The organism is Pseudomonas sp. Yb2C2 (assembly GCF_052112325.1).
GTDB lineage: Bacteria > Pseudomonadota > Gammaproteobacteria > Pseudomonadales > Pseudomonadaceae > Aquipseudomonas > Aquipseudomonas marginalis.
In genome coordinates this window covers 1-56,944 of sequence record NZ_JAVAJK010000023.1, presented here as the reverse complement: position 1 = coordinate 56,944, position 56,944 = coordinate 1, and the positions used below count along the sequence as shown (strand labels likewise).

The 56,944-nt window shown below is 61.2% G+C and carries 51 protein-coding genes, 1 rRNA gene and 1 pseudogene (1 of these 53 cut by a window edge); 17 read left to right on the top strand and 36 right to left on the bottom strand.

What is annotated here, in order from left to right; all coding sequences use genetic code 11:
* Together cysZ and Q8X51_RS26160 are read left to right on the top strand one after the other, a co-directional pair.
* Positions 1-158, top strand: partial view of a sulfate transporter CysZ gene (cysZ, locus tag Q8X51_RS26165; RefSeq protein WP_027607646.1) — the 3' end only. 607 nt of this gene lie to the left of the window's left edge; only the last 158 of its 765 coding nucleotides appear in the window; the start codon falls outside the window, past its left edge; it ends in the stop codon at positions 156-158.
* Between the two features lie 54 nt (positions 159-212).
* Complete coding sequence (locus tag Q8X51_RS26160) at positions 213-1,391, top strand: glycosyltransferase family 4 protein (protein ID WP_065925974.1); 1,179 nt, start codon at positions 213-215, stop codon at positions 1,389-1,391.
* Between the two features lie 855 nt (positions 1,392-2,246).
* Here Q8X51_RS26160 and Q8X51_RS26155 read toward each other — a convergent pair.
* The 7 genes from Q8X51_RS26155 to rplU form a co-directional block, all read right to left on the bottom strand.
* Positions 2,247-3,350 (bottom strand): NADH:flavin oxidoreductase, encoded by a 1,104-nt coding sequence (locus Q8X51_RS26155; RefSeq protein WP_065925973.1) that lies wholly within the window; start codon positions 3,348-3,350, stop codon positions 2,247-2,249.
* Positions 3,351-3,544: 194 nt separating this feature from the next.
* Positions 3,545-4,027 (bottom strand): glutathione peroxidase, encoded by a 483-nt coding sequence (locus Q8X51_RS26150; RefSeq protein WP_065925972.1) that lies wholly within the window; start codon positions 4,025-4,027, stop codon positions 3,545-3,547.
* Between the two features lie 101 nt (positions 4,028-4,128).
* Positions 4,129-4,593, bottom strand: a complete 465-nt coding sequence (locus Q8X51_RS26145; RefSeq protein ID WP_027607650.1) for a CreA family protein — start codon at positions 4,591-4,593, stop codon at positions 4,129-4,131.
* Positions 4,594-4,609: 16 nt separating this feature from the next.
* The gene (gene proB, locus Q8X51_RS26140; protein ID WP_065925971.1) at positions 4,610-5,728 is read right to left on the bottom strand and encodes a glutamate 5-kinase; all 1,119 of its coding nucleotides are present in this window, start codon (positions 5,726-5,728) and stop codon (positions 4,610-4,612) included.
* Positions 5,729-5,837: 109 nt separating this feature from the next.
* Positions 5,838-7,061 carry an Obg family GTPase CgtA gene (gene cgtA / locus Q8X51_RS26135; protein WP_015885843.1) on the bottom strand — a complete coding sequence of 408 codons (1,224 nt, stop codon included), beginning with the start codon at positions 7,059-7,061 and terminating at the stop codon, positions 5,838-5,840.
* A 194-nt stretch (positions 7,062-7,255) separates the two neighbouring features.
* Positions 7,256-7,513 carry a 50S ribosomal protein L27 gene (gene rpmA / locus Q8X51_RS26130; protein ID WP_003176049.1) on the bottom strand — a complete coding sequence of 86 codons (258 nt, stop codon included), beginning with the start codon at positions 7,511-7,513 and terminating at the stop codon, positions 7,256-7,258.
* A 34-nt stretch (positions 7,514-7,547) separates the two neighbouring features.
* A complete protein-coding gene (rplU, locus tag Q8X51_RS26125; protein ID WP_003176051.1) occupies positions 7,548-7,862 on the bottom strand; it encodes a 50S ribosomal protein L21 in 315 nt (104 codons plus the stop codon).
* A gap of 239 nt (positions 7,863-8,101) precedes the next feature.
* Between rplU and Q8X51_RS26120 the strand changes: the two genes are divergently transcribed.
* From Q8X51_RS26120 to Q8X51_RS26110, 3 genes are all read left to right on the top strand, one after another.
* The gene (locus Q8X51_RS26120; protein ID WP_407694722.1) at positions 8,102-9,070 is read left to right on the top strand and encodes a polyprenyl synthetase family protein; all 969 of its coding nucleotides are present in this window, start codon (positions 8,102-8,104) and stop codon (positions 9,068-9,070) included.
* Between the two features lie 185 nt (positions 9,071-9,255).
* Positions 9,256-9,597, top strand: a complete 342-nt coding sequence (locus tag Q8X51_RS26115) for a zinc ribbon domain-containing protein YjdM (RefSeq protein ID WP_017254008.1) — start codon at positions 9,256-9,258, stop codon at positions 9,595-9,597.
* 159 nt (positions 9,598-9,756) lie between these two features.
* Positions 9,757-10,014, top strand: coding sequence for a PA4570 family protein (locus Q8X51_RS26110; RefSeq protein WP_003194088.1), 258 nt, complete (start codon positions 9,757-9,759; stop codon positions 10,012-10,014).
* 135 nt (positions 10,015-10,149) lie between these two features.
* Here Q8X51_RS26110 and Q8X51_RS26105 read toward each other — a convergent pair whose 3' ends face one another.
* A complete protein-coding gene (locus tag Q8X51_RS26105) occupies positions 10,150-10,767 on the bottom strand; it encodes an FKBP-type peptidyl-prolyl cis-trans isomerase (protein WP_003176055.1) in 618 nt (205 codons plus the stop codon).
* A gap of 262 nt (positions 10,768-11,029) precedes the next feature.
* On the opposite strand from Q8X51_RS26105, the pseudogene Q8X51_RS26100 reads away from it, so the two are divergent.
* Together Q8X51_RS26100 and Q8X51_RS26095 are read left to right on the top strand one after the other, a co-directional pair.
* Positions 11,030-12,046, top strand: a pseudogene (locus Q8X51_RS26100) (methyl-accepting chemotaxis protein); the annotation flags it as partial.
* A 39-nt stretch (positions 12,047-12,085) separates the two neighbouring features.
* Positions 12,086-12,949 carry a methyl-accepting chemotaxis protein gene (locus tag Q8X51_RS26095; RefSeq protein WP_370671263.1) on the top strand — a complete coding sequence of 288 codons (864 nt, stop codon included), beginning with the start codon at positions 12,086-12,088 and terminating at the stop codon, positions 12,947-12,949.
* Between the two features lie 640 nt (positions 12,950-13,589).
* Here the strand turns inward: Q8X51_RS26095 and Q8X51_RS26090 are convergent.
* The 4 genes from Q8X51_RS26090 to Q8X51_RS26075 are packed head-to-tail and all read right to left on the bottom strand — an operon-like array spanning position 13,590 to position 17,675.
* Positions 13,590-13,958 carry a glyoxalase superfamily protein gene (locus Q8X51_RS26090; protein WP_027607654.1) on the bottom strand — a complete coding sequence of 123 codons (369 nt, stop codon included), beginning with the start codon at positions 13,956-13,958 and terminating at the stop codon, positions 13,590-13,592.
* Positions 13,959-13,987: 29 nt separating this feature from the next.
* A complete protein-coding gene (locus tag Q8X51_RS26085) occupies positions 13,988-15,451 on the bottom strand; it encodes an N-acyl-D-amino-acid deacylase family protein (protein WP_065925968.1) in 1,464 nt (487 codons plus the stop codon).
* Between the two features lies 1 nt (position 15,452).
* Complete coding sequence (locus tag Q8X51_RS26080; protein WP_065947215.1) at positions 15,453-16,313, bottom strand: MurR/RpiR family transcriptional regulator; 861 nt, start codon at positions 16,311-16,313, stop codon at positions 15,453-15,455.
* Between the two features lie 12 nt (positions 16,314-16,325).
* The gene (locus tag Q8X51_RS26075) at positions 16,326-17,675 is read right to left on the bottom strand and encodes a GntT/GntP/DsdX family permease (protein ID WP_235865606.1); all 1,350 of its coding nucleotides are present in this window, start codon (positions 17,673-17,675) and stop codon (positions 16,326-16,328) included.
* A 247-nt stretch (positions 17,676-17,922) separates the two neighbouring features.
* On the opposite strand from Q8X51_RS26075, the gene Q8X51_RS26070 reads away from it, so the two are divergent.
* Positions 17,923-18,303: a lysozyme inhibitor LprI family protein gene (locus Q8X51_RS26070; RefSeq protein ID WP_065925965.1), complete on the top strand. Its 381-nt coding sequence runs from the start codon at positions 17,923-17,925 to the stop codon at positions 18,301-18,303.
* Between the two features lie 131 nt (positions 18,304-18,434).
* On the opposite strand, the gene Q8X51_RS26065 is transcribed toward Q8X51_RS26070, so the two are convergent.
* From Q8X51_RS26065 to Q8X51_RS26035, 7 genes are all read right to left on the bottom strand, one after another.
* Positions 18,435-19,880, bottom strand: a complete 1,446-nt coding sequence (locus Q8X51_RS26065) for a SulP family inorganic anion transporter (RefSeq protein WP_065925964.1) — start codon at positions 19,878-19,880, stop codon at positions 18,435-18,437.
* A 121-nt stretch (positions 19,881-20,001) separates the two neighbouring features.
* Positions 20,002-20,682 carry a hypothetical protein gene (locus Q8X51_RS26060; protein ID WP_065947218.1) on the bottom strand — a complete coding sequence of 227 codons (681 nt, stop codon included), beginning with the start codon at positions 20,680-20,682 and terminating at the stop codon, positions 20,002-20,004.
* Positions 20,675-21,853, bottom strand: a complete 1,179-nt coding sequence (locus Q8X51_RS26055; RefSeq protein ID WP_074848241.1) for an AAA family ATPase — start codon at positions 21,851-21,853, stop codon at positions 20,675-20,677. Before Q8X51_RS26055 ends, Q8X51_RS26060 begins: the two co-directional genes overlap by 8 nt.
* A 184-nt stretch (positions 21,854-22,037) precedes the next feature.
* Complete coding sequence (locus Q8X51_RS26050) at positions 22,038-22,931, bottom strand: NAD-dependent epimerase/dehydratase family protein (RefSeq protein ID WP_065947219.1); 894 nt, start codon at positions 22,929-22,931, stop codon at positions 22,038-22,040.
* Between the two features lie 103 nt (positions 22,932-23,034).
* Entirely contained in the window at positions 23,035-23,931 is an 897-nt protein-coding gene (locus Q8X51_RS26045; RefSeq protein ID WP_065947220.1) for a LysR family transcriptional regulator, read from the bottom strand.
* A gap of 30 nt (positions 23,932-23,961) precedes the next feature.
* The gene (locus tag Q8X51_RS26040) at positions 23,962-24,552 is read right to left on the bottom strand and encodes an NAD(P)H-dependent oxidoreductase (protein WP_065925960.1); all 591 of its coding nucleotides are present in this window, start codon (positions 24,550-24,552) and stop codon (positions 23,962-23,964) included.
* 118 nt (positions 24,553-24,670) lie between these two features.
* Complete coding sequence (locus tag Q8X51_RS26035; protein WP_407694721.1) at positions 24,671-25,435, bottom strand: sulfite exporter TauE/SafE family protein; 765 nt, start codon at positions 25,433-25,435, stop codon at positions 24,671-24,673.
* Between the two features lie 107 nt (positions 25,436-25,542).
* On the opposite strand from Q8X51_RS26035, the gene Q8X51_RS26030 reads away from it, so the two are divergent.
* Entirely contained in the window at positions 25,543-26,439 is an 897-nt protein-coding gene (locus Q8X51_RS26030; protein ID WP_074847611.1) for a LysR substrate-binding domain-containing protein, read from the top strand.
* Here the strand turns inward: Q8X51_RS26030 and Q8X51_RS26025 are convergent.
* Together Q8X51_RS26025 and kynU are read right to left on the bottom strand one after the other, a co-directional pair.
* Positions 26,385-27,791, bottom strand: a complete 1,407-nt coding sequence (locus tag Q8X51_RS26025) for an amino acid permease (RefSeq protein WP_137212845.1) — start codon at positions 27,789-27,791, stop codon at positions 26,385-26,387. The genes Q8X51_RS26030 and Q8X51_RS26025 overlap by 55 nt on opposite strands.
* A gap of 117 nt (positions 27,792-27,908) precedes the next feature.
* Positions 27,909-29,159, bottom strand: coding sequence for a kynureninase (kynU, locus tag Q8X51_RS26020; RefSeq protein WP_074847613.1), 1,251 nt, complete (start codon positions 29,157-29,159; stop codon positions 27,909-27,911).
* Positions 29,160-29,303: 144 nt separating this feature from the next.
* Here kynU and Q8X51_RS26015 point away from each other — a divergent pair, with 144 nt between their 5' ends.
* Positions 29,304-29,777: an Lrp/AsnC family transcriptional regulator gene (locus tag Q8X51_RS26015; protein ID WP_003176072.1), complete on the top strand. Its 474-nt coding sequence runs from the start codon at positions 29,304-29,306 to the stop codon at positions 29,775-29,777.
* Between the two features lie 80 nt (positions 29,778-29,857).
* On the opposite strand, the gene catA is transcribed toward Q8X51_RS26015, so the two are convergent.
* Genes catA through Q8X51_RS26000 form a run of 3 tightly spaced genes read right to left on the bottom strand, consistent with a single transcriptional unit; the run spans position 29,858 to position 32,259 of the window.
* A complete protein-coding gene (gene catA / locus Q8X51_RS26010) occupies positions 29,858-30,787 on the bottom strand; it encodes a catechol 1,2-dioxygenase (protein ID WP_065925955.1) in 930 nt (309 codons plus the stop codon).
* Positions 30,788-30,828: 41 nt separating this feature from the next.
* On the bottom strand, positions 30,829-31,119 hold the full coding sequence (gene catC, locus Q8X51_RS26005; RefSeq protein WP_027607668.1) for a muconolactone Delta-isomerase: 291 nt from the start codon (positions 31,117-31,119) through the stop codon (positions 30,829-30,831).
* Between the two features lie 12 nt (positions 31,120-31,131).
* Positions 31,132-32,259, bottom strand: a complete 1,128-nt coding sequence (locus Q8X51_RS26000) for a muconate cycloisomerase family protein (RefSeq protein ID WP_407694720.1) — start codon at positions 32,257-32,259, stop codon at positions 31,132-31,134.
* 114 nt (positions 32,260-32,373) lie between these two features.
* Here Q8X51_RS26000 and Q8X51_RS25995 point away from each other — a divergent pair, with 114 nt between their 5' ends.
* Positions 32,374-33,249 carry a LysR family transcriptional regulator gene (locus Q8X51_RS25995; protein ID WP_065925953.1) on the top strand — a complete coding sequence of 292 codons (876 nt, stop codon included), beginning with the start codon at positions 32,374-32,376 and terminating at the stop codon, positions 33,247-33,249.
* Positions 33,250-33,294: 45 nt separating this feature from the next.
* Here the strand turns inward: Q8X51_RS25995 and Q8X51_RS25990 are convergent, their stop codons facing one another.
* The gene (locus Q8X51_RS25990; protein ID WP_074847615.1) at positions 33,295-34,287 is read right to left on the bottom strand and encodes an AraC family transcriptional regulator; all 993 of its coding nucleotides are present in this window, start codon (positions 34,285-34,287) and stop codon (positions 33,295-33,297) included.
* Between the two features lie 312 nt (positions 34,288-34,599).
* Between Q8X51_RS25990 and antA the strand changes: the two genes are divergently transcribed.
* The 4 genes from antA to Q8X51_RS25970 all read left to right on the top strand — a co-directional run bounded on the left by antA (position 34,600) and on the right by Q8X51_RS25970 (position 39,160).
* Positions 34,600-35,991 carry an anthranilate 1,2-dioxygenase large subunit gene (gene antA / locus Q8X51_RS25985; RefSeq protein ID WP_065947227.1) on the top strand — a complete coding sequence of 464 codons (1,392 nt, stop codon included), beginning with the start codon at positions 34,600-34,602 and terminating at the stop codon, positions 35,989-35,991.
* On the top strand, positions 35,991-36,482 hold the full coding sequence (gene antB, locus Q8X51_RS25980; RefSeq protein WP_065925950.1) for an anthranilate 1,2-dioxygenase small subunit: 492 nt from the start codon (positions 35,991-35,993) through the stop codon (positions 36,480-36,482). The genes antA and antB overlap by 1 nt, the downstream gene beginning before the upstream one ends.
* A gap of 206 nt (positions 36,483-36,688) precedes the next feature.
* Entirely contained in the window at positions 36,689-37,696 is a 1,008-nt protein-coding gene (gene antC, locus Q8X51_RS25975) for an anthranilate 1,2-dioxygenase electron transfer component AntC (protein ID WP_065925949.1), read from the top strand.
* A gap of 57 nt (positions 37,697-37,753) precedes the next feature.
* Positions 37,754-39,160: an amino acid permease gene (locus tag Q8X51_RS25970; protein ID WP_065925948.1), complete on the top strand. Its 1,407-nt coding sequence runs from the start codon at positions 37,754-37,756 to the stop codon at positions 39,158-39,160.
* Positions 39,161-39,203: 43 nt separating this feature from the next.
* Here the strand turns inward: Q8X51_RS25970 and kynA are convergent, their stop codons facing one another.
* Both kynA and kynB read right to left on the bottom strand, forming a co-directional pair.
* The gene (gene kynA / locus Q8X51_RS25965) at positions 39,204-40,061 is read right to left on the bottom strand and encodes a tryptophan 2,3-dioxygenase (RefSeq protein ID WP_027607676.1); all 858 of its coding nucleotides are present in this window, start codon (positions 40,059-40,061) and stop codon (positions 39,204-39,206) included.
* On the bottom strand, positions 40,058-40,708 hold the full coding sequence (kynB, locus tag Q8X51_RS25960) for an arylformamidase (protein WP_407694719.1): 651 nt from the start codon (positions 40,706-40,708) through the stop codon (positions 40,058-40,060). The genes kynA and kynB overlap by 4 nt, the downstream gene beginning before the upstream one ends.
* A 300-nt stretch (positions 40,709-41,008) precedes the next feature.
* Between kynB and Q8X51_RS25955 the strand changes: the two genes are divergently transcribed.
* Entirely contained in the window at positions 41,009-41,353 is a 345-nt protein-coding gene (locus Q8X51_RS25955; RefSeq protein WP_110621685.1) for a cupin domain-containing protein, read from the top strand.
* A gap of 179 nt (positions 41,354-41,532) precedes the next feature.
* Here the strand turns inward: Q8X51_RS25955 and mmsB are convergent, their stop codons facing one another.
* Together mmsB and Q8X51_RS25945 are read right to left on the bottom strand one after the other, a co-directional pair.
* A complete protein-coding gene (mmsB, locus tag Q8X51_RS25950; RefSeq protein WP_065925946.1) occupies positions 41,533-42,420 on the bottom strand; it encodes a 3-hydroxyisobutyrate dehydrogenase in 888 nt (295 codons plus the stop codon).
* Between the two features lie 14 nt (positions 42,421-42,434).
* Positions 42,435-43,952 (bottom strand): CoA-acylating methylmalonate-semialdehyde dehydrogenase, encoded by a 1,518-nt coding sequence (locus Q8X51_RS25945; RefSeq protein ID WP_065925945.1) that lies wholly within the window; start codon positions 43,950-43,952, stop codon positions 42,435-42,437.
* Positions 43,953-44,083: 131 nt separating this feature from the next.
* Here Q8X51_RS25945 and Q8X51_RS25940 point away from each other — a divergent pair, with 131 nt between their 5' ends.
* Positions 44,084-45,031, top strand: coding sequence for a LysR family transcriptional regulator (locus tag Q8X51_RS25940; RefSeq protein WP_065925944.1), 948 nt, complete (start codon positions 44,084-44,086; stop codon positions 45,029-45,031).
* Between the two features lie 144 nt (positions 45,032-45,175).
* On the opposite strand, the gene Q8X51_RS25935 is transcribed toward Q8X51_RS25940, so the two are convergent.
* From Q8X51_RS25935 to rrf, 7 genes are all read right to left on the bottom strand, one after another.
* Positions 45,176-45,667, bottom strand: coding sequence for an OmpA family protein (locus Q8X51_RS25935; protein ID WP_065925943.1), 492 nt, complete (start codon positions 45,665-45,667; stop codon positions 45,176-45,178).
* Positions 45,668-45,671: 4 nt separating this feature from the next.
* Complete coding sequence (locus Q8X51_RS25930) at positions 45,672-46,934, bottom strand: diguanylate cyclase domain-containing protein (protein ID WP_065925942.1); 1,263 nt, start codon at positions 46,932-46,934, stop codon at positions 45,672-45,674.
* Positions 46,931-47,497 (bottom strand): YfiR family protein, encoded by a 567-nt coding sequence (locus tag Q8X51_RS25925; RefSeq protein WP_065925941.1) that lies wholly within the window; start codon positions 47,495-47,497, stop codon positions 46,931-46,933. Before Q8X51_RS25925 ends, Q8X51_RS25930 begins: the two co-directional genes overlap by 4 nt.
* A gap of 12 nt (positions 47,498-47,509) precedes the next feature.
* A complete protein-coding gene (recD, locus tag Q8X51_RS25920; RefSeq protein WP_407694718.1) occupies positions 47,510-49,615 on the bottom strand; it encodes an exodeoxyribonuclease V subunit alpha in 2,106 nt (701 codons plus the stop codon).
* A complete protein-coding gene (gene recB / locus Q8X51_RS25915) occupies positions 49,612-53,286 on the bottom strand; it encodes an exodeoxyribonuclease V subunit beta (protein WP_407694717.1) in 3,675 nt (1,224 codons plus the stop codon). Before recB ends, recD begins: the two co-directional genes overlap by 4 nt.
* A complete protein-coding gene (gene recC, locus Q8X51_RS25910; RefSeq protein ID WP_407694716.1) occupies positions 53,283-56,732 on the bottom strand; it encodes an exodeoxyribonuclease V subunit gamma in 3,450 nt (1,149 codons plus the stop codon). The genes recB and recC overlap by 4 nt, the downstream gene beginning before the upstream one ends.
* A 136-nt stretch (positions 56,733-56,868) precedes the next feature.
* Positions 56,869-56,944 (bottom strand): 5S ribosomal RNA (gene rrf / locus Q8X51_RS25905); the annotation flags it as partial.

Genomic DNA, 56,944 nt, shown 5'->3' with positions numbered 1-56,944 from the left:
GGCAGAGCATGAGCTTCGGCGGCATCGTCTACCTGGTGCTGCTGGTGCCGGTGGTCAACCTGTTGATGATGCCGGCGGCAGTGGCCGGGGCGACGTTGTTCTGGGTGCGCGAACAGGGCGCCGAGGCCATGGCGACGCCGAAAGTGGCCAAGTCATAAATCCATCATCTGCATGACACAATGGCGACATGGCCCACGGCGACACTGTGGGTCATGACGACAGCTTCGCTCCACATCACTCTCATCACCGAAACCTTCCCGCCAGAGATCAACGGGGTGGCCAATACCCTTGGCCGCCTGTGCGAAGGTTTGCGCGCGCGTGGCCATCAAGTTGAACTGGTTCGCCCGCGCCAGGGCGCCGATGCAAGCCGGCCCAGCGATGATGGCTTGCTGCTCTGCCGTGGCTGGCCGCTGCCGGGTTACCCAGGCCTGCAATGGGGCCAGTCGTCGATGCACAAGTTGCTGCGCCGCTGGACACGCCAGCGCCCCGACGTGCTCTACATCGCCACCGAGGGCCCGCTGGGGCTGTCGGCGCTGCGGGCGGCGCGGCGCCTGGGAATCAGCGTGGTCAGCGGTTTTCACACCAATTTCCAGCAGTACTCCAACCAGTATGGCCTGAGCCTGTTAAGCCGCATGGTTACGCACTACCTGCGTTGGTTTCATAACCGTTCGACCTTGACCCTGGTGCCCAGCGCCAGCCAACGCCTGGAACTGGAGCGTCGGCATTTCGAGCGCCTGGGGATGCTGGCGCGCGGGGTGGACAGCCAATTATTCCACCCGGCCAAGCGTGACAACGCACTACGGGAAAGCTGGGGCCTGGAAAACGACGATATTGCCGTACTGCACGTGGGGCGCCTGGCCCAGGAGAAAAACCTCGGGCTGCTCAAGCGCTGCTTTGACGCGCTGCAGGCAACTTATCCACAGCGTCGGCTGAAACTGATCATCGTCGGCGATGGCCCGCAACGCCCGATGCTCGAGCGCGACCTGCCCGACGCGGTGTTCTGTGGCACCCAGCGCGGCGAAGAACTGGCGCGGCATTACGCATCCGGGGATGTGTTCCTGTTCCCCAGCCTGACCGAAACCTTCGGCAATGTGGTGCTCGAGGCCATGGCCTCCGGGCTGGGTGTGGTGGCGTACGACCAGGCGGCGGCGACCCAGCATATCCGCCATGGTTACAACGGTGTGCTGGCCATGCCGGGTGATGAGGACGCGTTTTGCGATGCGGCCAGATGGTTGCTGGAAGACAGCGAACATTTGCGCAGGGCCCGCCTCAATGCACGCCAACATGCGAGCCGCCAGGGCTGGCCGGCGATTATCGAGCAGTTCGAGAACCAGTTACGCGATGTGTGCGCAGAACATTTGGCAGCTCCAACACTGCCTGACATTCGTTGAACCCTCTACGAATGACGTAGGCCAATTCCCGGTCCTGCCTGCCTACCCCTTGAATATTGGTTTCAACGGTAGGAATCCCTGCTTGGGACTGCCTGAATCGGCACGCCACAACAGGATATTTCCGGAACGTCGAACGAATTATCACCACTGATATGACACCTGCCGTAAGAGGGGGTGTGTTCCTGTGAAACACACTCGAACGAGGCAGGTCATTCATGCTGAAAAACTAATAGAGAGCACTATGTCGACACTGATAAATGGATCATTGGCGCTGAGATTCCAACCATTCAACCCCTCCGCATGGGCATCCCCATCCGGAAGCGGTCAAAACCACCAGAACCACGCAAACACTGGCTGGAACCGCCCGCAACCTTCGCGCCCGCAAAACAACTGGCAAACGGCGCAGAATGACTGGCAACGCCCATCGCACAACCATGACAACCGCCCGCAGTCCACACGCCCGCAAAACGCCTGGCGGCTGGCGCAGAACGACTGGCAACGCCCACCGCACAACCATGACAACCGCCCACAGTCCACACACTCGCAAAACGCCTGGCAGCCGGCGCAGAACGACTGGCAACGCCCGCAGCCCACTGACCGCCTTCCACTACCTGGGGGTACGCGCCCAAACCAGGAGCAATGTTCCGTCAGGCCACCTCAATGGGCACGTTCCGACCAGACGGACAGCACTTCTAGCTTTAATCCATATGGACCAAGGACAAGGCAATAAGCATTGAGGCGAATGATGGCCTGAACACAAGCGGAAGGCCGGGTATTCAATACCCAGCCTTTCGCCTGAAACAGCTAAACCCTCACGCTCAGCCGTCGATAGTGAACGCAGGCCTGGGCTCCCCCCTACACCAGGGTCGTCAACGCCTCGCGACTGAACGGCAGAATGTCGCCTTCACGACCTTCACGCACCTTCACGGCCCAATCCGGATCCACCAGCAGCGCACGGCCAACAGCGACCAGGTCGAACTCGTCGTTGTTCAAGCGCTCCAGCAGCTTTTCCAGACTGGCCGGTTGGGCAACCTTGTCGGTGTTGACCATGAACTGCAGGAATTCGCCATCCAGGCCGACACTGCCCACGGTGATCGTCGGTTTGCCCGTGAGTTGGCGGGTCCAGCCGGCGAGGTTGAGGTCGGAACCTTCGAACTCCGGCTCCCAGAAACGACGGGTGGAGCAGTGGAAAATATCCACACCGGCATCAGACAACGGCTTGAGGAATTCACCCAAGGCCTCGGGGGTTTGCACCAGGCGTGCGGTGTAGTCCTGCTGCTTCCACTGGGAGAAACGCAAGATGATCGGGAAGTCCGGGCCGACGGCGGCGCGGGTGGCCTGGATCAACTCGATGGCAAAGCGCGAACGGTTGGCCAGGCTGCCGCCGTATTCGTCGGTGCGCTGGTTGCTGCCTTCCCAGAAGAACTGGTCGACCAGATAGCCGTGGGCGCCATGGATTTCCACGCCGTCCATGCCGATGCCCTGGGCATCCTTGGCGGCTTGGGCGAACGCGGCAATGACATCCTTGATGTCCTGGGTGGTCATGCCGTGGACGACCACGTTGCCATCCTTGAGTTTTTCCATCGGGCCGTAGGCCGGCACACTGGCGTCAGGCTCGGTACCGATGCGGCGCACACTGCCCACGTGCCAGAGCTGCGGGACAATCTTGCCACCTTCGGCGTGCACGGCATCGACGACCTTCTTCCAGCCGGCCAGCGCCGCCTCGCCGTAGAAATGCGGGACATTCGGGTAGCCATTGGAGGCTGGGTGACCAACCACGGTGCCTTCGGTAATGATCAGGCCCACGCCGGCAGCGGCACGGCGGCGGTAGTACTCGATGACCTTGGAATCAGGCACGCCACCTGGGGAAAACGAACGGGTCATCGGCGCCATGACCACACGGGTCGACAGCTGCAGTGCACCGAGCTGGAACGGTTTGAACAAGGCTTGGACAGGCATGGGAGCACTCCGCGGAAGACGAGGTTTATGATGCGGATAATATGAGGAGTGCAGCGTGCCGAATAGCACTATTGATTTGGGTGATTAAGGGGTATGAAAGCAGCGGCCAGCTGCAAGCTTAAAGCTGCAAGAGCCGCGCATGTGCTTCTACTTGCAGCTTCAAGCTTACAACTTGAAGCTGCACCGACAGGTGCTCAATTCAGGGCTTTTTCGATAGCCTGCACGACCGTTGGATCATCCGGTGCGGTGCGCGGCGAGAAACGCGCGAGGACCCGGCCATCCTTGCCCAGCAGGAATTTCTCGAAATTCCAGGTGATATCCCCTGGAAACTCGGCGCCCTCGCCCGCCAGCAAACGGTACAGTTGGTGACGCTCAGGGCCGTTCACATCGAGCTTGCTGCCCAGGGGGAAGGTCACGCCGTAGTTCAGGCTACAGAACTCGCGGATTTCTTCCTCGGTACCCGGTTCCTGGCCTGCAAACTGGTTGCACGGCAGGCCAAGCACGGTAAATCCCTGGTCCTTGTACTGCTGATAAAGGTTTTCCAGCGCAGCGTATTGCGGGGTCAGGCCACACTTGGAGGCTACGTTGACCACCAGCACAACGTGCCCCTTGAAGGGCGCCAGCGGCAGCTCTTGTCCGTCCAAAGCTTTGAGTTTCAGGTCGTGGAAAGCACTCATGACGAACTCCAGATTTCCCATGTTCTTAGCAAAGCAGCGCTTCGAGATTACAACCCGCAAGCCTGCAATCATAGACGCCGATTGCAAAACTTGCCTGCGGATTACTGAGCGGTCGGCCACGGCAGAATAGGAATCGCCGTCACCGCGTTCTGCGGGCTGCCTTCGATCAAGCGGTCACTGTAGACCAGGTACACCAGGGTATTGCGCTTCTTGTCGAGGAAACGCACCACCTGCATGGTCTTGAACACCAGCGAGGTGCGCTCCTTGAACACTTCGTCGCCGTCCTTGAGCTCGCCCTTGAAGCGAATCGGGCCGACCTGACGGCAGGCGATCGAGGCTTCGGCACGGTCTTCGGCCAAGCCCAGGCCACCTTTCACGCCGCCGGTCTTGGCGCGTGACAAATAGCAGGTCACACCGTCGACCTTGGGGTCATCGAACGCTTCGACCACAATCCGGTCGTTGGGGCCGACGAACTTGAACACCGTCGACACCTGGCCAACTTCTTCGGCCGAAGCCAGCAGCGGCAGGGCCAGCAGCAGGCCGAGCAATCCCTTCATCACGCGCATCGTGTATTCCCTTTGTTTAGACCAGGATCAGGTTATCGCGGTGAACCAGTTCCGGTTCCGCCATGTAACCCAAGAGTCCGACAATCGCGTCAGACGATTGTCCAATGATTTTCTGCGCTTCCAGGGCGCTGTAGTTGGCCAGGCCACGGGCGATCTCACGACCGTCGGGCGCCACGCACACCACCATCTCGCCACGGCGGAAGCTGCCCTGCACCAACTTGACGCCCACAGGCAGCAGGCTCTTGTGGCCCTGAGACAACGCCGACACCGCACCATCGTCGAGCACCAGGGTGCCGCGGGTTTGCAGGTGCCCGGCCAGCCATTGCTTGCGCGCCGCCAGCATGCCGCGTTCGGGCGACAGCAACGTACCGATGCGCTCACCCGCCTTGAGGCGATCCAGCACACGCTCCAGGCGCCCACCGACGATGATGGTGTGGGCCCCGGAACGTGCTGCCAGGCGTGCTGCGCGCAACTTGGTCTGCATGCCGCCACGCCCCAGGGCGCCGCCGACGCTGCCGGCCACGGCGTCGAGCGCCGGGTCATCAGCGCGCGCTTCGTAGATCAGTTGGGCATCGGGGTTGTGGCGCGGGTCGGCGTCGAACATGCCGTCGCGGTCGGTGAGGATCACCAGCAGGTCGGCCTCCACCAGGTTGGCCACCAGCGCGGCCAGGGTGTCGTTATCACCGAAACGGATCTCGTCGGTGACCACGGTGTCGTTCTCGTTGATCACCGGGATGACCTTAAGCTCCACCAACGCACGCAAGGTGCTGCGGGCGTTGAGGTAACGCTTGCGGTCGGACAGGTCATCGTGGGTCAGCAGGATCTGCGCCGTGTGGCGGCCATGCTCGGCAAAGCTGGATTCCCAGGCTTGCACCAGGCCCATCTGGCCGATGGCGGCGGCGGCTTGCAGTTCGTGCATCGCGCTGGGTCGCGCGGTCCAGCCGAGGCGGCTCATCCCGGCGGCAACCGCCCCGGACGACACCAGCACCAACTCGACACCCGCCTCATGCAAGGCCACCATCTGCTCGACCCAGACGCTCATGGCTGCACGATCCAGGCCTTTGCCATCTGCCGTCAGCAGCGCACTTCCGATCTTTACGACCCAGCGCTGCGCACCTGTCACTTTGCTCCGCATCATCTTCAACCTTAGATAGAGGGCCGCGCGACCCAGCGCTGGCCATAACGTTATACCCGGATACCAAAACGCCGCTCCAGGGAGCGGCGTTCGAGTTTATCGCAACCTATCAGTCGCGCACGTAAATGATTTCCGGACCGTCTTCATCATCCACGTCTTCTTCGTCCCAATCATCGTCGCCGATATCATGGACCGACTTCACGCCGCTGCGACGCAAGGCACGCTGGTCGTCCAGGGCCTGCAACTGGGCACGGGCCTCGTCTTCGATCTGCTGATCGAGTTCGGCGAGTTCGGCCTTGAATACCGGGTCGGCCGCCAGACGGTCGGCACGGTCTTCCAGGTAGCGCATGATGTCGCGGGTCAGGCGCTCGGTGCCTTCTTTGGCGATCGCCGAGATCACGTAGACCGGACCTGTCCATTCCAGGCGATCGACGATTTCCTTGACGCGCTCCTCGTGCTCTTCCTCGAGGATCTGGTCGCACTTGTTCAGCACCAACCAGCGATCACGCTCGGCCAGGGCCGGGCTGAACTTGGTCAGTTCGCTGACGATCACTTCGGCGGCGTCCGGTGCACTGGTGTCATCCAATGGCGCCATGTCGACGAGGTGCAGCAGCAAACGGGTGCGGGACAAATGCTTGAGGAAGCGAATCCCCAGGCCAGCACCGTCGGAAGCCCCTTCGATCAGGCCGGGAATGTCGGCGATCACGAAGCTTTTCCAGCGGTCGACGCTGACCACGCCCAGGTTTGGCACCAGGGTGGTGAACGGGTAGTCGGCGACTTTCGGCTTGGCGGCCGACACCGAGCGGATGAAGGTACTTTTGCCGGCGTTCGGCAGGCCCAGCAGGCCCACGTCAGCCAGTACTTTCATTTCCAGCTTCAGGTCGCGCTGCTCGCCCGGCTTGCCCGGCGTGGTCTGGCGCGGTGCACGGTTGGTACTGGACTTGAATCGGGTGTTACCCAGACCGTGCCAGCCGCCCTGTACAACCATCAGTTTCTGGCCGGCCTTGGTCAGGTCGCCAATCACTTCCTGGGTCGCGGAGTCGATGATCGTGGTGCCGACCGGTACACGCAGTACCAGGTCTTCGCCTTTTTTACCGGTGCAGTCGGTGCTGCCGCCGTTGGAGCCACGCTCGGCATCGAAGTGCCGGGTGTAACGGTAGTCGACCAGGGTGTTGAGGTTTTCGTCGGCCATCATGTAGATGGAACCGCCGTCACCGCCGTCACCGCCGTTAGGGCCACCGTTTTCGATGAATTTTTCGCGACGGAAACTCATGCAACCGTTACCGCCGTCGCCTGCTTTTACTCGGATGGAAACTTCATCAACGAACTTCATAACAAAACGCCTCTCGCCGCATGGACGAGCTTAAGAAACCAAGACATAAGACTCTTGCAAAAATGAGCGCAGGGACCTCAATCAACAGCCGCAAATCCAGCTGCTCGAGCCCATTACAAACAGCTTTGCAAGAGACTCACTCCACAAACGAAAAAGCCCCGTCGCAAGACAGGGCTTTTCCAGCGATCGCGCAATTAAGCGGCGACAACGCTCACGTAACGGCGGTTGAACGCGCCTTTTACTTCAAACTTGATCACGCCTTCGATTTTCGCGAAGAGGGTGTGATCTTTACCCATGCCAACACCGTAACCGGCGTGGAATTGGGTGCCGCGCTGACGCACGATGATGTTGCCCGGAATGATTTTCTGGCCGCCATACATCTTAACGCCAAGGCGTTTGGCTTCTGAGTCGCGACCGTTACGGGTACTACCACCAGCTTTTTTGTGTGCCATGAGTCAATTCTCCTAGTGAGGAATTAGGCTGAAATTAAGCCTGAATACCGGTGATTTTGATCTCGGTGTACCACTGGCGGTGGCCCATACGCTTCATGTGGTGCTTACGACGACGGAACTTGATGATGCGGACTTTATCGTGACGACCTTGGGAGATCACTTCAGCCACAACGGTAGCGCCAGCAACAACTGGAGCGCCGATGTTCACGTCATCGCCATTGGCGACCAACAGAACGCGATCAAAGGTAACGGATTCGCCGGTAGCGATTTCCAGTTTTTCGATCTTCAGGTATTCACCTGGGGCGACCTTGTATTGCTTGCCACCAGTAACAATTACTGCGTACGACATGGTATTTCTCCGATAATCCTGCTCACCCAGCGCTTTATAAGAAGAGGTATTGGCTGGCATGGCTGCATGGGATGGACGTCCCGAATGCAATTGCGTAAGGCAGGTGCTGCCCAGGAAGTTCAGGGTGCGCGATTGTACGCAAGGTAAATGGGTGTTGCAAGTGGCCGTCTATCGCGCCTTGACACCCGGGGGTCAGGGTCCTAGCATGCCGCGCAACCCTTCTGGAGCGACTGTCGCTGATGCAACCCCAAGCTTTCTACCGCGCGGTCGCGGACGATTTTAGCGCCGTCGACGGCATCATCAAGCAGCAGCTGACGTCTAAAGTGCCGCTGGTCTCCAAAATTGGCGACTATATTACGTCGGCGGGCGGTAAACGCCTGCGTCCTTTATTAGTGCTGCTGTGTGGCAAGGCCCTGGGCCGCGAAGGCGATGACCTGCGCCTGCTGGCCGCCACCATCGAGTTCCTGCACACCGCGACCCTGCTGCATGACGACGTGGTCGACATGTCCGGCATGCGCCGTGGCCGCGAGACCGCCAATGCGATGTGGGGCAATGCCCCGAGCGTGCTGGTGGGCGACTTCCTGTACTCGCGCTCGTTCGAAATGATGGTCGAGCTGGGCTCGATGCCGGTGATGAAGATTCTTTCCCAGGCCACGCGCATCATCGCTGAAGGCGAAGTGCTGCAGCTGTCCAAGGTCCGCGACGCCAGCACCACCGAAGAAACCTATATGGAAGTGATTCGCGGCAAGACCGCGATGCTCTTCGAAGCCTCCACACACAGTGCCGCCGCGCTCTGTGGCGCGACCGCCGAGCAGGCCGAAGCCCTGCGTACCTTTGGCGACCATCTGGGCGTGGCATTCCAGCTGGTGGACGACCTGCTCGACTACCGTGGCGATGCAGAGACCCTGGGCAAGAACGTCGGCGACGACCTGGCCGAAGGCAAACCGACCTTGCCGCTGATCTACACCATGCGCGAAGGCACGCCGGAACAGGCGGCCCTGGTGCGCAAGGCGATCCAGAAAGGCGGGATAGAAGACCTGGAGGCCATCCGCGCTGCCGTGGAAGCTTCCGGCTCCCTGGAGTACACCGCGCAACTGGCGCGTGACTACGTGGCCCGTGCGATCAAGTGCCTGGAAGCCCTTCCGGCCAGCGAGTACCGGGATGCCCTGGTTGAGCTGAGTGAGTTTGCGGTCGCCCGTACTCACTAAGCCATACCTACAATGTGGGAGGGGGCTTGCTCCCGATCGCGGTGGATCAGCCAGTCAATATATCGACTGGAACACCGTCATCGGGGCAAGCCCCCTCCCACATTTGGATTTCATACAGCCTGCAACATCACAAAACCCTATATAATGTGCGACTTTTAGTCATCCCTGAATCTCAAGGAGCTTTAGTGAGCACGTTGCCACCCTGCCCGAAATGCAATTCCGAGTACACCTATGAAGACGGCGCCCAGCTGATCTGCCCGGAATGCGCCCATGAGTGGTCCGCCAATGGCGAGGCCGAAGCAGCCGGCGATGAAACCGTGAAGAAAGACTCTGTGGGCAACGTCCTGCAGGACGGCGACACCATCACCGTGATCAAAGACCTCAAGGTCAAGGGTACGTCCCTGGTCGTGAAGGTCGGCACCAAGGTCAAGAACATCCGCCTGTGCGACGGCGACCACGATATCGATTGCAAGATCGACGGTATCGGCCCGATGAAACTCAAGTCCGAGTTCGTGCGCAAAGTCTGAACCTGCTGCATCCATCCCGCGCCCGCGCGGGATGGCGTTTTGCCCTCCCTGTTGACCCCTCGCAATATCCACACAGAAAAACCAGGAAACTGCCAATAGGCACTTGCTATTCTACGAATAAGAATTATTCTCATTGAAACCCATCAAGGAGATGTACCCATGACTTATTTGATAGATGCCTGGCTCGACCGCCCACACCCTTACCTGCGCATCCTTCATCGGGAAACCGGCGAAGTCTGTGCGGTGCTGGAAGAAGAAGCGCTGAATGAATTGCAGGATCAGGGTGACCTGGACGTCAACGGCCTGAGTTCGAGTGAACCAGGAGTGCTCAAGGAAGTGGTGCGTAATCTGTTTCTGTTCTGCTATGCCCGAGCGTTGCGCCCGGCGACGGAGCTCAATGGCAAATTTCATCCATGAGGAAACCAGCAAAACACTGTAGGAGCGAGCTTGCTCGCGAAGACCGCATAAACAACGCGCTCATCCAGGATGCCCGCGTCATCGTTGACGTTTTTCGCGAGCAAGCTCGCTCCTACAGGTAATCAAAAGCAGGTCTTACAGAACGTCGAGCAGTTCGACGTCGAATACCAGCACGCTGTGCGGCGGAATGCTGCCAACGCCTTGAGCGCCGTAAGCCAATTCGCTCGGCACGTACAGGCGCCATTTGCTGCCGGCATTCATCAGTTGCAGGGCTTCGGTCCAGCCGGCGATCACGCCGCCTACCGGGAATTCTGCAGGCTGGCCACGCTCGTAGGAGCTGTCGAACACCGTGCCGTCGATCAAGGTGCCGTGGTAGTGAGTACGAACCTGGTCTTCACGGGTCGGCTTGGCGCCGTCACCGGCGGTCAGCACTTCAAATTGCAGACCGGAAGCCAGGGTGGTGATGCCATCACGCTTGGCGTTTTCAGCCAGGAACGCCAGGCCAGCGCCTGCGGCGGCTTCAGCCTTGGCAGCAGCCTCGGCTTGCATGATTTCGCGGATGACCTTGAAGCTGGCGGCCATTTGCTCCTGGTCAACACGGCTTGGTTTGCCGGCGAATGCATCGGTCAGGCCAGCCAGGATCGCGTCCAGGCTCACACCCGGTGGTGGGTTGTCGCGCAGTTGGTCGCCCAACTGACGGCCGATACCGTAGCTGACGCGGGTTTCGTCGGTGGACAGATTAACTTCGGACATGAAGAGGCTCCGCTGTAGGGCAGCACTGGAAACAGTGATGTGCGCGCCGCCCTGAACTAAAAGGGCCAGCAGACTAGCACACAAGACCCGCTCGTGATGAGCCCTGCACGGCAGAGCGGCACCGGGATCGCGACGCTTCGTCGCACGCACGATAAAAGCGCTTCAGATTCAAACCCTTTCGCCGATACAGGCCTACACACCTTGGCTGGCTCAAACAACAACACCGTCCAGCAGACAAAAAATCACCTTCGCGGAGCATTCGATGAACAGCTGGTTCGGTAACATCAGCGTCAACCTCAAACTGGGCCTGGGCTTTGGCCTGGTACTGGTCCTCACCTCAATCCTGGCCTTCACCGGCTGGACCAGCCTCGGCAGCCTGATCGACCGTAGTAACTGGATGAGCGATATCACCCAGCTCAACGCGTCGCTGACCAAACTGCGCATCGTGCGCCTGCAATACATGCTCGCTAACGGCGACGAAGCCGTGGCGCAGAACGTGCAGACCAGCCTGGACACCTTCGCTGCCCAGCAACAGAAACTCCTGGACAGCTTCAAGAGCCCGGAAAACGTCAAGCTGCTCAACGAGCAGAAAGCCATCATCACGGCTTATCAGCAATCCCTGAACAAAATGCGTGAGGCTTACCGTAACGGTAATACCTCTCGCCAAATGATGGGCGACAAGGCCGATATCGCCAACGCCCAAATCGACGCGCTGGAAGCCAGTGTGAAGCAAATGCCCGACAGCGCGGAGCACCTTGCACAGTTCCAGGCCGTGGCCGACGCCAAGATGCAGTTCCAGTTGGCCCGCTATGAAGTACGTGGCTACACCGGCAACGTCAACCCGGATACCGAAGCCCGCGCTGCCGCACAAATCGAAAAAGCCATCAGTGGCTTGAAAGACCTCAGCGCCGCCTTCGGCGCCAGCCAGCAAAGCGCACTGACCTCTTTGGAAACCGCCCTTGGCGCCTATCGCAGCGCCGTGCAGAACTACAAGGCCGCCAACGCCAACATTGTCGCCGCCCGTGCTGAAATGACCACCCAGGGTGCCGACATCGTCACCATCAGTGACAAGCTCTACGACATCCAGTTGAACCGCCGTGACGCCGAAAGTGCACAAGCCCGTAGCCTGCAATTGATCAGCACCTTGCTTGCACTGCTGGTCGGCATCATTGCTGCCTGGGTGATCACCCGCCAGATCACCCGCCCGATCCAGGAAACCCTGGCCGTGGTTGAGCGCATCGCCTCCGGCGACCTGAGCCACAATATCCAGGTCACCCGTCGCGATGAGCTGGGCGTACTGCAACAAGGCATCCAGCGCATGGGCACCACCTTGCGTGAACTGATCAGCGGGATTCGCGACGGCGTGACCCAGATCGCCAGCGCCGCCGAAGAACTGTCGGCCGTCACCGAGCAGACCAGCGCCGGTGTGAACAGCCAGAAGATCGAGACCGATCAGGTCGCCACGGCAATGCACGAAATGACCGCCACCGTGCAGGAAGTCGCACGCAACGCCGAACAAGCTTCTCTGGCCGCCGCCGACGCTGACGGCCAGGCCCGCGCAGGCGATAAAGTGGTGGCCGAGGCCATCGCCCAGATCGAACGCCTGGCCGCCGAAGTGGAACGTTCCACCGATGCCATGGCGCACCTGCAACAAGAGAGCAACAAGATCGGCAGCGTGATGGACGTGATCAAGGCGGTGGCCGAACAGACCAACTTGCTGGCCCTCAACGCAGCGATCGAAGCGGCGCGTGCCGGTGAAGCCGGTCGCGGCTTTGCCGTGGTCGCCGACGAAGTGCGCGGCCTGGCCCAGCGCACGCAGAAATCCACCGAGGAAATCGAAGGCCTGGTCGCCGGTTTGCAGAACGGCACCCAGCAAGTCGCCAACGTGATGAACAACAGCCGCAGCCTCACCGACAGCAGTGTCGAACTGACGCGCAAGGCCGGTGTGTCACTGGAAAACATTACCCGCACGGTGTCGAACATCCAGTCGATGAACCAGCAGATCGCCGCCGCTGCCGAACAACAAAGCGCCGTGGCCGAAGAGATCAGCCGCAGCATCGTGAATGTGCGTGACGTGTCCGAGCAGACCGCCACCGCGAGCGATGAGACGGCAAAATCGAGCGTGGAACTGGCACGTTTGGGTAGCCAGTTGCAGCAGATGGTCAGTCACTTCCGGGTTTAAGAAACCAAAAAGCCGCTTCGGTATTACCCGAAGCGGCTCCACTTCTCAGACGTTAGCGGTCATCGAAGCTGTCCCGCAGGAACTTCCATACGTGATAAGCACGTAGGCAGTTCACTACGAGGTTCCATGTACGTCGTGCAAACTTAGACATACTCAGCCCTCTGTAAGTTGGGCCTTACCTCCAGCACACTTACCGGAACATGTGGGCCTTAGGATGCTGGTCATAGCTTCCGATGAGGCGGCCGGGCTTTGGTTCCTCCCGCATAAATCCGGCACGGATTACTAGCCCGTGGCGTTCGGTCCATAATTCCGCGCGCATACCCAGCCACCTACAAACGACATACTTGGAACGGGGGTGATACTAACCAACATCTTCATCGAAGGTGTGACGGGCGATGAGAAAACCCTCCGCAGAGCTCCGCTAATTTATTGCCAATTCTTGCCACCGTTTTTTTTAAACATTCAGTGAAATGCGTGAAAATCGTCGGCCTTGGCCAGTCCTTGCGGGGCGCGACAATCGGCAGTAGTATTCTTCTCGCTGGTCATAGCTTCCGCTGAATATGCAACCCCAGCTACTAACCGGGATTGCAATAAAAAACCGCCCTACTAAGGCGGTTTTTTATTGTCTGCGATTTGCCTCTCAGCCCTCACCTTCCTCAACAAACACCACCCGATTCCCAAACGGATCCTTGATGCTCATCTCCCGCGATCCCCAAGGCGTTTCCTCAACCCCAGGCTTGGCGTAACGGTAATCCTTGCCTGCCAACTGCTGCTGGTACGTGTCCACCCCTTGCGCCTGAATCCGCACCGCCGCGCCCGGCGAAGCATCGCCATGATGTTCGGACAGGTGCAGCACACAATCGCCCAGCGACACTTGCAGATAGAGTGGATAATTCGCCTCAAAGCGATGCTGCCAATCGACCTTGAACCCCAGGAAGTCGACGTAGAACTCCAAGGCCTTGGCCTCATCGAAAATCCGCAGGATGGGGGTAACTTTTCCTAAGTGCATGGCAACCGCTCCGTGTATGAAAGCGCCCACTATAGAGTCGAAAACCCATCACGCAAATCCCCACTGCGCGCCAGGAATCGCCCCGATCGCTGACCGTTCGCCCGACCATCGCTGTAGCTCAATACGCCGTTGACCCACACGCCATCAATGCCTTGCGCTGCACGCTGAGGTTCATTGAAGTCCGCCACATCCCGTACCCGCAACGGGTCGAACAACACAAGGTCGGCCCAGTGCCCTTCACGAATTTCACCACGCTCGGATAACCCAAAACGCGCTGCCGACAAGCCGGTCATCTTGTGCACGGCGGTATGCAACGGGAACAACCCGACATCCCGGCTGAAATGCCCCAGCACCCGTGGAAACGCCCCCCACAAGCGTGGGTGTGGAAACGGATCTTCGGGCAACCCATCAGACCCCACCATCGACAATGGATGCGCAAGGATGCGTCGCACATCCGCTTCATCCATCCCGTAGTACACCGCCCCCGCAGGCTGCAGACGACGAGCGGCGTCCATCAACGAGACGTCCCATTCGCCGGCAATGTCCTGCAAGTCGCGCCCACCCACTTCCGGGTGCGGCGTCGACCAGGTAATCGTGATGCGAAACGCGTCGGTCACCTGCTTGAGGTCCAGGGTCGAGGAACTGGCCGCATAGGGATAACAATCACACCCCACCGGATGGGTTTTAGCCGCTGATTCCAACGCTGCCAACAGCTGCGGACTACGCCCCCAGTTCCCCGCTCCCGCACATTTGAGGTGGGAAATGATCACCGGTACCTGTGCGTGCCGGCCAATCAGAAAAGCCTCGTCCATCGCCTCCAGCACCGGTTCGAATTCGCTGCGCAAATGGGTGGTGTACACCGCACCGAAGGACGTGAGTTCTTCACTCAGTTGCAGCACTTCATCGGTCTCGGCACTGAACGCGCTGGCGTAGGCCAGGCCTGTGGATAAACCGAGGGCGCCGGCCTCGAGACTCTCGTGCAACTGCACGCGCATGGCGGCGATTTCATCCGGTGTGGCAGTGCGATGCAGGTCGTCCATGTGGTTACTGCGCAGCGCCGTGTGACCGATCAATGCCGCAACGTTGACCGCTGGATGAGCGCTTTCAACGGCGCTGCGATAGTCGCTGAAACGGGGATAAACAAACGCTGCAGCGCTGCCCAACAAGTTCATCGGGTCCGGCGGATCGCTGCGCAAACTCACCGGTGAGGCGCTGATGCCACAGTTGCCGACAATCACCGTGGTCACGCCCTGGCTGAGCTTGGGCAGCATCTGTGGCTGGCGGATGACCACCGTGTCGTCATGGGTGTGGACATCGATAAAGCCCGGCGCCAGCACACGGCCAGTCGCATCGATTTCATGCGCGGCCACCGCCGTCGATAAGTCGCCAATGGTCTCGATGCGCCCGTCACGCAGCCCCACATCGGCGACAAACCCTTCGGTGTTGCTGCCATCGATGATCAGCGCCTGGCGAATCAGCGTGTCGTACGTCATATCAATCTCCAAGCGGCAGGCTGTCAGGGCCGCCGCGATAATCGTCGAGGGCCAGCTTGATCCGGCGCAAACGTTCCTGGTTGTCGTCGGGCAGGGCCAGCGCCAGCTCGGTGGCGAGCAGGTCGATGGCCAGCAGCATGCCGTAGCGCGCCGCCGTGGGTTTGTAGATAAAACTGGTTTCGGCCGGTTGCAGCGGCAGCAGCACATCCGCCAACTGCGCCAGGGGCGAGTCGGCCAGGGTGATGGCGACGATGCGCGCGTCGTAGTTGCGAGCCAGCGCCACCACATCAAGCAACTCGGGGGTGAGGCCGGTGAGCGAGCAGACGATCAGCGCGTGTTCCGGCCCCAGGGTTGCCGCCGTGACACGCATCATCACCGGGTCGTGGCTGGCGGCAATCGGGTAGCCCAGGCGAACCAGGCGCACCTGCAATTCATCGCTGCACAAACTCGACGGCCCGCCCATGCCGAACGCGTGGATCATCCGCGCCTTGCCCAGCAGGTTGACCGCATCGACAAAGCTGGCCTGGTTGAAACCCGACAAATGCTGGCGCAGCGTCGCCTCGATATCGCTAAGAATCTGCCGATGAAACGCCGACTGCTCAGGCAACCCCGCCGGGTCCAGGAAGCGGCTGCCGACGCCGCTGGCCTGGGCCAGTTGCAGGCGCAGATCGCGCAAGTCCCGGCAACCGACACTGCGGGCAAACCGCGATAAGGTCGCGGTACTGACCTCGGCCCGTTGGGACAGCTCTTCCAGGCTGGCGGAGGCGGCAAAGCCCACATCCTCCAGCATCAGCCTGGCGATACGCCCTTCGCCGGCGCTGAAGGAATCCTGGCGGGCGCGGATCTGGTAGAGGATGTCCATGGAGGCTCCGGGTTACAAAATGCAGGACAGACCGTAAGTCAGACCGAAGGCAACCACAGAGATCAGGGTCTCCAATACGGTCCAGGTCTTGAAGGTCTGGATCACCGTCATATTGAAGTATTCCTTGATCAGCCAGAAGCCGCCGTCGTTAACGTGGGAAAAGATCACCGAACCCGCGCCAGTAGCCAACACCAGCAATTCCGGGTGTGGATAACCCAGGCCCAGGGCGACCGGGGCTACCACGCCCGAAGCCGTAGTCATGGCTACCGTGGCTGAGCCCGTCGCAATCCGCATCAACGCCGCGAACAGCCAGCCCATCACCAGCGGCGACAAGTGGAAGGCATGGGCTAGGCCGAGGATCTCATGAGTGACGCCTGCATCCACGAGGATCCGGTTCAGGCCACCGCCCGCGCCCACCAGCAAGGTGATACTCGCGGTCGGCGCCAGGCATTCATTGGTGAACCTGAGGATCGACTCGCGGTTGAAGCCCTGCGCCAGGCCCAGGGTCCAGAAACTCACCAGGGTCGCCACCAGCAGCGCGATCACCGAGTTGCCGATAAACAGCAGGAACTGGTTGAAGCCCGTACCCGGGGTGGAAATCACGTTGGCCCAACCGCCGATCATCATCAGCACCACCGGCAACAGGATGGTGCCCATGGTCAGTGCAAAGCTCGGCAAACGCTCACGGGGTTCGCGCTCGATGAACTGGCGTTCCAGCGGGTTTTCCGCCGGCAGGTGAATACGCGGCACGATGAATTTGGCGTACACCGGGCCGGCGATGATCGCCGTCGGGATACCGATGAGGATCGCATAGAGCACGGTCTGCCCCACCGACGCGTTATACGCCAGCACGGCCATCATCGCCGCCGGGTGCGGCGGCACCAACGCATGCACCACCGACAAGCCGGCAACCATTGGCAGGCCGACCATCAGGATCGACACCCCCACGCGCCGCGCCACGGTAAAGGCGATCGGCACCAGCAATACAAAGCCCACTTCGAAAAACAGCGGCAGCCCCACCAGGAAGGCGATGCACACCATGGCCCAATGGGCATTACGTTCGCCGAAACGGTTGATCAGCGTGCGCGCCACCTGCTCGGCGCCACCGGACTCGGCCATCATCTTGCCGAGCATGGTGCCCAGCGCCACGACCAGGGCGATATGCCCCAGGGTTTTGCCGACGCCCGCCTCGTAGGAACCCATGATGGTGTCCGCCGGCATCCCGGCCATCAGCGCCAGGCCGATGGACACCAGGGTGATGACGATAAACGGGTTGAGCCGGTAACGTGCGATCAGCACGATCAAAGCAATGATGGCGATGGCAGCGTATGCCAACAGCCCGAAGCCCGGTGATGCGGCCATGCGGTACTCCTCGGAAAGGGTCACGTCGAATTGGTTGTGAAACTCATAAATCATTACCGAGGAGCATTTTCAAATTTTATGAAAGTAACTTTCGCCCACAGATAAGCGCTGTCGCGTTGGGGTATGCCCAAGGGCCGCGCATGAAAATTCGGGGGGTGTTCTTACATGAAGTTCAGAGAAGGCTGGAAACTCAACGAAGAGGCTTGAGTCATAGAATGCACATCCACCGATGCCAGGAAAATCGAGCATGATTCGCACCACACTCGCCGCCGGCGCCCTGCTTCTCGCCGTGTGCGGCACTGCCGCCGCTGCCGACAACCCGGCGCTGAAAAAATGCATGGACGGCGCCAATACCACTGCCGACATGGTCAGCTGCAACGTCAAGGAAACCAAGGTGCAAGACACGCGCCTGAACAAAGCCTACAAAACCGCCCTCGCCGCCCAGGAAGGCAACCGCAGGCAGCAACTGCAGGACCTGCAGCGCCTGTGGATCAAGTACCGTGACGCCAATTGTGCCTTCGTCGGCTCGGCTACCGGCGGCACCATCGACCAGGTCAACGGCACCGGCTGCGTGCTGGACATGACCCAGACCCGCGCCCAGGAACTGGAAGACCTGGTCGGGCCGTAATGCAAGGCTGCATCGCCCTCTGTAGGAGCGAGCTTGCTCGCGAAGATCGCCAACGACAACGCGGGCTTTCTGGATGCCCGCGGCGCTCTCTGGTTTTTCGCGAGCAAGCTCGCTCCTACAGGGGTATGTGATCAGTCGTGGTGAACCTTGGCACGCTTGAGCAGCTTCTTGCAGCGTTCGGACAAATGCAGCACGCGCAAATGCTTGCCGGCCTTGCTGTAGCGCTCGCGCAGGGTCATCAGTGCGGCAATCGCCGAGTAGTCGACAAAGCTCAGGTGACGACAATCCAGCGTCACCTGGGCGGGGTCGTTGGCCGGGTCGAACTGGTTCAGGAACGGCGTCGTCGAGGCAAAGAACAGCGTACCGTGCAGGCGATAGAGCTTGCTGCCATCCGCTTCCAGATGCTCATCGGCGTACAGCTCACGGGCCTGTTGCCAGGCAAAGTTCAGTGCTGCGATCACGATGCCGCACAGCACGGCGGTGGCCAGGTCGGTGAACACCGTGATCACTGTTACCGCGATAATCACCAGCACATCATTGAGCGGCACCTTGTTGATCACCCGCAGGGACGCCCAGGCGAAGGTCTGCTGGGACACCACGAACATCACCCCCACCAGCGCCGCCAGCGGGATCCGCTCGATCAGCGGTGACAGAAACAAAATAAACAGCAGGATCATCACCCCGGCGAACACCCCGGAGAAACGTCCACGCCCGCCAGAGCTGAGGTTGATCACGGTTTGCCCGATCATCGCGCAACCGCCCATCCCGCCGAACAGGCCCGAGAGCATATTCGCCGCGCCCAGGGCCACGCTTTCGCGGTCGGGGTAGCCACGGGTCTCGGTGATTTCGTCGGTGAGGTTCAGGGTCAGCAGGGTTTCCAGCAGGCCGACCATGGCCATCAGGAACGCATAGGGGGCGATGATGCCGAGGGTTTCCAGGGTCCAGGGGATCTGCGGCAGCGCGAAGCTCGGCAGGCCGCCGGCGATGTGGGCCATGTCGCCGAGGGTACGGGTCGGCAGGCCGAGCAGGTACACGGCCAGGCCCACGCCAAGGATCGCCACCAGGGCCGGCGGCACCGCACGGGTGATGCGCGGCAGCAGGTAGACGATGGCCATGGTCACCAGCACCAGGCCCGTCATCACGTACAACGGCGTACCGCTGAGCCAGCGTTCACCGTTCTTGAAATGTTCCAACTGGGCCAGGGCAATGATGATCGCCAGGCCGTTGACGAACCCCAGCATCACCGGGTGCGGCACCATACGCACCAGCTTGCCCAGGCGCAACAGGCCGAACGCGACCATGATCAGCCCGCCCAGCAGCACCGTAGCCAGCAGGTATTCCACGCCGTGCTGTACCACCAGCGCGACGATCACCACCGCCATCGAGCCTGCCGCCCCGGACACCATGCCGGGCCGGCCGCCGAACAACGCCGTGAGGGTGCAGATGATAAAGGCGCCGTACAGCCCCATCAGCGGGTTGAGGTGAGCCACCAGGGCAAAGGCGATGCATTCGGGCAGCAGCGCAAAGGACGTGGTGAGGCCGGCTAGGGCATCGGCGCGCAGACGGGTGAGGTTCATGAGGTACCAAAAAGTATAAGTCAGTAAAAACTTCAGCCATCAATGATGACAAACGCGATCCTGACTGATCGCCTTTTTTGAAGGGTGTGAAAATCGCGGGAATCTTAACAGCCGACGAAGACTACACAGCTCTGACATCCTGATCAAAGACATCGGCCTGGGTGCAAAGCTGACATACCCGCTTCCATCTACTCTGGACTAAAGGGGCTCTCAATATGTAGTCAGCTCGCTTGTTGATCCGGGACGCCTTGGGCAACTGAGCCAATACCGTTTTCATATTAAAATTGCATTCGATATCTGTAAGCGCAGTTGCAGTCGCCGGGAGGATGGCGGCCGCCAACCAAGACTCAATAGCCTTGGAGGGAATACAAATCACTGTCTTGCTTGTGGGAACAGGATTGCCTAGCCAGGACAGCAGGACGGTACGCAAAGCGGTAACCGAATCCTGTGCAACAGGACACGGCATCTGACACGGCAACGCGCCCCAACTGTGTTGCTGAGCAAGCTCTTCAAGCCTGGCATGCGCATACGTCATGCCAGCCACATCAGCGTCCAAATGAATGATGTAAAAGTCATACAAAAAAAGTGTTGGATCATCATGCAATACGCCCTCACCGCGCTCGACACTTTGATGACACCACTTGGCAACACCACCCCAGCCCTCACCCAGTTCACGTGAAGATGCTTCTGGTTGTATCAGTTTGAGAACAAACGGCTCTAATAAAATCGCCTTAAGAGCAGCCTCCACCACCACCAGGTCGGTTTTTCCTTCGGCGATCAACGCGATGCGCAAGTCAGACATTGGGCAGCGCCCCTAGGTGCCCCATCATCCATAGCCGGGACAGCGGATATTCTTTGTTCATTTTCAGTAGCTTTTCGGTTGGCTCTATCCGAATAACACTGGTATGGCCTTCACTATTGCGATCAACCGCAAATAAACGAATTTCATCATCCGAAAGGTCAAGTCCATCAAGTACGGCAGGGTTATGAGTTGTAAACAGTAGCTGTCTGCGGGCATCGTTTTTCTTCAACCAATAAGACAGTTTTTCAGTCAGCCGCATGGCAAGACGCGGGTTCAAGGCTTGGTCCAGATTGTCAATCGCAAGCACCATCGGCGCGGCAGGAGATAAACATAGAATTGCACTGAACAATACGTACAAAGCGCCCTCACTGGCGTCGTATGCCGTGAGAGAGTTGCGCCCACTTTTCATATATCGATCAGTAAGCTTTAGAACGCTTTGGCCAGTACGGGATACCGAGGGTGACAATAAAGAATTTGCCGTTGATACGGCGTCAATATCGACAACCCAGTCGATTAACTCCAGTACGGAGTCCATCAATTGCGGATCAGCGTCCAAAGCACTCTTGAGTTCAGCAAATGCGTCAGCCAGCCGCCCGCCCGACAACCCCAGCGGTGAACGCGTTTGCGGGTCAGCCACCATTGCCCGTAGGGTGGGTGTATTCGGGCTATAAATCGCGTAGTCCTGCAACTGCTGCATCAATTTGGCAGCCGGGTTATCCGGTGAAAGATCCACCAACTTAAGTGCCGCCAATCCAGCAGTAGGTTTCAAATTTTTCAAACTTCTGACACCGGCAGTCAGAATCTCAGTATTCGAATCTCGTAGATACTCTGTCTTGAACTCCCAAGCCGGCTCAGGCTTATCAATAGGGTTCAAAATTGAAGTTCGATATTCCTCACTTTGAGCACCTATGGCACTCAATCGAATTTCTGGCGGCGTTCTTCCGCCGGTGAACGACGTTTTGTAAAGTCTCGGCAAACCAGGTCTGACGCCACGTCGCAGAAGAGACTCCGAATCAACTACGCCGTTTGCTGCTGCGCCCAAAACACCAATGGCCTCCAAGATATTACTTTTACCGACACCGTTGGCGCCGATAAAGCAATTAACTCGTCCTAACTCTAGCGTCAACTCTGGAATAGACTTGAAGCCTTTAATCACTATGGTTTTTATCATTCGAGACTCCAAGTCTTTCATCGCCAAAAACCGCAGGCGGGCATAAGCCTGATAACAGAATCCTTGCATTCTCTAGGCTGGAAGCCTTTCACGCAATCCATGTACACGTTCATTCAGTCCATAAACACAAACGGCCGCCCAATGGCGACCGCTTAAGCTGCATACCCTCCGTGTCCCACCTCTGTTAAACCATCTCGTGGCGAATCCACTCGACTACGGACGTACGCTTCGGCGCCCAGCCCAGCAACTCGCGGGCATGCCTGCCGCGCACGCGGCTGTTGGAGCCCAGGCCATAGTTGGCCATTTCATAGCCCCACTCGGCCTCAGCCTCGGCCAACGGCCAATCCTGCGGCCGGCCCAGGTTCAGGGCTTGGGCAATCGCCGTGGTCATGTCGATAAACGAGGCCTCGCCGCTTTCCACAAAGTAGAACGTACCCGGCACGTTGCGGGTCAGTGCCAGCAGGTACAGCGCCACCACGTCTTCAATGTGCACGTTGGACCAGATGTTCTGCCCGGTGCCGACATGGCGCACCACACCGCTCTTGCGTGCCTGCTTGAGCAAGCGCGGCAGTTGCACGCTGTCGCGCTTCACACCGAGACTGTGGCCGTAGATCAGCGTGTTGCAGATCACCGCTGAGTTCACGCCGTCTTTTGCGGCCGCCAGGATCAGGTTGTCGATGGCCACGCGGGCAGCCTTGTCGACGGTCGGTTCCGGCAGGCTGTCTTCGAAATAGATGACATCGCTGGACTTACCGCCCGACGCATCCCCCACGATGCTCGAACCGCTGGTGTGCAGGAATGGCTTGTCCGAACCTTTCAGTGCGGCCAGCAGGGTTTCCACCGCAGCACGATGGTCGCTGCTCGCGGCATTGATCACTGCATCGGCTTTGTGCGCTTGCTCGGTCAACACAGCAGCATCGTCGAGGGTGCCGATCACCGGGTTGATGCCCAGGGCGGTCATTTCAGCCGCTTGCTCGGCGCTACGTACCAGGCCGGTGACCGTGTGACCGGCCTTGACCAGGCCGGTGGCGATGGAACCGCCGATAAAACCGGCTGCGCCGGTAATGAATACGTGCATGGAGAGTGCTCCTGACGGGGTAAGTGATGGGTCCATTGTTACGGACTCATCCCTGACGAATAAGCCCGCACCGCCCAATTCACTCTTGCGTGAGGGTCACGAATCAGCAGGCATACCGCGCCAGCTTGGCCTGGATAAAGTCCAGGAAGCACTGGATGCGCAGCGCCAATTGCGAGTTGCGGTAGAACACCGCGTGGATCGGTTGGCGATACCCGCTGTTGAACGCCTCCAGCACCGGCACCAGGCGCCCGGCATTGATGTCTTCGACGGTCATGAAGTTCGACAGGCAACAAATGCCCTGCCCTTCCAACGCCAACTGGCGCAGGGTTTCACCACTGGACGCGGCCACGCTGGGCTCGATCAGCCAGCGGTCACCCTCCACATGACGCAGCGGCCAGTGGTTGAGGGTTTCGGTCTGGGTAAAGCCCAGCAGGGTATGGTCAGCCAACTCGGCGACCGTCGTCGGCGTGCCGTACTGTTTGAGGTAATCAGGGCTGGCGAGGATATGCAGCGGCGTACAGCCCAGGGATCGCGCATGCAGGGTTGAGTCGGCCAGGGCACCGATGCGAATCGCAATATCGGTGCTCTGTTCCAGCAGGTCGATGATCAGGTCATCGCTGTTCAACTCCAGCTGGATCTGCGGGTACAAACGGCGGAATTCGGCGATGTAGGGCACGATCCCATGCAGCATGAACGGCACGGCGGCATTGATGCGCAGGCGCCCGGCGGGGTTCTTCTGACGTGACGACAGACGCTCTTCCAGCTCGTCCATCTGCGCCAGGATGAGCTTGGCCTGCTCGAAGAAGTACTTGCCCTCCTCGGTCAGGTCCATGCGCCGCGTGGTGCGGTTGATCAGCGTGGTCTCAAGCTTGGCTTCCAGGCGCGACAGGGTGCGACTGACCGCCGATGGCGTCTGCCCGACCTGCTCCGCGGCGGCGGAAATCGAGCCGCACTCAATCACGCTGACGAAGATCTGTAGCTCATCGGATCGGGCTTTCACGGGCGGTCCTCGTTATCGGTGTACCGCAGCTTACACCGAGAGGTTGAACACCCGCGCCAGATGCTGTTCGTAGCGCGCCACATCCACCTCGATGGCCGGGCGTTTCATCACGTCCACGCACAGGAAGGTCGGCAGGCCGGTCATGCCGAGGAACTCGTTGGCTTTGTGGAACGGGAAGTACACCGCATCCACGCCCTTGGCTTCGAAGAAATCGGTCGGATCGTCGAAGGCTTGCTGCGGTGCATTCCAGGTCAGTGACAGCATGTAGTGCTTGCCCTGGACCAGGCCACCGCTGCCGTATTTCTGTGAGGCGTCGGAACGGGTGCGGCCATCGCTGGCGTACAGGCTGCCGTGGCCCTCGGTGAAGACTTCGTCGATGTACTTCTTGACGATCCACGGCGCGCCCATCCACCAGCCGGGCATCTGGTAGATGATCACGTCTGCCCAGAGGAATTTGGCGACCTCTTCAGCCACGTCGTAGCCTTCGTCGATATGGGTGACTTTGACGTCGATACCGCCTCGGTCCAATACCGCCAAGGCGGTGTCATGCAGGGTGGTGTTGTAGCGGCCATCGGAGTGGGCGAACTTTTTACCGCCGTTGAGCAGGAGTACTTTTTTCATGGGAAGCATCCAGAAGGTTGAAAATGTCTGGACGCAGACTATCCACCTCGGCCCTTGGGAATAAGCGGCCACCGGGCAAAATACCTTTGACCACAAGGCACGAATGGATCATGAATTGTTAACCGCCGATCAGTAAATGCCCGCCCAGCAGTGCCATGCCGATAAAAAATACCCGCTTGAACAGCACCGCACTGATGCGCTGGCGCACCACCTGGCCCAGCCACATGCCCAGCAGCGCCGGCACCAAGGCCAGCAACGAGGCGTTGATTGCGCCAGCGCCCAACGTGCCGTGCCAGGCCAGACCGGCGGCCAGGGCCAGGGTCGATACCGTGAACGACAGCCCCAACGCCTGCACCAGTTGATCGCGATTCAAACCCAGTGCCTGCAGGTACGGTACGGCAGGAATCACAAACACACCGGTGGCCGAGGTGATGAGGCCGGTGATCAGCCCGCACACCGGGCCCAGCCAACGCTCGGTCCGGGCCTTGACCTTGAACGTGGGCAGGAACAGTCCGCTCAGTGCATACGCCAGCAACGCCGCGCCCAGTGCGCGCACCACCCATTGCCCGCCGTCCATCCCCAGCCACACCGTGCCCAGCCCAGTGCCGAGGAAAATCAGCAGCAACATCGGCCACAGCCGCCGGAGCAACGCACTCAGGTGCCCGCCGAATGCCAATTGCCACAGGTTGGTGACGGTCGAAGGGATGATCAGTAATGCCGCAGCCTGCGCCGGTAACATAGCCAGGCCGAGCATGCCCATGGCGACAGTGGGCAGGCCCAGGCCGATGATACCCTTGACCGTACCGGCCAGCAGGAAGGTGCCGATCACCAGCAAGGTAAGGGCGGGGCCGAGGTTCTGGTAAAACGCGAGGAAGGTATTCATGGGCAGAGTGTGCGACTTTTCGATGCGCTCTAAAATTCGCCATATACTGAGGTAGCCTCTTGTTTTGCGTGAGCCTGAGGCCCGTCTACTCCCTCGAGCCATCAGCCATGCACTTTGACCTGATCGACCTGCGCCTCTACCTGCACACCCTCGACACCGGCAACATCACCGCCGGCGCGGCCCGCAGCCATTTATCCCTGGCCGCCGCCAGTGCCCGCATCCGGGCGATGGAGGCGTCGTTGGGCATCGAGTTTCTCCAGCGTGGACGTCGCGGCGTCACCCCCACACCGGCAGGCAAGGCCCTGGCCCGTCACGCCCGCCTGTTGTTGCAACAGGCCGAGCACCTGCAACAGGACCTGGCGGAATATGCCAAGGGCGTCAAAGGCCAGGTGCGCCTGCTGTGCAACACCACTGCGCTCAGCGAATACCTGCCGGAACTGCTCGCGGACTTTCTGCGCGAACACCCCAACCTCGATATCGACCTGCAGGAATTGCCCAGCCTGCGCATCACCCAGGCCTTGCGCCAGGGCACGGCGGAGCTGGGGATCATCTCCGACGCCGTGGACACCCATGGCTTGCAGACTTTGCCCTTTCGCGACGACCCGCTGGCGCTGATCATGCCGCACGACCATCCCCTGGCGGGCGGCACGGTGAGCTTTGTCGACAGCCTGCAATACGACTACGTGGGTCTGGCCGCCGCCAGCGCCCTCGCGGTGTATCTGGAAGAACAGGCACTGCACGCGGGCTTTCGTGTGCAGACGCGCATCCGCGCCGAGGGTTTTGACGGGCTGATTCGCATGGTGGCCCGCGGCGCCGGCCTGGGCATCGTGCCCCAGGCGGCGCTGGCGCGCTGGCCAGCGCCGCGCCGCTTCATCGCCCAGCCGTTGCAGGAAGAGTGGGCTTGCCGCACGTTGCTGTTATGCGCGCGCTCGTTCGAACAATTGCCGGGTTACGCCAAGGCCTTGTTCGATGCCTTGGCCCTGCCCTTGCGGAAAAACCCGTAATACACCGCCGACAGAATCAGCAGGAACGGCACGCCAAACACCAGGGTCATCTTGAACGCTTCGGTGAAGTACGTGGTGATCATCACCGCGCCCATCAGCATCAGCCCCAATAACGTGCTGTAGGGAAACAGGCGCAACTGGAACGACAGCTTCGCGCCGCCATGACGCTTGCGATAGCGCCGGAAGAACAGGTGCGTGAGGAAGATCATGAACCAGGTGAAGATCGCGCCAAACATCGAGATCGCCATCATCAGGGTGAACGAACTTTCCGGGTACACCAGGTTCAACAGCGTCGCCAGGGCGATGCCCGAGCTGGACAACAGCAAGGCATTCAGCGGAATGCCGCTCTTGCTCAACGCCCCCATGGACCTGGGCGCAAAGCCGGCGCGGGACAGGCTGAACATCATGCGCGTGGTGATGTAGAGCTGGCTGTTCATCGCCGACAAGGCCGCAATCAGGATCACGAAATTCATCACCCCGGTGGCGCCGGGAATGCCGATGGTCTGCATCACCGTGACGAACGGGCTCTGGGCCTGGCCGGCCTGGTTCCATGGCACGATGGCGAGCATCAGCGCCAGGGTCAGCAGGTAAAACACCACCAGCCGCACGATGGTCGCGCGAAAGGCTTTCTTCACGGCCTGCTCCGGGTCCGCCGCCTCACCGGCAGCCACGGCAATCATCTCGACGCTCAGGTAGCTGAAGATCGACACGATCACGGCGATCCACATGCCGCTCAAGCCATGGGGGAAAAACCCGTCGTGGGCCGTGTAGTTCTGCACCCCGTATTGCGGGTTGCCGGAGCCGAATACCACGTACACCGCGAGGATGATGAAGCCGACGATGGCGCTGATCTTGATCGTCGAAAACCAGTATTCGAAGTTGCCGAAAGTCTTGACGCTGATGGCGTTGAGCAGGATCAGCACGCTGGAAAACGACACGATCCACACCCATTCCGGCACGTGGGCGAACCAGTACTTCATGTACATCGCCACCGCCGTGACCTCGGCCCCCACCGCCAGCACAATCGCCGCCCAGTAGGCATAACGCACCAGGAACCCGGCCAGCGGGCTGATGTAGAACTCGGCATAGGCGCCGAAAGAGCCCGAGGTGGAATGGGCCACCGTCATCTCGGCCAGGCAGCCCATCAGCAGCAAGGTGATCAACGCGCCGATCGCGTAGCTCACCAGCACGCTGGGCCCGGCGTAGCCGATGGCATAGGCGCTGCCCATGAACAGCCCGGTGCCGATGGCGCCACCGATGGCGATCATGCTCATCTGGCCGGAAGTGAGCTGGCGCCTCAGGCCCAGTTCGCGGTGGGTGATCTCGGCAAAGCCGTTGTCGGGTGTGCTCACGTGGTGTGCCCCTTTATTATTGTGGTTGCACTATTTGGATATTGACGCAAATCCCCTGTTGGAGGGGGCAAGTCGAATCGTCGCACCGCCCCTCCCACATTTTGATCTGCATTATCTTCAGGTGACGCTGTGGCGGACCTTGAATTGCGGCTGGTCCCAGGTGCCGTTGTCGAGAATCTCACCGAGGATTTCCACCGCATCCCACACCTCGGTAAAACTCGTGTACAGCGGCGTAAACCCAAAACGCATGATGCGCGGCTCGCGGTAATCACCGATCACGCCACGTGCGATCAGAGCCTGGATCACCGCATATCCCTCCGGGTGTTCGAAGCTCACATGGCTGCCACGCCGAGCGTGTTCACGGGGAGTGATCAGCACAAGGTTGTGGGCGGCGCAGCGGCTTTCGACCAACTCGATAAACAGGTCGGTCAGCGCCAGGGATTTGCTGCGCAGGCGGGCCATGTCGGTCTGTTCGAAAATCTCCAGGCCGCATTCCACCATCGCCAGCGACGTGATCGGCTGGGTGCCGCACAGGTAGCGGGCGATGCCGGCGCTCGGCGCATAGCTGGATTCCATGGCGAACTGCCGGGTATGCCCGAACCAGCCCGACAGCGGCTGGTGCACCAGGTCTACCAACGCCGGGTTGACCCACACGAACGCCTGGGAGCCGGGGCCGCCGTTGAGGTATTTGTAAGTGCAGCCAATCGCATAGTCAGCACCGGCCCCGTGCAGGTCGATGGGCACTGCGCCGGCCGAATGCGCCAGGTCCCAGATGCTCAGCGCGCCGCATTCATGGCTCAAGGCGGTGAGCGCCTGCATGTCGTACATGTAGCCGGTCTTGTAGTTGACGTGGGTGAGCATCACCACCGCCACGTCGCCGTCGATGGCCCGGGGCAGTTCATCCGGGCTGTTGACCAGGCGCAGGGAATAGCCCTGTTGCAGCAACTCGGCGAGGCCCTGGGCGATGTACAAATCGGTGGGGAAGTTGCTCGCTTCGCTGACGATCACCTTGCGCGCCGGCTCACGTTGGCGCTGCACGCTCAAGGCGGCGCTGAGCACCTTGAACAGGTTGATCGAGGTAGTGTCGGTGATCACCACCTCACCGTCCCGCGCACCGATCAGCGGCGCCAGGCGGTTGCCCAGGCGCTGGGACAAGTCGGCCCAGCCGGCGCTGTTCCAACTGCGGATCAAGCCATTGCCCCACTCTTGCGCGATGACCGCCTGCGCCCGCGCCAACGCCGCCACCGGACGCGCACCGAGGGAGTTGCCGTCCAAGTAGATAACGTCCTGCGGCAAGGCGAACTGCTGACGTAGCGGCGCCAGCGGGTCCTGGGTGTCGAGGGCTTGGCAGTGGCTGCGAGGGGTCATGGGTTGTCCTGGTTTTTGTCGGTGAGGATGCAGCAAATAATGAACGAAGATTTAGAGAATTTTCGTGCAAAGTGGTGGGTAACAGGCTAATTAAGCTGTAGGAAATTCGAATTTAACCCCTAAATACGCGGATTTATTCTAACCATGATCCTTGACGCCACCGACCTGCGCCTCCTGCATTTCCTGCAACAGGATGGCCGTATCAGCAACCAGGAACTGGCGGAAAAAGTCGCGTTGTCGCCCTCTGCCTGCCTGCGTCGTCTACGCCTGCTGGAGAGCGAAGGGATTATCAGCGGCTACCGTGCAGTGTTAAATGCCGAGCAGTTGGGGATTGAACTGGAGGCCATCGTCCACCTGTCATTGCGCCAGGATGTGGAGGATTGGCATGAGACGTTTATCAAGAAGGTGCAAGGCTGGCCGGAAGTGGCCAGCGCCTACGTGATCACCGGCGCCAGCAACTATGTGCTGCGGGTGCAGGCACGCAACCTCAAGCACTTTTCGGACTTTATCGTGAACCACCTGAACCGCACGGCGGGGGTGATGGATATCCGCTCGGAGATTGTGTTGCAGAAGATCAAGGATCGGGATGAGGTGCTTGATCTGGTCGTTCGCAAATAGTCAGCCACGACACCGATCAAATGTGGGAGGGGCGGTGCGACGATTCGACTTGCCCCCTCCCACATTTTTGACCGTATTGATCAATCCTCCAACGCGCGAACCCGCTGCATGCGTTTTTGCTCTACCGGCGCTGCGGCGGTCTGCAACTCAAAGTCAAAATCAATCTGCGCAAACCGCCCTTCCACGCCAAACTCCCGCGCCAGTTGCTGATCGTCGCTGAAGCGAATCTCGGCAATCAATTCGTCCCGCGTCGCGTAGGCAAAATCATCGTGCAGGTACGGGTCATCCGACAGGTTGATCTGGGTGGTCAGGTGCCGATACCCCGGCGCCGAGATGAAGAAGTGGATATGCGCCGGGCGCTGCCCGTGACGCCCCAGTTGATCGAGCAACTGCTGGGTCGGCCCGGTCGGCGGGCAGCCGTAGCCCGACGGCACGATGCTGCGAAAGCGGTAGTTGCCCTGGGCGTCGGTCTCGATACGGCGGCGCAGGTTGAATTCGGATTGCGTCGGGTCGAACCACGAATACGTACCGCCGGTATTGGCCTGCCACACATCGACAATCGCCCCCGCCAACGGCTTGCCGTCGGTGTCGCGCACCTGCCCGCGCATAAACAGCGGCACAGCGTCGTCCTTGCCATCGTCCAGCCGCGCCTCGTACTTCGACAGCGGCGCGCCGGCCACATACAGCGGACCTTCGATGGTGCGCGGGGTACCACCGGACTTGCCGGCTTCCTCGTCGGCGGCGTCCATCAGCATATCCAGGTAATGCTCCAGGCCGAGCCCGGCGGCGAGCAGTCCGGCCTCCTGGTGCTTGCCCAGTTCGTTGAGGTAGTTGACCGCCTTCCAGAACTCTTCCGGGGTCACGTCCAGGTCTTCGATGATGTTTACCGTATCGCGCAGGATCCGGTAGATCAGCGCCTTGGTGCGCGGGTTGCCGCCGTCAGTGAGGTTGCCGCTGGCTTCTTCGAGAAACCGTTGGGCCTGGGCAGTCTGGGACAGTCGGATGGACATGGTGCGTTCCTCATCTTGTAGTTATCAGGGTGAAAACCGGCCTAGCGGTCGTCTTCATGGATCGACGAAGGGTGCCGGCACAAGGCATTCACTTCGATGGCCATGTAGGGGTAAAGCGGCAGTTGCATCAGCAGGTCATGCAGTTCTTGCACGCTGTCGACGTCGAACACGCTGTAGTTGGCGTAGAGCCCGGCGATGCGCCATAAGTGGCGCCATTTGCCCTGGTGCTGCAGACGCTGGGCAAAGGCCTTTTCGTCGGCCTTGAGGCTGGCGGCGCGCTCGGGGTGCATGTCGACGGGCAGGTTCACGGTCATTTTTACGTGGAACAACATGGGCGGCGCCTCTTAGTGTTTGCCACGACGGAAGAACGCCAGGCGCTCCTCATCGATGGCCAGGCCCAGGCCCGGCATGTGGGAGACATGCAGCTGGAAATCGCGGTACAGCGGCGGCTCGGCAAGAATGTCTTCGGTCAGCAACAGCGGGCCGAACAACTCGGTGCCCCACGCCAGTTTGTTCAGCGTGAGGAAGGCATGCGCCGACGCCAGGGTGCCGATCCCCCCTTCCAGCATGGTGCCGCCGTACAGGCCGATACCAGCGGCCTCGGCAATCGCGGCGGTGCGCAATACCGCGCGGGGGCCGCCGTTCTTGGCGATCTTCAGGGCGAACACCGAGGCCGCGCCTTCACGGGCCAGGTTGAAGGCATCTTCCACACACTCGATGGATTCGTCGGCCATGATCGGCGCCGGGCTCGACAGGTTGAGCCGGGCCATGCCGCCACGGTTGTTACGCGAGATCGGCTGTTCGATCAGGTCGACGCCGTGGTCGCCGAGCACCTTGCACGCACGCAGGGCCACGGCTTCGTCCCAGGCCTGGTTGACGTCGACGCGCACGCTGGCACGCTCGCCCAGGGCCTGTTTGATCGCGATGACATGGGCCAGGTCCTCGCCAACTTCACCGGCACCGATCTTCAATTTGAAGATGCGGTGGCGGCGCAGGTCGAGCATCTTTTCGGCCTCGGCAATGTCCTGGGCGGTATTGCCGCTGGCGAGGGTCCAGGCCACCGGCAGTGCATCGCGCACACGCCCACCGAGCAGTTCGCTGACCGGCAGGTTAAGGCGCTTGCCGAGGGCGTCGAGCAAAGCGCTTTCGACACCGGATTTGGCAAAGGTGTTGCCGCGAATGCTGCGTTCCAGGCGCAACATGGCCGCGTTGATATTGCTGGCGTCCTGGCCGATCAGCAGTGGGGCGAAGTGACGGTCGATGTTGACCTTGATGCTGTCGGGGCTCTCGTTGCCGTAGCTCAGGCCGCCGATGGTGGTGGATTCACCGATGCCTTCGATGCCGTCGGCGCAGCGCACGCGGATGATTACCAACGTCTGGTTTTGCAGGGTGTGCATCGCCAGCTTGTGCGGGCGAAGGGTGGGAAGGTCGACGATAATGGTCTCGATCGACTCGATGGCGCAAATCGGCATGGCAATACCCGCTGGGTTCTTTATAGATTTACGTCGATTCTGTGCCGCATTTTTCCTGGCTTCCAATATAGAATTAGTCTCGAGCAATACCCTTAAGGTATGAAAGGAGCCGTTATGGAACTGCGTCATCTGCGCTACTTCCAGGTGTTGGGGCAGACCCTCAACTTCACCCGCGCGGCCGAACGCCTGCACATCGCCCAGCCACCGTTGAGCCGGCAGATCCAACAATTGGAAGAGGAATTGGGCGTGATTCTGCTGGAGCGTGGCCGACCGCTGCGGCTGACCGAAGCCGGGCGGTTTTTCTATGAGCACGCCAATGTGTTGCTCGAACAATTGGCCAAGGTCTGCGACAACACCCGCCGCATCGGCCAGGGCGAGAAGACCTGGCTGGGCATCGGCTTTGCGCCGTCGACCTTGTATGGCGTGCTGCCGGAATTGATCCGGCGGTTGCGCAGCCATGAGGCGTTGGAACTGGAGTTGGGGCTGTCGGAGATGACCACCTTGCAGCAGGTCGAGGCGCTCAAGGCCGGACGTATCGACGTGGGCTTCGGGCGCATTCGTATCGACGACCCGGCCATCGTCCAGCGCGTGCTGGTGGAGGATCGGTTGGTCGCCGTGCTGCCCGCCGGCCACCCATTGCTCGATGCACCCGCGACCCTCGCCCAACTGGCCGCCGAGCCGTTTGTGCTCTACCCCGGTAACCCGCGCCCCAGCTATGCCGACCATGTGATTGCACTGTTCGACGCCCACGGCCTGAGCCTCAAGGTGGCGCAGTGGACCAACGAACTGCAGACCGCCATCGGCCTGGTCGGTGCGGGCATGGGCGTGACACTGGTGCCGGCGTCGGTGCAGGTGCTGCATCGCGCGGATATCGGCTACACGCCGGTTGTGGAAGCGACGGCGACCTCGCCGATCATTCTCAGCCGACGGGTGAATGATCAGTCGCCGGGGCTCAGTCATTGCCTGCAGTTGGTTGAAGAACTGATCTGAAATCGCCCAGGTACCGCCCCTCCCACAGGTTGATCTTCATCAGGTTCAAGTACTGCGCATACGCATGCGTTGCAGCGTCTGGCTGGGGGATTCATCGAACAGTTTTCGATACTCCGCCGAGAACCGCCCCAGGTGGGTAAAGCCCCAGCCGAAGGCGATCTCGGAGATGGTGCGGATCGATCCGTGCTCGAGGATTTCCTGGCGCACCGCACTCAGCCGGTGCTTCTTCAGGTAGGCCATGGGTGACAGGGCAAAGTACTTGCGAAACGCATCGAACAGCTTGAACCGCGACACCCCGGCAGCGGCTTCCAGGTCTTCGAGGTGCAGCGCCTCGCGGGCGTTGGCGTGAATGTATTGGCGCGCACGGATCAGGTAATGGGGCAGTTTCACCCCCAGTACGGCGCGCAGTTCTTCCGAGTAGTTGTTCGGTTGGGCGAGGATCAGGCCCTTGATCAATGAGCTTTCCAGGTCACGGGTGAACGCCGCCTGTTCATACAATTCGCTACGGCACTCCAATTCGGCGATGAAGTAGCGCGCCATGCGCCACCACGACGCCGACGCCCCCTCCACCGCATCCATCACCGGTTCAAATTGCAGTGGCGCGTCAACCGGCCGTTGCAGCAAGCCCTCCAGCGACTCGCTCATCGCCGCCCGCGTGATCACCACCTGCAACTTGCGGCAGTCACCGGATATGGCCAGCACCTGGTGTTCATTGGGCGCAATGATCACGCCCTGATCACGGTTGGAACTCAGGCGTTGGCCGTTCTTGCTCAGCTCCTGCTCACCCACCAACGGCAGCGTGAGGCTGTAGCTGCTGAAGTGCTCGGCGTCTTCGATATCGATGGTCACGTCGGTGCCGTATTCGATCACGCCCAGGGTGGTGGCCCGGGACTTGAACACGTTGGCACTGTGATGAAAGCGCAGGCGCTCGGGCGTGCTCGTCGCCAGGCGGTGCGGCCCGCAAATGCCGGACATCCAGCTGCGGGCGCCTTCGAGGTCGAAGCGTTGGACATGGATATCGCGTGTAGGACTATTCATCAGTGTGCACCCACGGCGGTCAGGCGGTTGCGCGCTCTGGCGGCGCGTCGTTGTGGCTCCACAGCAAGTTCTACGCCACGCCGGCCCGATTGCAACCGGGTGGATAGCAACCGTCCACTATGTGGATAAACCGCAGGTGTTGACGCCCCTTGCCTCGCCAGACGGTAGCGCGTCGCGTCACCGCCCTGCACCACCGTGGGTATTTGCTGCCCAACTTTGCGGCCCACCTTCCCCCATTAAGCGGATAGCCCGCCACCTTGCCGCAGCCTCTTAATGGCTCACCTGTTCAGCCATTATCAAAAGGTGCCTCCCATGAGTGGTGCAAGAAGCGTCGAGCAATGGAAAAGCTTTATCGAGAGCTGCCTGGATTTTCGCCCAGCAGACGCCGTATTCCGCATCGCCCGCGACATGTTCACCGAGCCGGAACTGTTCGATCTTGAGATGGAGTTGATCTTCGAGAAGAACTGGATCTACGCCTGCCATGAAAGCGAACTGGCCAATCATCATGACTTCGTGACGATGCGCGCCGGGCGCCAGCCGATGATCATTACCCGTGATGGCGAGGGCCGGCTCAATGCGCTGGTCAACGCCTGCCAGCATCGCGGCACCACCCTGACCCGGGTCGGCAAAGGCAACCAGTCCACCTTCACCTGTCCGTTCCACGCCTGGTGCTACAAGAGCGATGGCCGGCTGGTGAAGGTCAAGGCGCCGGGGGAATATCCGGAAAGTTTCGACAAGGCAACGCGCGGCCTGAAAAAGGCCCGCATCGAGAGCTACAAGGGTTTTGTCTTCATCAGCCTGGATGTGAATGGCCGTGACAGCCTGGAAGACTTCCTCGGCGACGCCAAAGTGTTCTTCGACATGATGGTCGCGCAGTCCGCCACTGGTGAGTTGGAGGTGCTGCCGGGCAAGTCGGCCTACACCTACGACGGCAACTGGAAACTGCAAAACGAAAACGGCCTGGACGGGTATCACGTCAGCACCGTGCACTACAACTACGTGGCCACGGTGCAGCATCGCCAGCAGGTGAATACCGAGAGCGGCAGCGGGTCCGCCAGCACCCTGGACTACAGCAAGCTCGGCGCCGGCGACGCCAACACCGATGACGGCTGGTTCGCCTTCAACAATGGCCACAGCGTGCTGTTCAGCGACATGCCCAACCCCAGCGTGCGCTCCGGCTACGCCACCATCATGCCGCGCCTGGTACAAGAGCATGGCCAGCAGAAGGCCGAGTGGATGATGCACCGCCTGCGTAACCTGAATATCTACCCGAGCCTGTTCTTCCTCGACCAGATCAGCTCGCAGCTGCGCATCATTCGTCCGGTGGCGTGGAACAAGACCGAGATCATCAGCCAGTGCCTGGGGGTGAAAGGCGAATCCGACGCCGACCGTGAAAACCGTATTCGCCAGTTCGAAGACTTCTTCAACGTCTCGGGCATGGGCACACCGGACGACCTGGTGGAGTTCCGCGAAGCCCAGCGTGGTTTCCAGGGCCGCCTGGAACGCTGGAGCGATATTTCACGCGGCAGCCATCGCTGGGAAACCGGGCCAACGCCGAACAGCGAAGCCATCGGCATCTCGCCGGCCATGACCGGCACCGAATTCACCCATGAAGGCCTGTACGTCAACCAGCACCGCAACTGGCAGCAGTTCCTGCTCAAGGGCCTGGACCAACACGCGCTGACACTGCGGGAGGTGGAATGATGAATGCGCCATTGCAGTATCGGATCGAGCAGTTTTTCTACCTTAAGTCCGAGCTGTGCGACGCCCAGGACTGGGACGCCTACGTGCAGTTGTTCGACCCCCAGAGCGAATTCCACCTGCCGCAATGGGACTCGGAGCACGTCTACACCCGCGACCCCAAGCGCGAGATGTCGCTGATCTACTACGCCAACCGTTCGGGCCTGGAAGACCGCGTGTTCCGCCTGCGCACCGGCAAGGCGGCGTCCGCTACACCGATGCCGCGCACCTTGCACCTGATCAACAACGTACGCATCGCCGAGCAGGCGGACGGCACGCTGGAGGTCCGGTTGAACTGGCACACGCTGTTCTATCGGCTGGCCACATCGGAGCAGTTCTACGGGCATGCCACCTATCGCCTCAAGCCCCATGGCGACAGTTGGCTGATCACTCGCAAGCATGCGCTGCTGCTTAACGACACCATCAATTCGGTGCTGGATTTCTATCACCTCTAAAGCACCCTTGTTGTTGTGGTGAGCGGGCTTTTTGTGGTGAACGGGCTTGCCCCGCGCTGGGTCGCGCAGCGGCCCTTGGTGCAAGCACTGCGGTTTGGCGGGAAAAATGCGGCGACTCTCATGGGGCTGCTTCGCAGCCCAGCGCGGGGCAAGCCCGCTCACCACAACAGGCCGTACGTACGTCATAAATATGCAGAGAACAACACATGAATCACAAAGTGGCCTTCAGTTTTGCCGACGGCAAGACCCTGTTTTTCCCGGTGGGCGCAAATGAAATCCTGTTGGATGCGGCGCTGCGCAATGGCATCAAGATCCCCCTGGACTGCCGCGAAGGCGTGTGCGGCACCTGCCAGGGGCGGTGCGAGTCGGGTGACTACACCCAGGACTATGTGGACGAGGAAGCCCTCTCTAGGCTCGACCTGCAACAGCGCAAGATGCTCAGTTGCCAGACGCGGGTGAAGTCCGACGCGGCGTTCTACTTCGACTTTGATTCGAGCCTGTGCAATGCGCCGGGGCCGGTGCAAGTGCGCGGGACGGTCAGCGAGGTGCAACAGGTGTCGACCAGCACGGCGATCCTGAAGGTGCAGTTGGATGCGCCGCTGGATTTTCTACCGGGCCAATATGCGCGCCTTGCGGTACCGGGCACAGGCCATTGGCGTTCCTACTCCTTCGCCAACCTGGCGGGCAATCAATTGCAGTTCCTGATCCGCTTGCTGCCCGATGGGGTGATGAGCAACTACCTGCGTGAGCGCTGCCAAGTCGGCGATGAACTGCGGATGGAAGCACCGCTGGGTGCGTTCTACCTGCGCCATGTGACCCAACCGCTGGTGCTGGTCGCCGGCGGCACCGGGCTGTCGGCGCTGCTGGGCATGCTCGATCAACTGGCCGCCACCGGCTGCAACCAGCCGGTGCATCTCTACTATGGCGTACGCGGCGCCGAGGACTTATGCGAAGCCCCACGCATCGCGGCCTATGCGGCGAAACTGCCGGGTTTTCGCTACACCGAAGTCCTCAGCGATGCCGCCCCCGACTGGGCCGGCAAGCGCGGCTACCTCACCGAGCATTTCGACCTGGCCGAATTGCGCGACGGATTGGCGGATATGTACGTGTGCGGCCCTCCGCCAATGGTCGAATCCATCCAACAATGGCTGGCGGATCAGGCACTTGATGGCGTTCAGCTGTATTACGAAAAGTTTACGCAGAGTAATATCTGACTCCTCAGCACTTCTGAGGGGTTCTACCCCGAGAAAAACAAGTAGAAGGGAACGTTAATGGCGGATGACATGGTTAACCCGGCAGGCCTCAAGCGTGGCCTTAAGAACCGGCATATTCAGTTGATCGCCTTGGGCGGGGCGATAGGCACGGGGCTGTTCCTCGGTTCGGCCGGGGTACTCAAGTCGGCAGGGCCGTCGATGATCCTGGGCTACGCGATCGCCGGTTTCATCGCGTTCCTGATCATGCGCCAGCTCGGCGAGATGATCGTCGAAGAACCGGTGGCCGGCTCGTTCAGCCACTTCGCGCACAAATACTGGGGCGGTTACGCGGGCTTCCTGGCCGGCTGGAACTACTGGGTGCTCTACGTGCTGGTGGGCATGGCCGAGCTGACTGCGGTGGGCAAGTACATCCAGTTCTGGTGGCCGCAGATCCCGACCTGGGTCAGCGCCCTGGTGTTCTTTGTCGCGGTGAACCTGATCAACACCCTGAACGTGAAGTTCTTCGGTGAAGCGGAGTTCTGGTTCGCGATCATCAAGGTGGTGGCGATTGTCGGCATGATCGTGCTCGGCTGTTACCTGCTGTTCAGCGGCACCGGCGGCCCGCAAGCGTCGGTCAGCAACCTGTGGAGCCACGGCGGATTCTTCCCGAATGGCGGCATGGGGCTGTTGATGTCCATGGCCTTCATCATGTTCTCGTTCGGCGGCCTGGAGCTGGTGGGTATCACCGCTGCCGAGGCCAGTGAGCCCCGCAAGGTGATCCCCAAGGCGATCAACCAGGTGGTGTACCGGATCCTGATTTTCTACGTCGGCGCATTGACCGTACTGCTGTCGCTGTACCCATGGGATCAACTGCTGCAAACCCTCGGCGCGTCAGGCGATGCCTACAGCGGCAGCCCGTTTGTGCAGATCTTCTCGCTGATCGGCAACGACACCGCCGCCCACATCCTCAACTTCGTGGTGCTGACCGCGGCGCTGTCGGTGTACAACAGCGGCGTGTACTGCAACAGCCGCATGCTGTTCGGCCTGGCCGAGCAAGGCGATGCGCCGAAAGCGCTGATGAAGCTCAACAAGCAAGGCGTACCGCTGCGAGCCCTGGCGATCTCGGCGCTGGTGACGATGCTGTGCGTGGTGGTCAACTACGTGGCACCGCAAAGTGCCCTGGAGCTGCTGTTCGCGCTGGTGGTTGCCTCGCTGATGATCAACTGGGCGCTGATCAGCATCACCCACATCAAGTTCCGCAAAGCCATGGGTGAGCAAGGGGTAACACCGTCGTTCAAGACCTTCTGGTTCCCGTTCAGCAACTACCTGTGCCTGGCGTTCATGCTGATGATCATCAGCGTGATGCTGGCGATCCCGGGGATTCGCGAGTCGGTGTATGCGATGCCGGTTTGGGTGGGGGTTATCTATGTGGCCTACCGGTTGCGAATGAGCAAGACGAAAGCGGTCGCCGCCTCCCGCATTTGATTGCATTGCAAATGAAAAGCCCCGGTGATCCGGGGCTTTTTGTTTACAGCGTGGAGCGCACTCGCCACAGCTCGGGGAACAGCACGGTGTCGAGCATCTTGCGCAGGTAACCCACGCCCTCGGTGCCGCCGGTGCCGGGCTGGAAGCCGATAATCCGCTCCACTGTGGTCACATGCCGGAAGCGCCATTGGCGGAACGAATCCTCCAGGTCGATAAACTTCTCGGCCAACTGATACAAGTCCCAATACCGGCTCGGATCGCGATACACCTCGCGCCACGCCGCCTCCACCGACTCATCGTGAACGGTCGCCGCCGTCGGATCGCGCTCGGCACGCTTGGGGTCAATCGCCAGCCCCGCCTTGACCATCAGGTTGATCGCCTCGTCATACAGCGACGGCGTGGCAATCGCCACCTGCAACGCCTGCAACAACTCAGGCCGATGGGCGTGGGGGCGCAACAGCGCCGGGCTCTTGTTGCCGAGGATAAATTCGATCTCGCGGTACTGGAACGACTGGAACCCGGACGATTGCCCCAGGAACGGGCGAATCGCCTTGTATTCCGACGGCGTCATGGTCGCCAGCACGGCCCAGGCGTGCACCAGTTGATCGAAGATCCGCGACACCCGCGCCAGCATCTTGAATGCCGGCGGCAACTCGCCCAGGCGCACGTGTTCGCGGGCGGCCTTGAGTTCGTGGAGCATCAGCTTCATCCACAGCTCGGAGGTCTGGTGCTGGATGATGAAGAGCATTTCGTTGTGGTCCGGCGACAGCGGGTGCTGGGCGCTGAGCACTTTGCCCAGGTCCAGGTAGTCGCCGTAGCTCATGGACTCGGAAAAATTCAGTTCGGCGTTATGCCATTCTTCCGGTGGCTGGTAGTCGGCAGAGAAAGGACATTGGCTCATCGCGTGGGCTCCTTGAGCGGGCGGAGAATGGCACGGACCGGGCTGGCGTCCAGGTTGGCGAAACGCAGCGGCAGGGCGATCAGTTCGTAGTCGCCCTCCGGTACGTCGTCGAGCACGATGCCTTCAAGGATCGCCATGCCATGCCGCGCCACGGCGTTGTGGGCATCCATGGCCTTGGACTGTTGCGGGTCCAGGGAGGGCGTGTCGATACCGATCAGGCGCACACCCAGGCCGGCCAGCAGTTCAATGGTCTGCGGGGCGATGGCGGTGAAGTTCGAATCCCATTCGGTCAGCGGTGCTTGTGGATAAGTACGCAGCAGCACGCGCTCCGGCAGGTTATCCACACGCCCTTGCAACTGATGGGGCTGGACCAGCGCACCGCTGTCCAGGCAATGCAGCACCCGGCACGGGCCCATGTACACCTCCAGCGACACCTCGCCAATCGGCGCTCCGTCGGCGCTGTAATGCAGCGGCGCATCCACATGGGCGCCGGTGTGCGGCGACAGGGTGATGCGTCCGACATTCACCGGGCACTCCGGGCCGAACTGCCACACACGCTCTTCCTGGAACGGCGTATCGCCCGGCCAGGTCGGGGTTGCCGTGCTCAAGGGCGGGCTGATATCCCACCACGTTTTTATTGAGGTCATTTGAAGGCTCTCGGCGGTTACTGGGGTGAATGATACGAGGGCCAGACGTGAATTTTCTTGCGAATTCGTGCGCCGTGAGTGACTTCTTTCGCACTTACTGCGAGGAAATGACTGATTCACGCTCAAAAGTGTCGGCTGACCCGGCGCCATCGGGGGCAAGCCCCCTCCCACATTGACTGCACATGGCTTGAGGAGTCGTGTTCACCTGCGCTTCTGGGCATCCCGATGTCGAGTTCAGACCACTGGCGCAACGTCCCAGGCCTTAGGGTGCATCTTTCCATTCCCTGCCTCGGAGTCATCATGTCCACGCCCATCACCGTACTGCGCGACACCCACCCCCTGCCGGTCCTGGATGCCTGCAAATGGGAAAAGCTCGAAGGCGACCCGCACACCGTCAACCTCAACGCCTACACCAGCGAAGACGGCAGCAAGATCATGGGCACCTGGATCTGCACGCCGGGCAAGTGGTATGTCGAATATGTGAAATGGGAATACTGCCATTTCCAGGAAGGCTACTGCGTGATCACGCCTGAGGGGATGGAACCGATTCACTTGCGGGCTGGGGATATCTTTGTGGTGGAGCCAGGGATGAAGGGAACGTGGGAAGTGGTCGAGACGGTACGTAAGTATTTTGTGTTTGCTTGAGTTTTTTGTGGTGCAGTCGCCTTCTGTGGTGAGCGGGCTTGCCCCGCGCTGGGCTGCAAAGCAGCCCCAATAAAAAACGCCGCATTCTCTCAGAAAGAATGCGGCGTCTGGTTTCAGGGCCGCTTCGCGCCCCAGCGCGGGGCAAGCCCGCTCACCACAATGCTCGTCCCTGAATGCCCTTATTTGGGCTTGCGGTAGCTGTTGATAATCGCCGAGAAGTCTTGGCCCCCTTCCCCACGCTGACTCATCGATTGGTACAACTGCTGAGCCACAGCCCCCAGAATCACCGGCTGTTTCGCCTGGCGCGCCGCCTCGGTAGCCAGGCCCAAATCCTTGAGCATCAAATCGGCACCAAACCCGCCGGTGTAACCACGGGACGACGGCGCGGTTTCGATCACGCCCGGCCATGGGTTGTAGGTGTCGGAACTCCAGCAGCGCCCGGTGGAGCTGTTGATGATCCCGGCCAGCACCTGGGTATCGATGCCCAGCGCGTCGCCCAAGGCCATGGCTTCGCTGACGCCGACCATGCTGATGCCGAGCAGCAGGTTGTTGCAGATCTTGGCGATTTGCCCGGTGCCCACATCGCCGCAGTGCACGATGTTGCGGCCCATCTGTGCCAGCACCGGTTGCAGGGTGGCGAACAGTTCCGGGGTGGCGCCGACCATGAAGGTCAGGGTCCCGGCCTGCGCCCCGCCGGTGCCGCCGGAGACCGGTGCGTCGGCCATCACCACGCCTTGCTTGGCGGCAGCAGCGGCGACGTCGCGCGCGGTCTGTGGGTCGATGGTGCTGCAATCCACCGCGGGCACGCCGTTGCCGATCCCCGCCAGCACACCGTCTTCATTCAACCAGACACTGCGCACATGGGCGGCGGCGGGCAGCATGGTGATCACCAGCTCGGCGCCGCGGGCAGCGTCACGCGGCGAGTCGCTGATGTTGCCGCCCAATTCGGCGAGTTCCTTGAGCACCGTCTGGTTCAGGTCGAACAGGTTCAGCCCATGGCCGGCCTTTATCAGGTTGCGGGCCATCGGTGCGCCCATGTTGCCCAAGCCGATAAATGCAATCTTCATGGTCGTCTCCCGAATCAGCGCAGGTTGATGGTGGTATTGACGCCATCGTTGACCGTGTCGTCGTCAAACCAACGGCTGGTGACGGTCTTGGTCTGGGTGTAGAACTGCACCACTTGCTTGCCGTACGGGCCGAGGTCGCCGAGCTTGGAGCCACGGGAACCGGTGAAGCTGAAGAACGGCACCGGCACCGGGATCGGGATGTTGATGCCGACCTGGCCCACATCGATTTCGCTCTGGAATTTACGCGCCGCCGCCCCGCTCTGGGTGAACAGGCCGGTGCCGTTGCCGAACGGGTTGGCGTTGACCAGCGCAATGGCCTGATCGAGGGTGTCGACTTCCAGCACCACCAGCACCGGGCCGAAGATTTCCTGGGTGTAGATCTGCATATCGGTGGTCACGCCCGAGAACAGGGTCGGACCGACGAAGTTGCCTTGCTCGAAGCCCGGCACCTTGATGTCGCGGCCATCCAGCTCGAGCTTGGCGCCTTCTTTCACGCCGCTTTCGATCAATTCCAGGATACGGGCCTTGGCGCGCTTGGAGATCACCGGGCCGACATCCGTGCCGGCTTCGCTGCCGGCGTTGACCTTGAGCTTTTGCGCCAGCGCTTTCAGATCCGGCAGCCATTGCTTGGCCGCGCCCACCAGCACCACCACCGAGGTGGCCATGCAACGCTGGCCCGCCGCGCCGAAACCGGCACCGACGAGGGCATTGAGGGTGTGCTCGCGGTTGGCATCCGGCAGCACCACGGCGTGGTTCTTGGCGCCCATCATCGATTGCACGCGCTTGCCGTGCTTGCCGGCCAGGTCGTAGACATGAGTGCCGACGGCAGTCGAACCGACAAAGGACACAGCCTTGATGTCTTTATGGGTGCACAGCGCATCCACCACGTCCTTGCCGCCGTGCACCACGTTGAGCACACCCGCCGGTACGCCGGCTTCCAGCGCCAGCTCCACCAACAGCAGGGTCGACAGCGGGTCTTGTTCGGACGGCTTGAGGACGAAGGTGTTGCCGCAGGCGATGGCCATCGGGAACATCCACAGCGGAATCATCGCCGGGAAGTTGAACGGGGTAATGCCGGCACACACGCCGATGGGTTGGCGCAGGGTGTAGGTATCGACGCCACCGGCGACGTTCTCGGCGAACTCGCCCATTTGCAGGGTGCCGATGGAGCAGGCGTGCTCCACCACTTCCAGGCCACGGAAAATATCGCCCTCGGCATCGGCAATGGTCTTGCCCTGCTCGGCGCTGAGGACCACCGCGATGCGCTTGGAGTGTTCGCGGATCAGGGCTTGCAGCTTGAGCATGATGCGCATGCGCGCGCCGATCGGCGTCAGCTTCCAGGTCTGGAAGGCTTGATGGGCGGCGTCGATGGCGGCATTGACTTCATCGGCCGTGGCGAACGGGACTTTGGCCAGCACTTGCTGGGTGGCCGGGTTGACGATGTCTTGCCAATGGGTGGTCTTGGACTCGACCCACTCACCATTGATGAGCAACTTGACCTGTTGCACGGAAATATCGGCAGATGCGTTCATGTGGTCTCCAACTCTTATATTTATGCAGAGACAAGGCGCTTGAATCGCCTTGAAGAATGAGGCGTTCGGACTGTTTTTGGAGTATAGATGTGCAAATCTCTAATAAGAACGCACATAAAAGCCGGTCCAATATGCAAAAAAACATCACATCACTGGGTTCCCTGAATTGGGATGACCTGAAGTTTTTCCTCGAAGTGGCCCGCACCCGCAAGGCCAGCGTCGCCGCCAAGCGCCTGGCGGTGGACTACACCACCGTGTCGCGGCGCATCAGCTCATTGGAAGTGTCCCTCGGTACGCTGCTGTTCGAAAAATCCCGGACCAACGGCTTCGTCCTCACCCCCGAAGGCCAGCGTTTGCTGGGCTACGCCGAGTCCATCGAAAGCACCCTGCACATGGCCTGCGAGCAAGTGTCCGGCTCCGGCGTGGCGCTGTCCGGCCATGTGCGCATGGGCTGCACCGAAGGCTTCGGCAGCTTCTTCGTCACCCCGCAGTTGAGCCACTTCGTCGACACCTACCCCGCCATCTCGGTCGACATCCTGCCCCTGCCCCACTTCATCAGCCTGTCCAAGCGCGAAGCCGACATCGTCATCGCCCTGGAACGCCCGGAACACGGGCCCTACGTGTGCTGCAAACTGTGCGACTACAAACTGCAGCTGTACGCGACCCAGGAATACCTCGACCAACACCCGCCTATCCACAAACCGGCAGATTTGGCCGAGCATCCGTTTATCAGCTATGTGGATGATCTGGCCTTCAGCTCGGAGCTGCTGTACCTGGCCAACGTCGTGCCCGGCGCCAGCGCCAGCCTGCGCAGTACCAGCGTGATTGCGCAGTACGTGGCGGCGCAGCAAGGGCGGTCGATGGCGATCTTGCCGTGCTTTCTGGCGGCGCAGGATCCACGGTTGCTGCCGGTGCTAGGGGAGCAGATTGCGATTACCCGGCAGTTCTGGATGTATTGCCGGGAGGACCTGAGGAAGTTGAAGCGGATTACTCTGCTGTGGGATTACATCAGGGAAGTGACGGAGCAGAACCAGGGGTTGTTGATGGGGGAGACAAGGGAGATGCGGTTTGCGGATTAAGGGCCAGCAACGATAACTCCCCTTAAATGGCAGGAGGCTCCTAGAGAATCTCCGGCCAACTAAGCGAACACCGTTCGAATGTGGGAGGTGGCAAGCCCTCTCCCACATTTTGATTGGATTTCAGATTGAAATCGGACTGCCGGCTCAGTCCGCGATCACCACAATCGACACCCGCCGATTCTCGGTACGCCCTTCCGCTGTGTCGTTGGTGTCCACCGGTTTACTGCTGCCCAGCCCACGCAGCTGGATGTTTTCCTCTTTCATGCCCACGCCCTGCAGCACCGTCGCCACGCTTTTCGCGCGGCGCAGGGACAGTTGCTGGTTGTAGGTTTCCTTGCCCGAGCCGTCGGTGTGGCCATCGACGCGTACGCGCTCGATGCCCACACCCAGCAGGGCCTTGCCGATGCGTTGGACGATGTCGGTGCTGGGTTGGTTAAGGGTTTCGACGTCACTGCCAAACAGCACTTTGCCGGACAGGCCGAACGCCCAGCCGTCATCGGTAAGCTCGAAGCCCTGTTGCTTGAGGACGGCGACTTGCGCCGGGGTCAGGCCTTTGGGAGGCGCCGTCTGGCAGCCGCCAAGGGCGAGCAGTGTCACCAGCAGGGTGATAAACATAAGACGCGCGGTCGAGAACAAGGGATCAACTCCTGTGTTGAACGTTGACGACGGGGCTCTCCGACTCCGCCGTTTGCTGGCCACCCGAGGACAAACGCTTGGCCTGGTACATCGCCGCATCGGCGGCATTGAGCAAGGTGCCGGGTGTGACGCCATGTTCGGGGTAGATGGCGATACCAATACTGAGGGAGGTCAACACCTGGGTGTCGCCAGGCACGGCAATCGGCATGTCCATGCTGGCGATGATTTTTTCGGCAATGCGCTGGGCGTCTTCCACCTTGTGCAGCGGCGCCAGCAGGATGGCGAACTCGTCACCGCCCAGGCGCGCTACCAGGTCATCTTCACGCAATTGCGCACGCACCCGTTCGGCGACGGCCACCAGCACGGCATCACCGGCGGCATGGCCGAAGCTGTCATTGATCTCTTTGAACCGGTCGCTGTCGAGGTACAGCACGGCCACCTGCTCCTTGGCTTTGGCGGCGCTGCGCAGCGCGCGAATCAGGCGGCCTTCGAAGTACGCGCGGTTGGGCAGACCGGTAAGGCTGTCGTGGTTGGCCTTGTGGGCGAGAGTTTCGTTTTCGCTTTGCAGATGGTTTTGCCAGGCTTCCATCTCGCCAAGCAAGGCATTGAAGTCGCTGCCCAGGCTGTCGAGTTCGGCGATGCGGGCCGGCGGCACGCGGCGGTCGAAGTCACGCTCGCTGCGGGCGGCGTGGGCCACGGCGGCGAGGCTTTGCAGCGGCTGCGTAATGCCACGCAACAGACGCCGCGCCAAGTGCAGGGCGACCCAGGCACTGAGGACGGTGCAGATCAGGATCCCCGCCAGGCCGCTGAGCAGGAAGCGCAGCAGGCTACCGCCGTGGCCGGTCAGGTGAATGCTGCCGATGGTGCGCCCCTGGTGGAGGATCGGTTGGCTGATGGGCTGCTCGAGCAGGGTATGCGCCAGCGCCAGTTCAACCCGGGAGAGCATGCCGGTTTCCGGACGTTCCCAGTGCGCCAACAGCCGGCCACTGCTATCGAACACGTCAGCCTGGGCGACTTCTTCGGTGGAGGCAATCAGGCTGAGGGCTTCGGTGGCCGCGCCGCGGTCGTTGAACACCACGGCCGCTTCCACGGTGTAGTTGATGGACCGGGCGATCAGGTGCAGGTTGTGTTCGGCGTAGACCCGCAGCGCCAACACGCCGAGCAGGGTCAGGGAAACACTGGCCAGCGTCACCGCCACCAGCGCCAGGATCATGTGCCCTCGGCCGATGACGGAACGCAGGGTAGGTCGTACGTTCGCCACTTTCATGTGGCGGGCGCCCGGCGCCGGGACAGTTGCAACACGCTGGGATGAATGCGCACGCCGCTGCGCGCCACCGAGTCGAGGTTGACCTCAAACGACACTTGCTCATCGCCCACCCGCAGGCAGAACAGACTGCCCACGGTGCACTGGTCGCCGCCTTCGCTGATGCTGAGCACGGGGTGGCCGATCAACGAGGCAAACAGGCGGTTGCGTTCGTCATTGCTGAGTTTGCCGATGTACACGGCGTCGCAGGCGTTGACCACATCGGGGTGGTCGACCAGCAGGCGCCGCACCACGACCGGACGACCGGTAGCCTGGGTGGTGCCTTTGATCAGGTCGTCGGTGTATTGGGTCGGGCCGACGATGCACAGGCGCAGTTGCTCCGGCTCTACCGGCCAGCGGGCATAGCTGAGGATACCGAGTACCACTTGCGTGACCGCCTGGGCGCGCTGGTCCGCCGGGCCTGGGCCCTCGGCAAATACGCGGGGCGCCAGCAGGCATAGAACCGCCACCAGCAGCAGGCGCCTCCAGCTCAAACTACGCTCTGTGGGCGAGACGGCCACGTTCATGCAGCGATACTCTCAGGTGTTTTCGGGGTGATGCCGCAACGATAGCACAGCATCAGATAGTTCTGACTCCTGACCCAACGCCAGCATCAACCCACTCAAGCGTTTGACCTTGCGTCGCACGGCCTCTTCAAACACCCCGCCCCGGGGTTCGATTAGGCTGAACCAGCGCTTGGCGCGGGTAATGCCGGTGTAGATCAACTCTTTGGTGAGCACCGGGTTCAGCGCGTCCGGCAGGATCAGCGCGGTGTGGGTGAACTCCGAGCCCTGGGATTTGTGCACGGTCATGGCGTACACGGTTTCCACATCATTGAGACGGCTGGGCAGGACAAAGCGCACGCCACCCTGGCCATCGTTACGCGGGAAAGCCACGCGCAGCACCTGGGGGCCGCCGTCGCTTTCAGGCAGTTTGAGGGCAATGCCGATGTCGCCGTTCATCAAGCCCAGGCCGTAATCGTTGCGGGTCATCAACACCGGGCGGCCTTCGTACCATTGCTCATCGCCTTCAATCAGGCGCACTTTGCGCAAGGCGGCCGTGATGCGCAGGTTCAGCCCCTCCACCCCCCAAGGGCCCTTGCGCACGGCGCAGAGCAGTTGGAACGCATCGAAGGCTTGCAGCAGTTGTTGTGCCCAGTGGGTCCAGGCGAGGTCATCGCGCGGGGTGTCGACGGTGGGGCGCGCGCTGTGCAGCAAGTTGAGGTAATAGCGATAACCCTGGGCGCCGTCGCCCTGCCCGTCCAGCACCAGGCGCTCCAGGGCGTGGTCGTGCTCGCCTTTGAGGCTGACGCAGAACAAGTCGCTGTGGCTGCCCGCGGCCAGCAGCTTGCGGGCCTCTTCGGCGTTTTGCTGGTTGACCCAGCGCGCCAGTTGGCCGATGCCGCTGCCTTCGCCGAAACGCCGTGAGTAGCGCAACATCACCACTTGCTGGGCCAAGGGATGGCTGCCATCGAGGTCTTCGTGCAGGCCACTGGCGCTGAGGTCTTCGCCGCTGACGGTTTGCAGCCATTGGCGGGTGTGGGGGCTGTACCAACCAGCTTCGGCGTCGCGGCACAAATCACCGAGTACGGCGCCGGCCTCTACCGAGGCGAGTTGGTCCTTGTCGCCCAGCAACACCAGGCGAGCATGGGGCGGTAACGCATCCAGCAGGTTAGCCATCATTTCCAGGTCGATCATCGAGGCTTCGTCCACCACCAGCACATCCAGGGGCAGCGGGTTGCCAAGGTGATGGCGGAAGTGCCGAGTGCCCGGGCGACTGCCCAGCAAGCGGTGAACCGTGGTGACCTGGGTCGGGATCTTTTCCTTCACGCTTTGCGGTACGTTCAGCGACAGCACTTGCTGGCTGATGGATTCGGTCAAACGCGCGGCGGCTTTACCGGTCGGCGCGGCCAGCCGGATGCGCAACGGGCTGCCAGACTCTACGGCGGGCGCCTGCAACAGCGCGAGCAAGCGCACCACGGTGGTGGTCTTGCCGGTGCCGGGGCCGCCGGTGACGATGCTGAATGCACCGCGGGTGGCCAGGGCGCAGGCGAGTTTTTGCCAGTCGATCACGCCATCGGGCGCCGGCTGGTCAAACAAGCCATTCAAGCGCTGGGGCAAATCGGCGGCGACGTTTTCCTGGGTGGCGAGACGCAGGCGCAAGGCGCTGTCGATACGTCGTTCGTAAGTCCAGTAGCGGCGCAGGTACAGGCGTTTGCCCGACAGTACCAGGGGACGACTGTGTGCCGATTCGCTGCCGTCCACCGCCAGGGCGACCAACGGGCTGGCGGCCAGTGCATGGCACCAGTGGGCGCCGTCGAGGCCGTCGAGCAATTGCGACGGCAGCAGCATGGCGCCGCTTTGCAGGTCGCCTTCGGGCGGCAGGGACAGGGCAAAATCCGGCGCGTTGAGGGTTTCGAACAGGTCCAGGCACACATGGCCGTGGCCGAGTTGATGGCTGGTCAGCGCCGCCGCCAGGAGGACCAAGGGGTCGGCGTGTGGATCGAGCTCGTGCAGGAAGCCCACGAACGCCTTGTCCAACGCCCGCAGCCACCCCCTGTCAACCCAACGCTCCAGCAGGTGCACCAGGTCGGCGGCGCGGCTCAAGGGCGCTAACGCCTCAAGCGGTAACGGCGACAGGCTCATAACAACACTCCTTGTTCCCAGGCAGGCTCAGCCTTGGGCGGGATGGGCTTGCCCTGGAACAGCAGGTCCAGGCTTTCGATCAGTTCCCGTGGCGGCCGGGTGAAAAACGCCCCTCGGCTGACGGCCTGAGTGCCGCGCAGGAACAGGTACAGCGCGCCACCCACATGACGGTCGTAGTCGTAGTCCGGCAGGCGCGCCTTGAGTTGACGATGCAGCGCGAGCAGGTAAAGCACGTATTGCAGGTCGTAGCGGTGCTCGAGGATCGACTGTTCCATGGTGTCCTGGGTGTAGGCCGAATCGTCAGGGCCGAGCCAGTTGGATTTGTAGTCGGCCACGTAGTAACGGCCGTCATGTTCGAAGGTGAGGTCGATAAAACCCTTGAACATGCCGTTGAGCAGCACCGGTTCGGCGGCGACGCGGGACACACCGTTGTGGGTGTACTGGCACACCAGCTTGTCGAGGGCGAGCACGTCGACTTTATGGCTGGCGAACCAGAACTCCATTTCGATCTGGTAGTGCTGCAGGTCGCTCAGGGCGACCTGGTCGTTATCCACCGGCAGCGGCGTGTGCAGCAGATGGCCCAGCCAATCGCTGAGGGTGACGATCCAGCCTTCCCAGTTGCGGCGATTGCAGCGCGCGCCTACGGCGTGTTCGATGGCTTGCGAGGTCACGTTGAAGCCTTCTTCCCCGGCCCACTCCAGCAGGCCGTGAAGGAAGGTGCCGGGGTTCGGACCGCGTGGGAAACGGTGAATGTCTGCGCCGGACGCCGCCACGTCACGCGGTGCATCGGGATCGAGACGTTCGTCATCGAAAAGCTTTTGCGCCTGTGGGCTTTCGGGCGCTTCAAGGTGGGCGACGCTCATGCTGTCGCCAATGCGCAAGGCACTGTAGGACGCGATCCACCAGTTCTCGGCGGCCTTGCGCTTGGGTAACAAGGGCGCGAGCAAGTGGGCGGTGTTGCGCGGCGGGTGGAACAGGATGTCCTGGGCGTCGGGCACAGGGGCGTAGTGGATGGCCGGGCAGCCGTCCTGCAGATCCAGCAGCCAACGCGCGAGGCCGGCAGACTCACTCAACGACGCACCGGCGCCGAGCAAGTAACCCAGCGCCGACAGGTGCAGTACCGAGCTGCTGCTGTTGCCACGTTTGAGGTCGGCAACGCCGAGCCAGCAGGCATGTTTGGCGCGGGTCAGGGCCACGTAGAACAAACGCAGGTCTTCGGCCAGGCGCTCATCGTCGGCCTGGGCGATCAACTCGGCGGTCGGGCGCAGGCTGACGTGGGATTTGCCGTGTTCATCGTGGTAATGCAGCGGCAGGCGACTGCCGTCGACCGGCTTGGCCGAGCAGATGAAAGGCAGGAAGACCAGGTCGTACTCCAGGCCCTTGGATTTGTGAATGGTCACCACCTTGACCAGTTGCTCGTCACTTTCCAGGCGCAGGATTTGCTCTTCGCCGGCCTGGCCGGACAACGCCAGGTGCTCGGCCAGGTGGCGGATCAACGCCTGTTCGCCGTCCAGTTCCGACGCGGCTTGTTGCAACAACTCGCTGAGGTGCAACAGGTTGGTCAGCACACGTTCGCCGTCGCTGCGGGCGATCAGGGTTTGCGGCAGTTTGAAGTCGTGCAGCAGGCGACGCAGCATCGGCAACACGCCTTGGGTGCGCCAGATCGTGCGGTAGCCTCGGAACTGCATCACGCGGCTTTCCCACGCCAGTTCGTCCTGGTTCAGACGCTCCAGTTCCGGCAGTGACAGGTTCAAGGTGACGCAAGCCAGGGCGGCCCGCAGCGGCCGCTCGACGTCCGGCTCGGCACAGGCCTTGAGCCAGGCGAGCAGGTCGTGGGCTTCCTGGGCGGCGAAGACAGAGTCCTTGTCGGACAGGTACACGCTGCGCACGCCACGGGCGGCCAACTCGGCGCGCACGGCCTGGGCTTCCTTGCCGTCGCGCACGAGGATGGCGATGTCCGACGGCAGTACGCCTTTGAAGCTGTCGTCCGGTTGCAGGAAACCAGCCGTACCTTGCTGCCCGCCGTTGAGCAACTCGACAATCTGCGTGGCACAGGCGCCGGCCAGTTGTTGGCGGTACACCGCGTTGGAAACCGGCTGGTCGGTGGGCAGATGCCAAAGGTTCATCGCCGGCAATGTTTGGCCGTCGACCTGCAGCTTTTCCTTGCGGCCTTGGGACAACACCGGGTGGAACGGCACCGGATTGTCGCCATTCGACTCCCGGAACAGGAACGCGCCGCGGCCGGTTTCCGCCCGCTGGAACACGTGGTTCACTGCCTCGACCATCGCATGGCTGGAACGGAAGTTGGTGCCCAGGGTGTGATGACGGCCGAGCGTGGATTTGCGCGCACGCAGGTAGGTGTAGATATCGGCGCCGCGGAAGGCGTAGATGGCTTGCTTGGGGTCGCCAATCAGGAACAGGCCGCTGTCGAGGTGGTTCTCTTCGATACGGTAGATGCTGTCGAAGATGCTGTACTGCACTGGGTCGGTGTCCTGGAACTCGTCGATCAGGGCCACCGGGAACTGCTCGCGGATCACACTGGCCAGACGCTCGCCGCCATCGGCTCGCAGGGCAGCGTTGAGGCGGATCAGCATGTCGTCAAAGCCCATTTCGGCACGACGGCGTTTTTCTTCTTCAAAGCGGTTGCCCACCCAAACGGCAGCGTGTTGCAACACCGCCGCGTCGGGGGTTGGCAGCGCGTCGAGGGCGGCCTTGAGGCCGGCCATGGCGTCGATGCCGGGGTGTTGCGGCGGGTCGCCCTTCCAGGCTTCGGCCATGCCGTCGGGGGTGAGGCGAGTGAAGCCGGTGCCGATGTCCAGTTGCTCGAGGGTTTCGTCAGCGGCCCAGGCGCTGATCTTTTCGAACCAGGGCTCGAAGTAACGCGCTTGCATCTTGCGGCCGTCGACGGCTTTGGCGGCTACGGCTTGCAGACAGATATCGCGTAGCTCGGCGGCCCATTGTTGCCAGGGAGCCTTGATGTTTATCAACGCTTCACGGCGTTCTTGCAGGCAAGCGTTGATCAACTCGGCGGGTTCGCGGGTTTCATCCGTCGGCCGTTCGCTGCCGAACAGTGCGCGCACGCGTGGCATCAACGCGGCCGGGCCGCCCCAGTTGTTGCGTACCCAGTTGAGTACGTCGTCGTGCATCGGGTAGCAGAACAGTCGCCAATAATCGCGCAGCACTTCGCCGAGCAGGTCACTGTGGTCGGTTTCCAGGGTCTGGGTGAACAGGCTGCCGCTGTCGAACGCGTGTTCGCGCAGCATGCGCTGGCACCAACTGTGAATCGTGGAAACCGCCGCTTCATCCATCCACTGGGCGGCGATGTCCAGGCGGTTGGCACAGGCGGGCCATTGCTCGGGGAGGTATTGCGCACGCAGGTCGGCGATCAGCGCGTCGGGCTGTTCAATCTCTTCGCGGAAGAAACGTGCAGCTTCGGCCAAACGAATGCGGATGCGTTCGCGCAGCTCTTTGGTGGCGGCATCGGTAAAGGTCACCACGAGGATTTGCGGCGGCAGCAGTTCACGGCCAAAACCGGACTCACCGTCACCGTGGCCAAGGACCAGACGCAGGTACAAGGCGGAGATGGTGAAGGTTTTGCCGGTGCCGGCGCTGGCTTCAATCAGCTGGCTGCCATTCAACGGGAAGGCCAGGGCCAAGGGTTTGCTGCTCATGGGCCGGCCTCCTCGCCTGTGAGTGATCGCCATGGGGCGTTGATGAGCGGTCGATACAAGGTTTCGCACCAGCCTTCGAACTCTTCGCTGGCGACCAGGGCGGCGTAATCGGGGAACTGTCGGGTGAGCGCCGGGGTTTCGCGACGCTCGCCGTCGGTGGTCAGGCCGTCACCTTCATAGGCTTTGCTCGCGGCGGCGTGGGCTTTGACCGGATCGGTTTGGCTGAGCCAGGCGAAGGCAGTCTTGACGGCTACCGGGAGCGGCTCTCTCATGCCGCTGTGCCAGGCCAACAGCAGGTTGCCGAGGATTTCCCGGGCGATGGGCTTATCCAGCGGGGCCAGTAGCAACGTATCGTCGCTGGCCACCAACCCCGTGCTCAACGACAGACCGCAGGCACAGGCCACCACATGATTGACCCAAGGACGAATCAGACGATGCCATTTGCGTGTTTTGACCGAGCCGATGCTATTGGGGATGGTGGTGACACTCAGCAATCCGCCATCACTGCGTCGATGCAGGCCGCTGATCCAGCCTTCCAGCGCTATACCTTGATGCTCGAAACTGATCGGTTCTGCAGCGGTGTGTGGCGTTGGCCAGAGCGCCAGCAACTGCTGGTAGCGTTGCAACAAGTCGGGCAGGGGCTCAATGAGTTCGTTGCGCAGGCACTCGCCGAAACCAACCATCGGCAACAGGCCACTGCCTTGCAGCCGCAGAGCCTGGGCGTTGAGGGCCTGGTCGAGGTGTTCGGGCTGGGACAGCGCAGCGTTCAACAGGCTGTCGCTCAGGCTGTAGCGTTGCAGCGCGTCAAGCACGAAGGGTTCTTCATCGGCCAAGGGTACTTCGGCGGCTTCGAAGAACACTTTCAGACGCTGGCTGAAGAAGTGTTTGACCGGGTTGCGCAGGAAGTCCTGCAACTGGCCGAGACTCAGGGGCTCTTCCTGTTGGTGCTGCGCCAGTTGATCCTCTTTGGGGACGTTATCCACAGCTTGGTGGAGTAACTGCCATTCGCGGGCATAGCTGAACAGCGCATCACCTTCGTGGAAGTAACGGGCGCTGAAGGGTTGGAGCGGGTGTTCCTGGGTCATCGCGTCCAGTAGCGGTGTTTCTTGTGCGTTGTGCCAGCCACTGGCGATATGGTCACGCAGTTGGCCGATGAGTACAGAGGCCGGGCGCTCGCTGTTATCGCGGATGCTACGGCCGACCCAGCTGATATAGAGCTGGTCGCGGGCGGACAGCAGGGCTTCGAGCAGCAGGTAACGGTCGTCTTCGCGGCGCGAACGGTCGCCGGGCCGGTAGTCGCTGCCCATCAGGTCGAAATCCAGCGGTGGTTGGGCGCGTGGGTAGTCGCCATCGTTCATGCCGAGCAGGCAGACGAGTTTGAAGGGGATGGCGCGCATGGGCATCAGGGTGCAAAAATTGACAGCTCCGGCGAGGAAGCGCTGGGACAGACGGCCTTGATCCAGGCCGGCCAGCCAGGCTTCGCGGACTACGGTAAGCGGTAACTCATCCTGCAGGCCAACGGACTCGCAGGTTTCCAACCAGGTTTCCCTGAGTTGCTCAAGCTGACCCAACAGGTAGTCGTCGTGCTCGCTGCTGGGTAGGAAGAAGAGTTGCATCAGGCGTTGCAGACGCTCGCCCCATTCGTGGGGTGCTGCGGGTTGTGACAGCGCTTGATGGACATCGCTGAGCGCATCAAGCAAAGCGACCAGTGGGCCGATCAAGGCCGCATCAAGCCCGCCGATTTCGTCGTAGGGCTCAATGCCTTCGCAGGCTGCACCGGTGCCGACGGCGTAGCCTAGAAGCATACGGCGAAGGCCAAATCGCCAGCTGTTTTGTTCCAGCTTACTCGGCAGACCGAGACCCGCGCGTTGCTCGGCGTTGAGCCCCCAACGGATGCCAGCGCCTTCGATCCAGCGGTGCAGTGTGGGCAGATCGCGCTCCTTGATGGCGAAGCGTTCTCGCAAGGCCGGGACATCCAACAGGTCGAGAATCTCGCTGACGGGGAAGCGGCTGTCGGGGAGTTTGAGCAGGTGTTCAACGGCGATCAGCAGGGGATCGCGGCCGCGCTGACCTTGATCGGTCAGGGTGAAGGGGATGAAGCGGGGATCGATTCTGTCCAGTTGACCGAATACCGCGCGGATATGCGGCGCATAGCTGTCGACGTCGGGGACCATGACGATGATGTCCCTTGGGCGAAGCGTGGGGTCGGCGCTGAAGCGTTGGAGCAATTGGTCGTGGAGAATCTCCACTTCGCGTTGGGCGCTGTGGGCAATGTGGAAGCGGATGGATGTATCACGCTCCAGATCGACAGCCGGCCATTGTTCCCGAGTCTCATTGAGCGGGCGCAGTTCGAGGATATCGTCCTGAAGCTGGTTGAGCAGTGTGGTGGGCTCGCTGTCGCTGAACAGGTCGATTCGACCATCGCGAAAAGCGGCGCGGTAGCTGTTGGGATCGTCGTAACTGTCCAGCAGGCTGATGTAATCACGACCTTGTTTGCCCCAGGCGGCCAACAGCGGATGAGCATGTTGGTGCAGGGTTTGTGGGTCGATGGTAACGGGCATGCCGGCTTTGCGCGCCTGGCGCTTGTATTCGTTACGCAGCAGGTCTTTGTCGGCCACGATGTCGGACCAATGGTGGCGACACGGGTTGTGCACGCACAGCAGGACTTGGCTGAAACGGGCCAGGCCGGCCAGCGCCTCCAGCGCTTGGGCGGGCAAGGAAGAAATCCCGAAGACAATCACCCGGGAAGGCAGCCCCTTCGGCGCTTGCTCAAGCGCATTGATACGTTCGATAAAGCGCTGGTGCACGCCGGCGCGGCTTTCGGCCATGCCCTCTTCACCGACGTCCAACAGCAGCGCGCGCCATAACTCGGCTTGCCAGCAGTTGGCCGGGCTGAGTGGCTTTGATTCGCCTCGACCGTTACGCAATTGATGACGGCCAGCGGCCCAGTCTTCCAGCCAGTCAGCGCGGTAGACCTGGTATTGGTCGAACAGGTCAGCCAGTCGTTCCGCCAGTTGGTAGCGTTTGCGCAGGTCGGAGTCGTGGGTCAAGAAGCGTTGCAACGGCTCGAAGTGCTGTTGATCGATGAGTTCCGGGAGCAGGCGCATCAGGCGCCAAGTGAGCGGGGCTTTATCGAGCAGGGATTTTGGAGGGATTTCGTCACGTCCCAGGACCATGCGATAGAGCTGCCACATGAAGCTGCCGGGGAGCTGTACATCGATGGCGGCGGCAATTCCGCAGCCTCCCATATCGTCGTCTTCCGGGTCTTCAGCCAAGGCCAGTTTGAGCCACTGGGCAATGCCGTTGCTTTGTACCAGGGCGATTTCGTTTTCCAGGGGCGCCAGGGGATAACGGCGCATCCAACTCACCACCAGGCTGCGCAGTTCGTCCAAGCGGTTGCCGTGAACCACCATGAATCCAGCACTGAGGGACGTCGCATCCGGCATAACGGCTTCCTTGGGAAAAGCAAAATCGAGGGCATGGACTTTAGCACTGAAGCCCCTCCCGAGGCGCCTCTTCGCACTTTCCGACCGCCCAAAACAAAACCCCACCTGCTTTCGCAAATGGGGTTTCGGAATTTAATCTTGACGATGACCTACTCTCACATGGGGAAACCCCACACTACCATCGGCGATGCATCGTTTCACTGCTGAGTTCG

Excerpts from the sequence above, each read along its gene's own strand:
- Q8X51_RS26160 (WP_065925974.1), top strand. The coding sequence starts at position 213 with ATGACGACAGCTTCGCTCCACATCACTCTCATCACCGAAACCTTCCCG.
- Q8X51_RS26015 (WP_003176072.1), top strand. The coding sequence starts at position 29,304 with ATGATCCTTGACGCCACCGACCTGCGCCTCCTGCATTTCCTGCAACAG.
- Q8X51_RS26075 (WP_235865606.1), bottom strand. The coding sequence starts at position 17,675 with ATGGCCGCATCACCGGGCTTCGGGCTGTTGGCATACGCTGCCATCGCC.
- catA (WP_065925955.1), bottom strand. The coding sequence starts at position 30,787 with ATGTCCATCCGACTGTCCCAGACTGCCCAGGCCCAACGGTTTCTCGAA.
- antB (WP_065925950.1), top strand. The coding sequence starts at position 35,991 with ATGAATGCGCCATTGCAGTATCGGATCGAGCAGTTTTTCTACCTTAAG.
- recC (WP_407694716.1), bottom strand. The coding sequence starts at position 56,732 with ATGCCGGATGCGACGTCCCTCAGTGCTGGATTCATGGTGGTTCACGGC.
- Q8X51_RS26150 (WP_065925972.1), bottom strand. The coding sequence starts at position 4,027 with ATGAGTGCTTTCCACGACCTGAAACTCAAAGCTTTGGACGGACAAGAG.
- proB (WP_065925971.1), bottom strand. The coding sequence starts at position 5,728 with ATGCGGAGCAAAGTGACAGGTGCGCAGCGCTGGGTCGTAAAGATCGGA.
- Q8X51_RS25945 (WP_065925945.1), bottom strand. The coding sequence starts at position 43,952 with ATGAACGCATCTGCCGATATTTCCGTGCAACAGGTCAAGTTGCTCATC.
- kynB (WP_407694719.1), bottom strand. The coding sequence starts at position 40,708 with ATGACCTCAATAAAAACGTGGTGGGATATCAGCCCGCCCTTGAGCACG.
- Q8X51_RS26120 (WP_407694722.1), top strand. The coding sequence starts at position 8,102 with ATGCAACCCCAAGCTTTCTACCGCGCGGTCGCGGACGATTTTAGCGCC.
- catC (WP_027607668.1), bottom strand. The coding sequence starts at position 31,119 with ATGTTGTTCCACGTAAAAATGACCGTGAACCTGCCCGTCGACATGCAC.
- Q8X51_RS26065 (WP_065925964.1), bottom strand. The coding sequence starts at position 19,880 with ATGAACCTCACCCGTCTGCGCGCCGATGCCCTAGCCGGCCTCACCACG.
- Q8X51_RS26095 (WP_370671263.1), top strand. The coding sequence starts at position 12,086 with ATGGGCACCACCTTGCGTGAACTGATCAGCGGGATTCGCGACGGCGTG.
- Q8X51_RS25995 (WP_065925953.1), top strand. The coding sequence starts at position 32,374 with ATGGAACTGCGTCATCTGCGCTACTTCCAGGTGTTGGGGCAGACCCTC.
- cgtA (WP_015885843.1), bottom strand. The coding sequence starts at position 7,061 with ATGAAGTTCGTTGATGAAGTTTCCATCCGAGTAAAAGCAGGCGACGGC.
- recD (WP_407694718.1), bottom strand. The coding sequence starts at position 49,615 with ATGAGCCTGTCGCCGTTACCGCTTGAGGCGTTAGCGCCCTTGAGCCGC.
- Q8X51_RS25925 (WP_065925941.1), bottom strand. The coding sequence starts at position 47,497 with ATGAACGTGGCCGTCTCGCCCACAGAGCGTAGTTTGAGCTGGAGGCGC.
- Q8X51_RS26070 (WP_065925965.1), top strand. The coding sequence starts at position 17,923 with ATGATTCGCACCACACTCGCCGCCGGCGCCCTGCTTCTCGCCGTGTGC.
- Q8X51_RS25970 (WP_065925948.1), top strand. The coding sequence starts at position 37,754 with ATGGCGGATGACATGGTTAACCCGGCAGGCCTCAAGCGTGGCCTTAAG.
- antC (WP_065925949.1), top strand. The coding sequence starts at position 36,689 with ATGAATCACAAAGTGGCCTTCAGTTTTGCCGACGGCAAGACCCTGTTT.
- Q8X51_RS26105 (WP_003176055.1), bottom strand. The coding sequence starts at position 10,767 with ATGTCCGAAGTTAATCTGTCCACCGACGAAACCCGCGTCAGCTACGGT.
- antA (WP_065947227.1), top strand. The coding sequence starts at position 34,600 with ATGAGTGGTGCAAGAAGCGTCGAGCAATGGAAAAGCTTTATCGAGAGC.
- Q8X51_RS26110 (WP_003194088.1), top strand. The coding sequence starts at position 9,757 with ATGACTTATTTGATAGATGCCTGGCTCGACCGCCCACACCCTTACCTG.
- Q8X51_RS26145 (WP_027607650.1), bottom strand. The coding sequence starts at position 4,593 with ATGCGCGTGATGAAGGGATTGCTCGGCCTGCTGCTGGCCCTGCCGCTG.
- Q8X51_RS26090 (WP_027607654.1), bottom strand. The coding sequence starts at position 13,958 with ATGCACTTAGGAAAAGTTACCCCCATCCTGCGGATTTTCGATGAGGCC.
- kynA (WP_027607676.1), bottom strand. The coding sequence starts at position 40,061 with ATGAGCCAATGTCCTTTCTCTGCCGACTACCAGCCACCGGAAGAATGG.
- Q8X51_RS26055 (WP_074848241.1), bottom strand. The coding sequence starts at position 21,853 with ATGATAAAAACCATAGTGATTAAAGGCTTCAAGTCTATTCCAGAGTTG.
- Q8X51_RS26035 (WP_407694721.1), bottom strand. The coding sequence starts at position 25,435 with ATGAATACCTTCCTCGCGTTTTACCAGAACCTCGGCCCCGCCCTTACC.
- kynU (WP_074847613.1), bottom strand. The coding sequence starts at position 29,159 with ATGACCCCTCGCAGCCACTGCCAAGCCCTCGACACCCAGGACCCGCTG.
- Q8X51_RS25990 (WP_074847615.1), bottom strand. The coding sequence starts at position 34,287 with ATGAATAGTCCTACACGCGATATCCATGTCCAACGCTTCGACCTCGAA.
- rplU (WP_003176051.1), bottom strand. The coding sequence starts at position 7,862 with ATGTCGTACGCAGTAATTGTTACTGGTGGCAAGCAATACAAGGTCGCC.
- Q8X51_RS26060 (WP_065947218.1), bottom strand. The coding sequence starts at position 20,682 with ATGTCTGACTTGCGCATCGCGTTGATCGCCGAAGGAAAAACCGACCTG.
- Q8X51_RS26050 (WP_065947219.1), bottom strand. The coding sequence starts at position 22,931 with ATGCACGTATTCATTACCGGCGCAGCCGGTTTTATCGGCGGTTCCATC.
- Q8X51_RS26040 (WP_065925960.1), bottom strand. The coding sequence starts at position 24,552 with ATGAAAAAAGTACTCCTGCTCAACGGCGGTAAAAAGTTCGCCCACTCC.
- Q8X51_RS26085 (WP_065925968.1), bottom strand. The coding sequence starts at position 15,451 with ATGACGTACGACACGCTGATTCGCCAGGCGCTGATCATCGATGGCAGC.
- Q8X51_RS26030 (WP_074847611.1), top strand. The coding sequence starts at position 25,543 with ATGCACTTTGACCTGATCGACCTGCGCCTCTACCTGCACACCCTCGAC.
- recB (WP_407694717.1), bottom strand. The coding sequence starts at position 53,286 with ATGAGCAGCAAACCCTTGGCCCTGGCCTTCCCGTTGAATGGCAGCCAG.
- Q8X51_RS26080 (WP_065947215.1), bottom strand. The coding sequence starts at position 16,313 with ATGGACATCCTCTACCAGATCCGCGCCCGCCAGGATTCCTTCAGCGCC.
- Q8X51_RS26155 (WP_065925973.1), bottom strand. The coding sequence starts at position 3,350 with ATGCCTGTCCAAGCCTTGTTCAAACCGTTCCAGCTCGGTGCACTGCAG.
- Q8X51_RS25940 (WP_065925944.1), top strand. The coding sequence starts at position 44,084 with ATGCAAAAAAACATCACATCACTGGGTTCCCTGAATTGGGATGACCTG.
- mmsB (WP_065925946.1), bottom strand. The coding sequence starts at position 42,420 with ATGAAGATTGCATTTATCGGCTTGGGCAACATGGGCGCACCGATGGCC.
- Q8X51_RS25955 (WP_110621685.1), top strand. The coding sequence starts at position 41,009 with ATGTCCACGCCCATCACCGTACTGCGCGACACCCACCCCCTGCCGGTC.
- Q8X51_RS25930 (WP_065925942.1), bottom strand. The coding sequence starts at position 46,934 with ATGAAAGTGGCGAACGTACGACCTACCCTGCGTTCCGTCATCGGCCGA.
- Q8X51_RS26000 (WP_407694720.1), bottom strand. The coding sequence starts at position 32,259 with ATGCCGATTTGCGCCATCGAGTCGATCGAGACCATTATCGTCGACCTT.
- rpmA (WP_003176049.1), bottom strand. The coding sequence starts at position 7,513 with ATGGCACACAAAAAAGCTGGTGGTAGTACCCGTAACGGTCGCGACTCA.